A 57,671-nucleotide genomic window follows, 5' to 3' on the forward strand; every position below is an offset into this window, starting at 1 on the left:
ACTGCGGGCACACCATGAGTACCACCCGGGAATTGCTGCAGTATGCTGCTGCATTCCCACCGTCGGAATATGCGCTGGTGTTTGTGCAGTATGGGTTGGTGGACTCCTGGCTTACATTTCGCGGCGCTCCTTATGTGCTTTATTACCCCGATAATCCGCGCCGGAAACTGGCGCGAAAACTGGTTAAAAAACTGAAGAAATGGGCACGATCCTGGCAGCTTCAAAAGCGCCTGGGGGCGGTTGAGCAGGTGCCCCTGGAAGAGTACATTGAAAACGTGCGTACGGTGCTGAAGTCTGCTCCGGGCAGCCAGTTTGTTCTGGTGGCCACCGCTCCGAACCGTGACATATCCCGGAACCCGAGAATCCTGCGATATAATGCGGCCCTCGCAAAACTTGCCAGCGAAGAGCCCAACGCAGTCTATGCGGATGCCTGGGATGACCTCTGGAGTAATCTTGACGCTTGCCTGATGGACGATGGAACCCACCTCACACCCCAGGGACACCGCGTTGTTGCAGATTGTGTTCGGGAAGCCCTTAAACTCGGTGGGGTGCCTTGAGAAGCTCACAATAAAAAGCCTCGGTTCGGCTTGCCATTGCCTCGAGAGTCAGTTCTTTCAATGCACGTTCAAAGCACACCTCCTGCGATTTTTTCAGGCTTTCCAGATCTCCAAGTTGCTCTGACAGCAATGCTTGTAGTGCGTCAGGTTCGTTTGAGGCGGCCAGGCTTTCGGCGGGAAGCAGCTCAAGGGCGCCATTGACGGGCGTTGACAGCACGGGGCAGCGGGCCAGTAAGGCTTCGACCAGCACATAGGGGAAACCTTCGCGCTCGGAACTTATTACGCATACAGATGCCTGCTGAAGCCAGGCTGCGGGGTTCTCTTCGTAGCCGGTCAGTTTCACCAAACTGTCCGCGCCAAGGCGTTGGATCTGCGTTGTTAGCCTGCCAGCCTCGGAGCCATCGCCCAGAATATACAGCGGCAGTTCCGGCTTGAGTGTCGCCCATGCAGTAATCAGTTTGTCGAACTGCTTGACTGGCTCGAGTCGGCCCACCGCCACCGCAAAAGCCTGGGTTTCGGGTACAGCATGCGTTGTTTTGTTTCCGTTTTGCCGGGGCTTGACGCCATTGTGAATCAGTTTTGTATGGGGATGCGACAGCGCCCGGTAAATGCCACTGCTTACGGCAATCACACCATCAAGTTTGTCAAAATACCTATGGCTGGATTTGGTGCCGTGGATGGTGCCTACAGTTACGCCTGCCCGCGATTCCGGCCCCGCAATGAGCGCAGCAGCTTTATTGCCCTGGGCGTGAACTACATGGGCCGACAGCTTGCGCAGAATTTGCCTGACACGCAGCTTGAGCAAGGGGTTCCGCCTGCTCCAATGAAACGGCACGGGGTGAAAGGCGATCGCAGGTGAAAAGCGGTCTTTGTATTCCGGGTGCGCAAGCACGTGCACCTTGTGACCAAAGCAAGCCAGTTCTTCCGAAAGGTCGGCCGTATGCTTTTCCATGCCCCCCCAGTTGCCTCCCGGTGTGGCGATGAGCTGGACAATAGTGAGAGGCTCCGGACTTTTCATGGTGAAGAAGGAGCTCTGCCGAGAACCTTGCGGTAAACCTCCAGCGTCGCCTCCGTCTGCGCCTGCAAGCGGAACCGGTGCGGAATTTCAATATTCGGTGTTTTGTCTTTCAGTAACCTGAGGGCAACCCTTGCAAACTCATGGGTATCATCAGGCGTCACCAGCCCGTCACGAAAGCATGCCTGCAGGGTTTCTGCGGCGCCACCGCGGTTAAAGGCAACCACCGGCGTGCCTGAGGACAGCGCCTCGGTAACCGTGCGGCCAAAGGGTTCCGGCTTTGTTGACATGTGGCACACCAGGTCCGAAAAAAGATACATCTCTGCCATATCGTCCCGTTGCCCGAGGAAGGTCACCTTGCCGGTAAGCCCGAGCTTTGCCCGGTATTGCTCAAGTTCTTCCATAAAGCGCTCTTTACCCGGCTCTGCGCCGCCCACAACAATGCCGTGGCAGTTCGGCTTTTCGCGCAGGATTTGTGCCATGACATCCAGGAACTGCAGCTGGCCTTTCCAGCGTGAGATGCGGCCCGGCATCATCAGAATGCGTTTACCGGCAAGCTCCGGATACTGCGTCAGCAGGGTTTTCTGCCATTCAGCGCTTAATGTGCGCTGTTTGAAATAATCCACATCCACGCCTCGTTGAATGACTGACAGCTTTTCTTCAGGCACTTTAAAGTTCTTCAGAACGTAGTTCCGCACGCAGTTAGACACTGCAATCACATGGTCGGATTTTGCCATGATGGCGCTGTAGGGATTAACGGAGTACATGCCGTGGAAGGTTGAAACAATCGCCGGTTGCTGGTGTTCTGGTAGCCCTTTCCAGGCCAGGCGGACAATCCAGGCTGGCATACGCGAGCGCACATGAATGATGTCTGGCTGCAACTCCCTGATCAGCTTCCGCATTGGGCGGATTTGGCCAAAAGATGCAGGCGATTTGCGGTGAATGGGCATTGTTATGTGAGTGCTGCCCTGTTCCTCCAGGCGTTCAGCCAGGGGGCCACCATTGGAGACAACGAAGGATTCATGGCCCTGCCTTGCAAGGTCGGCAGCAAACTCCACGGTTCCTCGTTCCACACCACCACTGTACAGGGCAGGCAGCGCCTGAAGAATTCTCAAGTCACTGTCCCCTTTTGCCTTTTTCTGGCTCCGGTTTTCGGAGCAAGCCAGCGCTGGATTACCCACTGAGCCGCCCGGTCTGCTTCCCACAGGTGTTTTTCCTGGCCGGTTTTGCCACCCATTACCGTAGCATGATCGCTCCAGCGCGCTATATAGCCAGCTTCAACCAACCGCCGAATGCCCTTGGCAACCCGGCTGCCGGAGCGCGCCGGTAACTGGAACAATCCGGTCGGCACACCGGAAGTCGCCGCTTCGCATACCATGGACATGCTGTCGGGCGTTACCCAGATTGCTCTGGATTCGGCAATGCGGTGGTTCAGCCAGTCCTCATGGGTGTTGTCCGGATCCGCAACGGTAATTCTCGGGCCCGAAAGCTCCGCAAGCCTGTCTCTGAGAACGGTGGGCGTTCGACGGGAACCGCTGATTGTCCAGCGCCACTGGGGATACTCGCCAATGAGATGGGAAACCTGCCCGAAAACCACGTCGTCGTCCCAGTCAAAATGGGCGGAAGGGCCGCCAATCAATAAAAGGGCTTCCGGTTTGTCAGTGATTCTGGCCAGGGGCGTCACGGTGTTGATGACGCCTTCGGTAATAAGCGTTTTCCGGCTTTTGGCAACGCCGTCATGGGCTGGAATAATGGCGCCGTCGACCCAGGCAATCGGGAACCCGGGTTTCATCATGACCAGGGTTTTTGTGTGGCGAAGCCGGCGCAACGCCAGCAAAAGCCTGTGAGTCCCGGTGCCTGCTGCAATAATCAGATCAGGGTGGGGGAGCGACGAATCCATCTCGGGAGGCAGGCCCAGTAACGCCCGCCATAAGGGAACGTCCGTATCCTTGCTGTTGATCCAGAACAGGCTGGCGCCAGCCTTCACCCGCAAGCGGTTGCCCAGGCCTTTCAGCTGGTTTCGGTGCCCGGGCTTGTTATCTGTAAGGAGCCAGATTACGGGTGCCGCAGAGCGTTTATTTGTCACCATAGAACCCCGGGTCATTTTTATCCGGCCTTGTTTTGAAGCGCCGGTGCATCCACAGGTACTGATCCGGTGCACGCCGGATTTCCCGCTCAATAATGCGGTTGATTTCAGTCGCATCCTTCAGGTCGTCACCGCTGGGGAATGGCTCCAGCGGAGGATGGAAATATATGTCGTAGCCCGGTTTGCCCTGCCTCCGGAAGTGGCTGAAAGGAACCACCTTGCAGTGACTGCGCGCTGCAATGCGTGAGGTGGCCGTGATAGTGCCGGTGGCGATACCGAAAAACGGCGCAAACACTATGTCTTTGCGGCCATAATCCTGATCTGCGGCGTACCATACTGTGCGATTCTTACGCAGGCTACGGAACAGGCCCCGGAGATCCCGGGCGCCCAGCACCGTTTCATAACGGCGTTCCCGTGCACGGGTCATAACAGCGTTCATCAGCGGGTTATTGTGGTCCCTCTGCATTACGTCTGCCTCAATGTATTCGGTGATCAGGCTGCCGCCAAGGTCCAGGGTGCTGTAATGGCCCCCCAGCAGCAAAACGCCATTGCCTTCAGCCAGGGCATTATCAAGATGCTCTTTGCCGTGAACCTCCGTTATGTCTGTTAGCTTCGCGGGGTCTCTGAACCAGGCTATACCGAGTTCCAGCAGGCCGATGCCGTTTGCGATAAAGGCGTTGCGTACCAGGGCACCTTGCTGCGCCTGATTGAGCTCCGGGAAGCACAGTTTTATATTCACCTCGGTAATGTGGCGGCGCTTTCCGGCAAAGCGCCATGCCAGCAGGCCCACGTACTTGCCAAGCCACCACTGGAAGCGAATGGGTAACTGGGCAACGCACCACATAACAGCGACTCCAGCCCAGGTTGGCCACCAGCGGGGGTGGAGGTAGGCCGAGTAGTTGGTGTTGCGTGCCTGGTTGCGGTATTTCTTCTTCACGTGAAACGTATCCTGCGCGCTCAGTGTGTTGCTTGCCAGTTTCCCGGCAGTGTCCGTCGGAAGCAAATCATTAGGCTTTACGATATGATACCGCACTGATTTACCGGGAGTCCTGTGTGCTTCAATTTATCTACTCACAGCTTATACGGTTGCTGTTGCCGTTTATTCTTTTGCGATTGTGGTGGCAGGGCCGCCAGGCGCCCGAGCTGCGTGTTAACTGGCAGCAGCGCCTGGGGTTCGTGCCCCGGGCAACGGGTACCGTGGTCTGGGTGCATGCGGTGTCGGTGGGTGAAACCATTGCCGCTGCGCCTATGGTACGGCGCCTTCTGGCACGGAACCCGGATATAACCATTCTGATGACGGCCATGACCGATACCGGCCTGACCCAGGCCAGGAAAATGTTTGGTGATCAGGTCCGGTACGCTTATGCGCCCTACGATACCCCGGGGTCGATACGCCGCTTTCTGAACCGCGCCAACCCCCGGATTTTGGTTATTATGGAAACCGAAATATGGCCAAACATGATCCGCCAGTGCAGGTCCCGGCGCGTTCCTGTATTCCTTATCAATGCCAGGCTTTCCGAGCGCTCGGCCCGGGGTTATGAGCGGGTAAAAAGCCTGGTGGCCCCTATCATGCGCAGTATCAGCTGGGTCGCCGCCCAGGCCGAAAAGGATGCGGAGCGCTTTCGCAGAATAGGTGTCGCGGCATCCAAAGTAGCGGTTACCGGCAGCGTAAAGTTTGATGTGGATATTCCTGAGGCTGTGCATGAAGCCTCGCGGCAGCTCCGAGCCTCCCTGTCGTCCCGCCCGGTATGGATCGCCGGCAGCACCCACGGGGGTGAAGACGCCCTGTTGCTGGCGGCCCACCGGCAGCTTTTAAAGGAACAGCCGCGCGCGCTCCTGATTCTTGTGCCCCGCCACCCGGAGCGGTTTGAGGCGGTATCGGAACTGGTTCGCCGGCAAGCCTTTTCCCTGGCCCGGCGTTCTCTGGCTGAAGATCCGTCCAGGGCCCAGGTATACCTGGGCGACACCATGGGTGAACTCATGATGTTATATGGCGCCAGCGATGTGGCGTTTGTGGGCGGGTCACTGATTGAACGTGGTGGCCACAACCCGCTGGAGCCGGCAGGCTGGGGGATCCCGGTGCTCTCCGGGCCTCACGTGTTCAACTTTGAAACAATCTACCAGAGGCTTCTTGATGACCGCGGAGTGACAATGGTCGCCGACGCTGATGAATTGTTTCACCACCTGTCGATTCTGTTCAGGGATGAGGAGGTGCGTCAGGCAGGGGGGCAACAGGCGCTGTCGGTGGTCAACAAAAACAAGGGCGCGCTGGATCGCGTAGTCGACGGCATTATCGCGAGGGTTTGACGAAGGCGGCGCAGCAAGCCGTGGTGCTTGCTGCGCCGCCTTTGCGGGGCTTTGAAGAGCCGCCTAGCGGGTTGGGTCTTCCAGGGTTTTCTGCTCGTTTGCCAGGGCTTCAATGCCGGGCGCAGTCGCGCTGAGCCAGTTATTCAGGTCAATCAGGTCTCTCGGGCTGAGGGTGCCGGCGGATTGTTTTAACTGAAGCGTATTGTTCACATAATCGTAGCGTGCGTTGGCGTAGTCTCTCAGGGCAACATAGTAGGCCCGTTCTGCATCCAGCACTTCAACGATATTTCGCGTGCCTACATCATAGCCTGCGCGGGTAGCATCCAGAGCACTGCGGCGGGAAACAATCGTCTGCTCGAGAGCCGAGGCAGTTTCGATGTTGTTATTCACCGTCAGGAACAGGCTTCGGGTATTTACCCGTACGTCGCGGCGCACCGTGTTCAGGGATTGCTCTGCCACCGTAACCAGTGACCGCTGCTGGCGAACCCCTGCCTGAGTGCCACCGCCGGAGTACAGCGGGACATTGAGGCTGAGGCCGATAATGCCCTGGCTGCTGACCCCGTCGCGCTGCAGAGTCGGCGGGTTTTGCTCAATGCCGGTAACGTCTGATTCGCCGTAAGAGGCGTTCAGATCCAGAGTCGGATAATGACCGGCTTTGGCTTCTTTCAGCCCGGCTTCGCTGGCGTTCAGGTCATAAAGCGCAGACTGAATCGACCAGTTCTGCTCCAGAGCGGTCATCTCCCAGGCCGCCGGATCCATAGGCTCAGGCCGCCCCAGCGGGAAGTTCTGGCGCAGGTTTTCCAGATCCTCTGAATATTCACCAGTTAACCGCGCCAGTTGCTCCCGGGCAATGTTGAGCTGATTTTCTGCGGCAATTCGCTGGCTCTTGCTATCGTCGTAGCTGGCGCGCGCTTCGTACACTTCCGTAATGGCGATGAGGCCCACATCAAAACGCTCCTGGGCCTGTTCATACTGGCGAAGGATTGCGGCTTCGCCTGCCAGGGCAGTCGTTACTGTATCCTGAGCCCGCAAAACGTTAAAGTAAGCGGTTGCTACATCAAGAATCAGTTGCTGTTGGGCCAGATTGTATTGCGCGCGCGCAGATTCTGTCTGAAACTGGCTGGCGTCGTAGCGAAACCAGGCGTCAGCGCGGAACAGCGGCTGGGTAAGTTGCACGCCGTAGTTTAGCTCCCGGTAACTGTTATCCTGCCCAGGGCTGGGGCCATCCGAGTCAATATGCCGTGCCTCACCATAGGCACCGATCTGCGGCAGCAGAGCACTCTGGCTGACATCACTGGCGGCTTGCTGGGACTCAAACCTCGCCTGGGCTGCTGCAATGCCGGAGTCATAGGAGAGTGCTTTCTCATAGGCCTCTACCAGGTCCAGGGAAAGAGCAGGCTGGGCCGCCAAGAGGCCAACAAGTCCTGAAAGCAGTCGTTTCTTCATTGTTACTCCTGAGTACATATTCGGCCCTGCACCCGTCGGGGGTACTGGCCTTGGCGCTTGAATAGGATGCCGGATCGCCCCTGGATGACATGGAAGCGACGTCAGTATTGGCTCGAGTGATCGGGCCGGTCGAAACAGGCTCACCATTATGGACAATAATGGCGCCCACCTCTACACTTGTAAACTGCACTTACTTTAAGTGCCGAGCATTACAGATTCGCGTCTTGACGGGGTGCTGGCGGCCAGACTTGTTTGGCCAGCCGGCTGAGATTGCAACGCAGAACCCGCGACCTGATCCGGATAATACCGGCGTAGGGATTGAGACCAGGCTATCGAAGAGCAAGCGCCGCCTTCATTGATATCAACGGCAGCTTTGTTCTCACCGTCATACGCGACCCGAAAACCCACCATAATTCCGGGAGCGAATGATGACAGATCTGCCAACCTACCTCAGTGACTCAGCCCGCGTTGATTCCGCCGCAATCAAACCCCTGCCCGGGTCGCGAAAAGTATACGTACAGGGTAGTCGTTCCGACCTGCGGGTGCCCATGCGGCAAATTACAGTGCAGGATACGCCCACAGAAATGGGCGGAGAAAAAAATCCACCGGTAATGGTTTACGACACATCCGGTATCTACACGGACCCCGACGCCAGAATTGATCTGCGCAAAGGGCTTCCCGCAATGCGGGCGCCCTGGATAGCCGAGCGCGCAGACACCGCACCCCTGCCAGACTACACATCAGAATTTACCCGCCAGCGGATGAAAGACCCCCGGCTCGATCCCTTGCGCTTTATGGATGAACGCAAACCCCGGCGGGCATTGCCTGGCAAAAACGTCACCCAGATGCACTACGCCCGCAAAGGCATAATTACCCCGGAAATGGAGTTCATCGCCATTCGCGAAAACATGAAACTGCAGGGCGCCCGTGAGCAGGGCCTGGCAGACGACCAACACCCCGGCCAATCCTTCGGCGCCAGCATCCCACAGGAAATTACCCCGGAATTCGTGCGCAGCGAAGTGGCCAGGGGCCGGGCCATCATCCCCGCCAACATCAACCACCCGGAATCCGAGCCCATGATCATCGGCCGCAACTTCCTGGTGAAGATCAACGGCAACATCGGCAACTCGGCGGTTACCTCGTCCATCGAAGAAGAAGTGGAAAAGCTCACCTGGGGCATCCGCTGGGGCTCAGATACCATCATGGATCTCTCCACCGGCAAAAACATCCATGAAACCCGGGAATGGCTGATCCGCAACTCACCGGTGCCCATCGGCACAGTACCCATCTATCAGGCGCTGGAAAAAGTCGGTGGCGTGGCCGAAGACCTCACCTGGGAAATTTTCCGGGATACCCTGATCGAGCAGGCCGAGCAGGGCGTCGACTACTTCACCATCCACGCCGGCGTGCGCCTGCACCACGTACCCATGACCGCCAAGCGCACTACCGGCATTGTCTCCCGGGGCGGTTCCATCATGGCGAAATGGTGCCTGGCCCATCACAAGGAAAGCTTCCTGTACGAACACTTTGAAGACATCTGCGAAATCATGAAAGCCTACGATGTCTCCTTCAGCCTCGGCGACGGCCTGCGCCCCGGCTCCATAGCGGACGCCAACGATGCTGCGCAATTCGGCGAGTTGGAAACTCTGGGCGAGCTCACCAAAATCGCCTGGAAACACGATGTGCAGTGCATGATCGAAGGCCCTGGCCACGTACCCATGCACCTGGTGAAGGAGAACATGGACAAGCAACTGGAATGCTGCGATGAAGCGCCTTTCTATACCCTCGGCCCTCTGGTCACCGACATAGCCCCCGGTTACGACCACATAACCTCCGGCATCGGCGCTGCCATGATTGGTTGGTTCGGTTGCGCCATGCTCTGTTATGTCACCCCCAAGGAGCACCTGGGCCTGCCCAATAAAGACGATGTAAAAACCGGCATCATCACCTACAAAATCGCCGCCCACGCCGCCGACCTGGCCAAGGGCCACCCGGGTGCGCAAATTCGCGACAATGCCCTCTCCAAAGCCCGGTTCGAATTCCGCTGGGAAGACCAGTTCAACCTGGGCCTCGACCCGGACACAGCCCGTGCCTTCCACGACGAAACCCTGCCCAAGGAATCCGCCAAAGTGGCCCACTTCTGCTCCATGTGTGGCCCGAAATTCTGCTCCATGAAAATCTCCCAGGAGGTTCGCGATTATGCGGCAGAGCGTGGCATTGATGAGATATCAGCCGTGGATGCCGGCATGAAGGAGAAGTCCCGGGAATTCGTGGAATCGGGGAGCAAGCTTTACGATAAAGTTTGAGTTTAATTTCGCAGGCATGTGAGTGCGGAGTACGCGCCCGGTGGGTGGCCCAATTCAGGACACGCTCCTTGCGGCCCATCCCTGGGGCGCTTGGGCTCCGCCATCCCTGGCTCCGCACAGTCCTGAATCAGGCCACCCACCGAGCGCTGCCAAGCAGCGCAGAATTCGCCAAGGAAAATAGAGCGTAAAGTGATTGATAGGTGCTGATCTCGTTTTTTTAAAAGCGACCAGCACATTGTTGATTCGGTTGTGGCAAGGACGGCTTTCCAAAACTGTGCGGAGCCATGGATGGCGGAGCCAAGCGTACATGGACGTATCTACAGCGTGTTTTGGAAAGCCGTCCTTGCCACAACCCGCCCCTCCCAAAGCAGGCTTGCAATAAACAACACCAAACGGCTATCGTGCAAAACTGATTTCATTACAGAGTACAGCATGACCAAGCCGTTCCAGTTCAAAGCCAGCGATGTCACCATCGAAAAGCGTGAAACCGTCTTCCAGGGCTTTTTCCGCATGGACAAGCTGTGGCTGACCCACCCGCGTTTTGATGGCCGCCAGATGCCGCAGTTTACCCGCGAGCTCTTCATTCGCGGCGACGCAACCTGTGTACTTCCCTACGACCCCGAACGGGACGAAGTTGTCCTGCTGGAACAATTCCGCCTCGGTGCCATCGGGCGCGACCAGTCACCCTGGTTGCTGGAGCTGGTTGCCGGAATGAACGAAAACGGTGAAACCAGCGAAGAGGTAGCACAAAGGGAAGCTGAGGAAGAAGCCGGGCTCAGCTTCAGCAAACTCGAAAAAATCTGCGATTACCTTGTCTCACCGGGTGGCACCACCGAAATGGTTTACCTGTACTGTGGCAAAGTCAGCACCGAATCTGCAGGTGGCCTGCATGGCCTGGAACACGAACACGAAGACATACGGGTTCATGTGTTTTCAGCGGATGAAGCTATCGCCATGATCGGCGATGGCCGTATAAACAACGCAGCGGCAATCATTGCGATACAATGGCTGCAGATCAATCGTGCCAGATTACGTGCAGGGTGGAAGTAATGAATGAATGGGCAATGAAACCCAAGCGCTATGTGCCGGACCTGCGCCAGCTTGGAGCCCTGTGTGAGGGCAACTACCAGCGCCTTCGCAGATTGCGCCAGCTAAGGGTGGACGACAAGCCTGTATGCGACATTGAACTGCACCGGGAAAACGAGTACCTGGGGCGTGTTCGGATTCAGGTACTGCAAACCGCCCGCTATACGGAAACCCTGCTGCTCGAACAGATCCACAACAATGGTCGCTGGCTCAATAACCCGCGAATGACCGTTCGGGTTTATCACGATGCCATCATGGCTGAAGTGATCAGCTGTTATCGTGATACGCAGATAGCACCCGTCAATGATTACCCCAACCGCTTCATGCACCATCCGGATGAAAAGGTGCAGGTTAACGGATTCCTCGCCGACTGGCTGGAATACTGCCTGAGATTCGGCCACCTGCCTCTTGAGCATGCTGCCTGGACTGCCAGGGATAATACGGGAGAGAGTGCCAGCTGAACTTTCTGTCGCCCGCGGGTAGCAAGCCTGGCACTGGGAAAGTCGAATTCAGTTGGCAAATAAGGCAATAATTTGCTCGCAGTGAGCCAGAATGTGACGCCGGTTCCAGTCGTAAGTGATAAATTCGCAAGCTGACAACGTACACTTGTTCTGAAACTACCGGAGCCTGTAATTACGTTCTTCAAGAGATGGCCGCGAACAGATCAAGAGCATCATGACCTTAAAGGAAATCTCCCGACCACTTCGGGTACTGCAGCTAACGGATCCGCATCTGATGGCTGATGCCGATGGCGCGTTACTGGGCGTAAATACCCGTGACAGCCTTGATGCCGTTATTGCTCAGGTGCTCAAATCCCACGGGCAACCCGATCTGATCCTTGCCACCGGCGATCTTGCCCAGGATGGTTCGGAAGAAGCCTATCGCGCCCTGGGCGGGCGCCTGGAAGTTTTTACCGGTGAGACGGCATGGATAGCGGGTAATCACGACGAGGTGGCAAATCTGACGAAAGTCGCAGCGCGGTACGCTGCCAATCGCCGTCACATCATTCGCGGCGGTTGGCAGTTTATTCTCCTGGATTCGTCAGTGCCCGGCAAAGTACACGGAGAGCTTGCTCCATCGGAGATGGAGTTCCTGGCAGAAACCTTGGGGCGCAATCCGGATTTGCCGGCGCTGGTCACACTGCACCACCATCCGGTAGATATCAGCGCTGACTGGATGCGGGAAATCGGGCTGAGAAATCGTGAGAATTTCTGGCAGGTAATTGATCGCTTCCCACAGGTGAAGGTGGTGCTCTGGGGCCATATCCACCAGACTTTCGAGCGACAGAGAAAGGGCGTGCATCTTCTGGCCACGCCTTCGACTTGTATTCAGTTTACCTCCGGCTCCCGCAACTTCTCAGTGGACGACCTGGCTCCGGGCTACCGCTGGTTTGAGCTCCAAGCCTCCGGCAACTTCACAACGGAAGTTTGCCGGGCCCTGGAGTTCGAGTTTGAGCTGGATCAGACCAGCTCCGGTTATTGAGCCGCCCCCCCAAGCTCTTCCTGCGCCGCGGCGCCTTGCTCGCTTTGCGCCCGAAGTTCCCGGGCTGCAGCCACCATGGCCTCAAGAGCAGGTACGACTTCCTCCCAGCGCCGGGTTTTCAGGCCGCAATCGGGATTGACCCACAAACGCTCCGCCGGAATCCGCTTCGCGGCCTGTTCCATCAGGTTCGTCACCTGTTCCACCTGCGGTATGTTCGGCGAGTGGATGTCGTAAACACCGGGCCCGATGTCGTTGGGGTATTCGAAGCCCCTGAACGCATCCAGCAGTTCCATGGCCGAGCGTGATGTTTCGATGGTGATCACGTCCGCATCCATACGGGCAATGGCGCCAATGATGTCGTTGAATTCCGAGTAGCACATGTGGGTGTGAATCTGGGTAACATCCCGTACGCCATTGGCACTGATGCGGAAGGCTTCGATAGCCCAGTCCAGATAGGTATTCCAGTCTGACTGGCGCAGCGGAAGGCCTTCGCGCAAGGCGGCTTCGTCGATCTGGATAATGCCCACACCGGCTTTTTCCAGATCCAGAACCTCTTCCCGCACAGCCAGTGCCAGTTGCAGGCAGGTATCCTTGCGGGGCTGATCATCCCGTACAAACGACCAGTTGAGAATGGTCACCGGGCCGGTGAGCATGCCTTTCAGCGGCTTGTCGGTCAGGGACTGGGCGTATTTGATCCAGTCCACGGTCATGGCCCTGGGGCGGGTGATATCGCCAAACAGAATAGGTGGCTTCACACAGCGGGAGCCATAGGACTGCACCCAGCCAAAGCGGCTGAACACATAGCCTTCCAGCTGCTCGCCAAAATACTCCACCATGTCGTTGCGCTCGGCTTCGCCGTGTACCAGCACATCCAGCCCCAGAGCTTCCTGCTGCGCCACGCAGAAGGCAATTTCTTCGTGAACCCGCGCGGTGTAGTCCTGCTCGCTCAGGTTGCCCTGGCGGAAGTCTTTGCGAACCTGGCGAATCTCCGGGGTTTGCGGGAAGGAGCCAATGGTGGTTGTGGGGTAGGCGGGTAGTTGCAACCGCTCCTGCTGCAATCTGGCCCGTGTGCTGAACGGGCTCTTGCGCTGGCCATGCTCCGGAGTAACAGCCTTCAGGGCTTTTGCAACCGACGGGTTATGAACCCGTGAGGATTGGCGGCGGCTGTCAATGGCGTTCTGGTTAGCCGCCAGTTCTTCGGCTACAGACTCCCGGCCTTCATCCAGCGCCTTCGCCAGTGTATTCAGCTCATGCAGCTTCTGCCGGGCAAAGGCCAGCCAGTTGCGGATTTCAGAGTCCAGCGTGGTTTCGCTCTCCAGATCAACCGGCACATGCAAAAGAGAGCAGGAAGGTGCCAGCCACAGGCGCTCGCCCAGCTTTTCTTTCAAGGGCACCAGCAGATCCAGCGTGGCATTCAGGTCGGTTTTCCAGATGTTGCGACCGTTGATAACACCGAGCGACAGCACCTTGTGGGGTGGCAGCCAGTCGGCCAGTCTTGCAACTTCGTTCCCGGCACTGATGGTATCCAGGTGAATGCCCGCCACGGGCAACTCGCAGGCCAGTTGCAGATTTTCCCTCAGTTCACCGAAATAGGTGGTCAGCAGCAGTTTTACCGGCGCGGTTTTCAGCTCGTGGTAGGCGAGAATAAAGGCATGCTTCCAGTCGGCATCCAGCTCGGTAACCAGTGCCGGCTCGTCAATCTGTACCCATTCGGCACCCGCCTCAGCCAGTTTTGTCAGCAGCTCGCTGTACACTGGTAGCAGCTTGCTCAGCAATTGCAGGCGGTCAGACTCATCCTTCGCCTTGCCCAGCCACAGATAGGTCACCGGGCCAATAATCACCGGCTTGGCATTGATGCCCTGGGCCCGGGCTTCGGCCAACTGCGCCAGAATACGGTCGGCATTCAGGCTGAAGCTCGTATCCGCATTAAATTCCGGCACTATGTAGTGGTAATTGGTGTCGAACCACTTGGTCATCTCACCCGCATGCACACTGCAGCAGGCGGTGTCGTTGGGGGAGCGGCCCCGGGCGACACGGAAATACGCATCCAGCGCCGAGCCCTCCCGGGTGTTGGCCCGCTCTGGCAAGTTGCCGAGTGTGGCGCTCATGTCCAGCACCTGATCGTACAGCGAAAAATCCCCCACGGGTGCCAGGGAAAGGCCAGCCTGTTCCTGCCAGTTCTGCGCCCTCAACCCGCCCGCGGTTTCCTGCAGCACCTGCTCGCTGGAGGTGCCATTCCAGAGCGCTTCCAGAGCAAACTTGAGTTCCCGGCGGCCGCCAATGCGCGGGTAGCCGAGGTTGTGTGTGGTGGTCATCCGGAACTCCTGATTTCGTGATTGGTGAGTCGTTGTTAGGAGTTGCCAGATTAGCGCTCGGGGATGATGAAAAATAATGGTATTATTTCAGGGTTCCATTAATTCCACTCATGGATTGCCGAATGATTGAACGTAACCACCTGGAAGTGCTCAGGGCAGTTGAAACCGAAGGTTCCCTGACGGCAGCCGCCAGTCGCCTCCACCTCACCCAGTCCGCGCTCAGTCACTCCATCCGCAAACTGGAGCAACAACTGGGCACCCCGGTCTGGTTGCGGGAAGGGCGCCAACTGCGGTTAACCCAGGCTGGCAGTCATTTGCTGGCCCTGGCGAATCGCCTGCTGCCACAGTTTGAACATGCAGAAATGCTGATCGGCCAGTTTGCCAAAGGGCAGGCGGGCACCCTGCGCATCGGCATGGAGTGCCACCCCTGTTACCAGTGGCTGTTGAAAGTTGTTGGGCCTTATCTCGAGCAGTGGCCCTCGGTGGACGTGGACGTAAAACAGAAATTCCAGTTCGGCGGCATTGGCGCCTTGTTTGGCCACGACATCGACATGCTGGTCACCCCGGACCCGCTGCACAGGCCCGGTTTGGTATTCGAACCGGTGTTTGATTACGAACAGGTGCTGGTCGTTGCCACCAATCACCGGCTGGCGGATAAACCCTGGGTAGAAGCGGCGGATCTGGAGCCGGAAACCCTGATTACCTACCCGGTCGCCATCGAACGGCTGGATGTGTTCAATTATCTGCTGGTCCCCGCCAACATGCGCCCGGCCCGCCACAAAACCATCGAAACCACCGATATCATGCTGCAGATGGTGGCTGCAGGCCGTGGCGTGGCCGCGTTACCCCGCTGGCTGGTAACCGAATACAGCGACCGGCTGGGCATTGTTCCGGTAAAACTGGGCAAAGAAGGCATAGCAAAACAGATATTTCTGGGCCGGCGGGAGCGGGATGTTGGTGTGCAGTACATGGATTCGTTCATGAAGCTGGCCCGGGAGGTTCGCTGGCGCTAAGGTTTCGGTTACACTGCCCGGAAAATTTTGTCAGGAATTACCCTTATGAGCGAAACACCTCCCGATCTGAAATACATTGAAACCCACCAGTGGGTGCGCGTAGACGCTGACGGCACTGCCACTGTGGGCATTACCGACTACGCCCAGGAGCAGTTAGGCGATGTGGTGTACATTGGTGTTCCCGAAGTGGGCGATACCGTTACCGGCGGCGAAGAAGCCGGCGTTGCCGAATCCGTGAAATCTGCCTCGGATGTGTTCAGCCCGGTAACCGGTGAAGTTATCGAGATTAACGAAGCCCTGGAAGATGAGCCGGAGAAGGTTAACGAAGATCCTTACGGCGATGGCTGGATGTTCAAAGTAAAGCTTGCTGACCAGGGCGAGCTTGATGGACTTATGGATGCCGATGCTTATGCCGAGCATGTAGCGGCCGCCGAATAAATCGAGTAGGAACCGTCGGGCAAGGCTTTCCAAAACACGCTGTGAATACGTCCGTGTACGCTTGGCTCCGCCATCCCTGGCTCCGCACAGTTTTGGAAAGCCTTGCCCGACGGTTCCCCCGAGCTTGGGTGCACCTGCTCGGGCTTCATGTATAATTTGCGCCCTATTTTTCTCTACCCTAGGTGGCCCCAATGAATTTCCCGGTTTTATATCTACGAAAAGGCGCGGAGCGCAGGCTTCGGGCTGGCCATCTTTGGGTTTACAGCAACGAGGTGGATATCCAGCGCTCACCGCTGACGCAGTTTGAGGCTGGCACACAGGCTGAGTTGCGTGCTTCCAATGATAAACCGCTGGGAGTGGTTTTTGTGAACCCCCACGCCCTTATCTGCGGCCGCCTGATCAGTCGTGATGCCGCACAGGGCATGACACCAAACCGCCTGACCCAACGCATGGAAACGGCTCTGGTGCTACGGGAACGGCTGTTCGATAAGCCCTTCTACCGTTGGGTGTTCGGCGATAGCGATGGGCTGTCCGGGCTGGTTATCGACCGGTTTGGCGATACCGTGGTGGTGCAGATCTCCACTGCCGGCATGGAGCAGATGAAGGAATCCATCGTTCGTGCGGTTCAGCGGCTGGTGCACCCCAAAGCCATCATTCTCAAGAACGATGGCAAGATGCGCAAGGTTGAAGGGCTGGATACCTACATTGAGCAGGCACATGGCCCGGAAGTGTCACTGCTGGAAGTGGAAGAAAACGGCGTTCGCTTCGAAGTGCCCCTGGAAGGCGGCCAGAAAACCGGCTGGTTTTACGATCACCGCATGAATCGCCAGCGCCTGCAGGCCTATGCGCCCGGAAAGCGGGTGCTGGATGTGTTCAGTTACGTGGGCGGCTGGGGCATTCAGGCGGCCTGTGCCGGTGCCACCCAGGTTACCTGTGTGGACGCGTCTTCCACCGCTATTGATTCGGTACATCACAACGCCAGCCTGAATGGCCTGGAGAATGTGGAAACCATTGAGAGCGATGCCTTCGATGCCCTGAAGGCGCTGGCGGAAGAGAAAGAAAAGTACGACATCGTAGTGCTGGACCCACCCGCACTGATTCCCCGCCGTCGCGATCAGAAGGCTGGCGAGCAGGCCTATGCCCGTTTGAATCAGTTGGGGTTGCGGCTGCTGGAGCGGGACGGAATTCTTGTGTCGGCTTCCTGCTCCATGCACCTCCCCCAGGAAAAACTGGTGGACATCATTCGTGGCAGCGGGCGCAAGATTGACCGTTTTGTGCAACTGCTGGAGCAGGGGCATCAGGCGCCGGATCACCCGATTATTCCGGGCATTCCCGAGACGGACTACATCAAATCCTGCTTTGTACGTTCGCTGACCGGCTTTATGTGAGGGCAATGCTGCTAAACGCGTGCTCCGCGAGAAAAGCGCAGCACGCGTTTAGCGGGTATCAGCCGCGCAGTGTCATAACACCCCAGCCCTGGTTTCTGGCGTGCTTTTCCAGTTTGGGGTCCGGGTCAACCGCGATCGGATTGTCCACTATTTCCAGCAGCGGCAAGTCATTGTGTGAATCACTGTAGAACCAGGCGCCGTCCAGGCTTTCACCGTGGGCCTCCAGCCAGTCGTTCAGCCGGGTGACCTTGCCTTCCTGAAAACTGGGTGTGCCGGCAATCCTGCCTGTGTAACGGCCGTTGATCATCTCCGGCTCGGTAGCAATCAGGTGTTCGATATCCAGCAATTCTGCTATGGGTTCGGTCACAAACCGGTTAGTCGCCGTGATAATCATCAGAGTGTGGTTGCGCTGCCGGTGGCTGTTTAAAAGCTCGTGGGCTTTTTGCAGCAGCATGGGGCGCACTTTCTTTTCCATGAATCTGGCCCGCCACTCCAGCAACTCATCCATGCTGTGTATCGACAGGGGCTGGAGCGCGAAGCCAAGGTAATTCAGGATGTCCAGTTCGCCATTCAGGTAATCCTGATAGAAGCGATCGTTGGTTTTGCGGTAGGTTTCGGCATCCACAATACCTTCTTCTACCAGAAACTCTCCCCATGCGTGATCGCTGTCACCAGCCAGCAGGGTGTTGTCGAGATCAAAAATTGCGAGCGTCAAGCGGTTACCTCCAGAAACACGGGACTTGCACAAAGCCGCTATCTTAGCACGGGTACCTGCATGCAGCTGCGTTTGCCGAAGTCTTGGGATTCTGTAAGAATGAGCGCAACTTGGAAAAATCCGACCGGTAAATAATTAACTGATTTACCGACTTTATTGAGAGGACTGTGCCGTGATCGACTCAGACGGTTTCAGACCCAACGTCGGAATCATTCTGGCCAACCACCAGGGGGAAGTTCTCTGGGCAAGGCGAATAGGGCAGGATTCCTGGCAGTTTCCTCAGGGCGGTATCAATCATGACGAATCGCCGGAAGAAGCACTTTACCGGGAGCTTGGAGAGGAAGTTGGCCTTAGTGCCAATGATGTTGAAATCATCAGTTGTACCCGGGGCTGGCTGAGATATCGCCTCCCCAGAAGGATGGTACGGCACAACTCGCACCCCGTCTGCGTGGGCCAAAAACAGAAATGGTTCCTGCTGAGGATGTTATCACCGGATGCGCATGTACGCGTTGACGGTACGGATTCACCGGAGTTCGACGGCTGGCAGTGGGTAAGCTACTGGTATCCGTTGGGGCAGGTGATTTCCTTCAAGCGCGAAGTATACAGGCGTGCGCTGAGAGAACTTGCACCCCGGCTGTTCCACAACATGGAGCAGTGGCAACGGAGCGAGCACAACCGGCGTTTAAAGGAACAGGCAAAATGACGGACTGACACACCCATGCTGAGCATTCTGCGAAGTCTTGTACAAGAGGTAAACAGTGCCCGGGATCTTCATGAGGCGCTGGGTATCATTGTATCGCGTGTGCAGAAAGCCATGGGCACCGAGGTATGTTCTGTCTACCTTCTGGATCCCGTGTCCAACCGCTATATCCTGATGGCTACCGAAGGCCTGTACGCGCAAGCCGTTGGCAAGGTGAGCCTGGCGCATTCGGAAGGCCTTGTCGGGCTGGTAGGCTCCAGGGAGGAGCCCATCAATCTGGAAGACGCGCCCTCACACCCCCGCTACCGCTATTTTCCCGAGACAGGTGAGGAGCGCTTCCGCTCCTTTCTCGGGGTGCCCATTATTCATCACCGCCAGGTGCTGGGTGTCCTCGTGGTTCAGCAAAGGGAAAGCTCCCGGTGTTTTGATGAGGGGGAAGAAGCATTTCTGGTAACAGTGTCCGCGCAGTTGGCGGGTGTGATTGCCCATAGTGAAGCAACGGGGGCCATCAGCGGGCTCTCCCTGACCGGTGAAGAGGCCAGGGATGTCAGCTTCAGCGGCGTACCCGGTTCCCCTGGCGTGGCCATAGGCCATGGTGTGGTTGTCTATCCGGCGGCTGATCTGGACGTGGTTCCCGACAAGCCGGCCGAGGATATTGAACATGAGCTGGCACTTTTCAAGTCGGCAGTGCAAGCGGTCTGTAAAGACATTGAACAGGTTGCAGAACGTCTGACCTCGCGGCTGCGCCCGGAAGAACTGGCGCTGTTTGATGTATACCTGCGCATGCTCAGCGATGAAGCCTTGCCCGGGGAGGTCAATAGCCGGATCCGTGAAGGCATCTGGGCCCAGGGCGCTCTCAAACAGGTGGTGCAGCATTACGTTCGTCATTTTGAAATGATGGACGACCTCTATCTTCAGGAAAGGGCGGTTGATATCCGCGACCTCGGGCGACGCCTGCTTTCGCATCTGCAGGAAGATGAGCAGAAGGACCTGAACTACCCCGAACGCACGGTGCTGGTGAGCGAGGAACTGACCCCCGCTATGCTGGGCGAAGTCCCTCGCGGGCAGCTGGTGGGCCTGGTGTCGGTGAAGGGCTCCAGCAACTCCCACGTTGCCATTCTGGCCCGCGCCATGGGCGTGCCTACGGTTATGGGGTTGATCGATATTCCGGTCAACCAGCTCGATGGCAAAGAACTGATCGTTGATGGATTTGAAGGCCAGATTTTTGCCTCACCGTCTGCCGATCTTCGGGCCTTTTTCCAGGAGATCTGCGATGAAGAGGATGAGCTTGATCGCAGCCTGGAGGCGCTTCGCGATAAACCCTGTGAAACCACAGACGGGCACAGGGTGCCCCTGCTGGTGAATACCGGGTTGATGACCGATGTGGTGCGTTCTCTGTCCCATGGGGCAGAGGGTATAGGCCTGTATCGCACCGAAGTGCCGTTTATGATCAAGGACCGCTTTCCCTCCGAGCAGGAGCAGCGGCAGTACTACCGGGAGCAGCTGGAAGCCTTTGCACCCAACCCGGTTACCATGCGTACGCTCGATATCGGCGGCGACAAGGCACTGACCTATTTCCCGATTGAGGAAGAAAACCCGTTCCTGGGCTGGCGGGGTATCCGGGTGACCCTTGATCACCCTGAAATTTTCCTTGTTCAGGTACGGGCCATGTTGAAGGCCAGTGAGGGCCTAAACAACCTGCAGATTATGCTGCCCATGATCAGCAACATCTCCGAGGTTGAGGAGTCTTTGCACCTGATTTACCGGGTTTATCACGAAGTGCGGGAGGAGGGCTTCGACATCCACATGCCCAAGGTGGGCGTCATGGTGGAAATTCCCGCTGCTGTGTACCAGATTCGTGAACTGGCTGACCGTGTGGATTTTCTCTCGGTTGGCTCCAACGATCTGACCCAGTATCTGCTGGCGGTAGACCGCAACAACCCCCGTGTCGCACAGCTTTATCACTCGTACCATCCGGCCGTTTTGCAGGCACTGGTGCGTATTGCCCAGGATGCACACTCGGTTGGCAAGCCCGTGGGTATATGTGGCGAACTGGCAGGAGACCCGGGTGGTGCCTTGTTACTGATGGCCATGGGCTACGATTCCCTGTCCATGAACGCCGCCAGCCTGCCGAAAGTCAAATCCGTGATTCGCAGTGTCAGCCGGGAATGGGCGGTAAAGCTACTGAAGGATGTACTCCTGCTGGATTCGCCCCACGTTATCAAAAGCTGTGTGGACCTTGCCCTGCGCAACGCGGGCTTTGGCCGGTACCTCCGGCCAGGCAAAGCCGGTACGGTTGCGCTTGCCCCGCAAGCGAGTGCCTGAAAAGAGAACACGCCTTCTCAAATATAGGGTGCGTACTCTAAACCGGGTTGCTACCTTGTCAGGTGAAAAGCTCGAAGTATGGGCTCTCACTGTTTATACGGAAAAGGAAAGGCTATGAAAGCGCCAACCGATCTGAAACCCACTCCACGCATCGGCCTTGCGCTCGGTGGCGGTGGCCCTCTGGGTGGTATATACGAGATTGGAGCGCTGCGGGCATTGGATGAGGCCCTGGACGGGCTGGATTTCAACAACCTCGATGTCTACGTGGGCGTTAACGCCGGGTCTTTTGTTGCAGCTAATCTGGCGAACCAGATGACCACTGCGCAGCTGTGCCGGATTTTTGTTCGCAATGAGGCTGAGGTACACCCCTTCCACCCGGATGTATTTTTTCGCCCGGCTTTCAGGGAAATGGCCTCACGGATGCTGGCCGTGCCCGGGCTGCTGACAACAGCCGTTCAGCGCTTCATCAGTAATCCCTACGATCAGAGCCTGCTGGAAGCGATGACCATATTAGCCCAGGCAGCGCCTGCCGGGCTTTTTGACAACGAAGGCTTGCACGAATACCTCAAGCGGGCTTTTTCCATGCTCGGGCGCACAAACGACTTCAGGCAGTTAAAGCGCAGCCTATACATTGTGGCTGCAGACGTAGAAAGCACCGAGGCCGTATGCTTCGGCGCCCCGGGGTTCGATCATGTGCCCATCTCCAAAGCCGTTCAGGCAAGCACCGCATCCCCCGGCCTGTACGTGCCGGTTGAGATTGATGGCCGGTACTACGTGGATGGAACCCTGCGCAAAGGCCTGCATGCGTCGGTAGCCTTCGAGGATGGCGCGGATCTGGTGTTTGCCGTAAACCCCCTGGTTCCCATTGATGCCAGTGCTGCGGTCAGGGCCGGAACCATGGCTCCGGGAGAACTGACACGCTCGGGCATGCCAAACCTGTTGTCACAGATGTTCAGAACCATGGTTTACTCGCGCATGAAGTCGGGTGTCGCGCACTATGCGACGGATTATCCGGATAAAGATATCCTGCTGTTTGAGCCGACCCGGGACGACGCCAAGTTGTTCTTCTCCAACGTGTTCAGCTTCCAGTCACGCAGAATGGTGTGTGAACATGCCTATCAGATGACTCGCCGGGATCTGCTGAACCGGGCCGATGAACTGGAGCCAAAGCTGGCCAGGTACGGGATAAAGCTGCGCCGGGACCGGCTGGAAGATGAGCAGCGCACCATCAGCACCAGCCTCTATGGCGAAATGCTGCCGCTGTACGTGGCCAAGAGCCGGAAGAAGAAAGCGACGGACAAAGGCAAACTGGCGACCGGGCTGGAAAACGTCACCCACCTGTTTTCCAAGGCTCAATAAAAAAACGGGCAGGGTGTGCTAAACACACGCTGCCCGTTTATACGGCCGGTTGACCGGATCAGAGAATATAGCGGCTCAGATCTTCGTCTTCTGACAGTTCCGCAAGCTTTTCATTCACGTAATCCGCCGTTACCTCAAACGCCTCTGTTACGCCATCGCCGGCATCAAACGACAGGCTTTCCAGCAGACGCTCCAGCACCGTGTGAAGGCGCCGGGCACCGATATTCTCGGTGGTTTCATTCACCTTCCAGGCAATCTCCGCAATGCGGGCGATGGCATCTTCACTGAAGGTGAGTTTCACGCCCTCCGTTGCCATCAGGGCTTCATACTGCTGCACCAGTGACGCATCCGGTTCCGTAAGGATGCGCTTGAAATCGTCCGGGCTGAGAGCCTGCAACTCCACGCGGATAGGCAGCCGGCCCTGCAGTTCGGGGATCAGATCCGAAGGCTTTGACAGGTGAAAGGCGCCGGAGGCGATAAACAGAATGTGGTCTGTGCGCACCGAACCGTACTTGGTGCTCACCGTGCTGCCTTCAATCAAGGGCAGAAGATCCCGCTGAACGCCTTCCCGGGAAACATCCGAAGATGTGTTTTCCGAGCGTTTTGCAACCTTGTCGATTTCATCCAGAAACACAATGCCGTTCTGCTCCACCGCCAGGATGGCTTGCTGCTTGATGGAGTCTTCGTTAACCAGCTTGGCCGCTTCTTCTTCCTTTACCCGTTTGAGGGCGTCTGCCACTTTCATTTTACGGGGTTTGGATCTGTCTGCAGCCATGTTGGAGAACATGCTTTGCAGCTGGCTGGTCATCTCCTCCATGCCCGGAGGTGCCATGATTTCAACACCAGGGCCGGAGTTGCGAAGGTTAATCTCGATTTCTTTATCGTCCAGCTCGCCTTCCCGCAGCTTCTTCCGAAACATCTGGCGCGTGGAGGAATCCCGGGAAGTTTTCTGGCTGTCTTCGTCGAAGCTTCTGGCCGGTGGAATCAGAACATCCAGAATGCGCTCTTCTGCCGCATCCAGTGCTTTCTCCTCGTGGCGTTTCATTTCCTTCACGCGCAGCATTTTCACCGCCATATCCGCCAGATCGCGAATAATGGACTCCACATCTCGGCCTACATAGCCCACCTCGGTAAACTTGGTGGCCTCTACCTTCAGAAAGGGCGCATCAGCCAGTTTGGCCAGGCGCCGGGCAATTTCAGTTTTGCCCACGCCGGTCGGCCCTATCATCAGAATGTTCTTGGGTGTGACCTCATCACGCAGCGTGCTGTCCAGCTGCATCCTGCGCCAGCGATTTCTCAGGGCAATGGCCACGGCACGCTTCGCCTCTTGCTGACCCACGATGTGTTTATTGAGCTCGTGGACAATCTCACGGGGAGTCATTGCAGACATGGTTACTCCGGATCAGTCGTTTTGGAGGATGCTTTTCTGGAAAGCACCTCAAGGGTGCGGTTGTGGTTCGTATAAATACAGATATCCGCCGCAATATCCAGACCCTTCTCCACAATTTCATGGGCAGAAAGCTCAGTGTTTTCAAGCAGGGCGCGGGCAGACGCCTGTGCGAACGGCCCGCCGGAACCAATGGCAATCAACCCCTGCTCGGGTTCAATAACATCACCATTGCCGGTAATAATCAGAGACGCGGTTTCATCCGCCACAGCAAGCAGCGCCTCAAGCCGCCGCAGCGCCCTGTCTGTACGCCAGTCTTTGGCAAGCTCGACTGCGGCTCTGGTCAGGTTGCCCTGGTGTTTCTCAAGCTGTGCTTCAAAGCGCTCAAACAGGGTGAATGCATCTGCAGTACCGCCTGCAAAACCGGCAATCACCTTGCCATTGTAGAGACGGCGAACCTTGCGGGCGTTTCCCTTCATTATGGTATTACCCAGAGAAACCTGGCCGTCGCCACCCATGGCAACTTCGTCATCGCGTCTGACGGAAAGTATGGTAGTCATTATGGCTCCAATTGCCTGATAAAAATCGGTATTGGGCAGTTATGGAGGCGGCAATGGAGAATTCAAGTGGCTTAGGGGCAGGAGTCTGCAGGGTGCGGCTTTTCAAAACACGCTGTGAATACATCCCTGTACGCTCGGCTCCGCCATCCATGGCTCCGCACGGTTTTGAAAAGCCGCACCCTGCAGACTCCCGCAGCTATCGGGAACCGTCAGCCCTGTTTCGGAACCTTCCGGATGAGTGGCTGAATGTTAATCGAAACAAGCTTGTCGATAGCCGAGTTCATCTGGCTGCGGGACTTGAACGGGCCCACGTTCACCCGGTACCACACAGAGCCACTATCCAGCTCAATGCGCTGCACACTCGCCCTGAGCCCCTGGAACGCAATCTGGGCGCGCTGGCGCTCCGCGTCTTCCTGGCTGCGGAAAGAGCCGGACTGAACCAGATAGTCGAAATCCTGTTTGCTCGGTCCGGGTGTGTATTCTTCCACGTTAGACGGAACAACCTCGGATTCCGGAAGCATCTCATAAAACCGGAACCCCGGTTTTTGCTCTTTCTGCTTTGCCGTTTGCGCTGGTTGCTGCAGGGGCGGATTTTTGGCCGCAGGTGGCTGTTGCGGTGCATTGCCAGTGGGCACCGAGTTCAGATACACAATGAACCCGATAAAACCGCCGACGGTTGCCAGTGACAGAATCCATTTCAATGACAACCCTCCCCGCTGGGCCCGTGCTGGCGCTGCCGGTTTCGAGCGCTTCTTCCGGGCACGCGCAGGCTTGGCAGGCTTATTCCTTGACGTGGCTGAAGGCGTGCCGGGCCGGTTTTTTCGGGCATAATCTCGGGACATTGTTGTTACTTACATCTCTTCCGGAGCGCTGACGGCCAGCAGACCAAGCCCGTTGGCAATTACCTGGCGTACGGCCAGGTAAAGGCTAACGCGGGCATCGCGCAGGGCCGTATCCTCAATCAGCACTTTATGGGCGTTGTAGTAGGTGTGGAACTGCCCTGCAAGATCCCTCAGGTAATGGGCGAGGTGGTGCGGCTCGCGCTGGGCCGCGGAGTTGGCAATCAGCTCCGGATATTTGGCCAGTTGGTTTGCCAGATCTTTTTCTTCATCCAGAGTCAGCAAGGATAAATCGCCCACACACTCGTTCAGCCCGCGCTCTACACCTTCTACAGAGAGCTTCCGCAATACGCTGCAGATGCGCGCATGGGCATACTGAATGTAATACACCGGGTTTTCATTGGTCTGGGAGCGGGCCAGATCAATATCAAAGGTCAACTGGGAGTCTACCCGCCGTGCGGCAAGGAAAAAGCGTGTGGCATCCCGGCCCACTTCGTCGATCAGATCGCGAATGGTTACGTAACTGCCTGCACGCTTGGATATTTTTACCTCCTGCCCGGAGCGGGTAACCATCACCATCTGGTGCAGCACATAATCCGGCCATCCTTTTGGAATGCCAACCTCCAGTGCCTGTAGCCCGGCCCGGACCCGGGTAATGGTTGAGTGGTGGTCGGCGCCCTGTTCGTTGATAACGGTAGTAAAACCGCGCTGCCACTTGTCCAGGTGGTAGGCTACATCCGGCAGGAAGTAGGTGTAACCTCCGTCTTTTTTCCGCATTACCCGGTCTTTATCATCGCCGAACTCTGTGGTTTTCAGCCACATGGCGCCACCTTCTTCATAGGTGTAACCGTTGTTCTGGAGGCGCTTTACGGTAGCTTCTACCTTGCCGTCTGCATACAGGGACGATTCCAGAAAGTACACATCAAATTCGACGCCAAAGGCTTTCAGGTCCAGATCCTGCTCACGGCGCAGGTAGGCAACCGCAAACGCCTGAATGGCGGCAAGATCTTCGGGGTCGGCGAGAGCTGTTACTTCACGGTCGTCTGCCGTTACGGTTTCACCGGCCAGGTACGCCTTGGCAACGTCAGTAATGTAGTCGCCGCGATAGCCGTCTTCCGGCCAGCCTTCATCATCCGGAGTCAGGCCTTTAACCCGGGCCTGTACCGAGAGCGCGAGATTGTTGATCTGCGCGCCCGCATCGTTGTAATAGAACTCGCGGGTAACGTTATAGCCATTCGCCTCCAGAAGCCGGCAAAGACAGTCGCCAATAGCGGCTCCCCGGCCATGGCCTACATGCAAGGGCCCGGTGGGGTTGGCGGATACAAACTCCACCTGAACCTTCTCGCCCTTGCCGCTGTTGTTCCGGCCAAACTCCCCGGCCTCGTCCAGGATGGTATTAACAATCTCGAAGGCGCTGGCGGTACTCATGAAAAAGTTGATGAAACCGGGGCCGGCAATTTCCACCTTCTCCACGGCACTGCTTTCGGGCAGCTTTTCAATCAGCATCTCAGCCAGCTGGCGAGGCGCACAGCCCGCGGTTTTGGCGGCAACCAGTGCTATGTTGCAGGCATAGTCGCCGTGGGATTTATCCTTGGTGTTGCCTACTTGCGGCGTGTAAGTCTGATCGGCAGGCAGAGCGCCTTCGGATTGAAGAGCGGTCAATGCAGACTGGAGCAGGTCGGAAACGGTCTCTTTCATGCTGTGAGAAGGCTCAGTTTACTGGAAAGTTGGATTAGGGCAGGGCGCCCGATGGAAGTAGAAGGGAGGCATTATCGCGGAAAGATGAGATGTTCTCAAATATGTGGCCGCCCCTCTTCTCATCCTGAAAGACAAGCGGCCATACCTTTTAGTCAGAAAGGGGAGTTCGTGAAATGTAGGCGTTTCCGCTAAAAGGCGCCGGGGGAGTTACTTCAACCGTCAGGTAACCTGTGGACGGCGTGTCGTCAGCCTCTATGATAATGCACTGCACAACTGGCGATTCTCTGTACGAGGTTGTTGTTGTGAACGACGCTGGTGCAACGATGCTCCCATTTGTTGTCGAGAAGTTTACGCTTGTCCCTCCAGGCGGTGGGCCTTCGACAGTATTGTCTTGGCTGTCGCTGAACACACCTGCAACTCTAACGCACACTTCGCCAACTGCTACGGGCGTAGTATAATTAACAACAATTGTGTCGCTAGCCATGAAGATCTTTGCAGTTTGCGTGATTTCAAGTAGCGAAGAGGTGCAGTTTGCTGACGTATCGGCGCATGCTGTTCCATTGTAGATGCCATTTTTTGCATCATATTGACCGTTGTCGTTGTAATCAAAGTATTCTTCGTCTGCGTCGCGTACACCATTTCGGTTGCGATCCAGAAAAGCTTCGCCTTTATCATCGTTTGCTAAATTGAAGTTATCGTCAGCTGCGACGTATTTTCCGTCACTATTCAAATCTCTAAAGCTTTCCTCGCCTACAGTGCGGGCAAGAATAAGAACGACTCCATCTTCTGGTCTTGGGTCTTGGCTTATCCACTTCACTGAGCAAGCGCCATCCTGGAGTGTGCACTCACTCTGAACTGATCCGGCATTTGTCACATAGTTGACAATGGCATCGCTAATTCGGTTGTTGTTTCTATCTGCTGCTCTAATTACGATCGGCACTTCTACACCGTCGTAATTTCTTGCGTTTGGCAGGAAATTTTCCGTAACTGAGGCAGAAAAACTATCCTGATCTGGAATGGTTGCGCTGATAGAAATTGGTGCTGATGTTGTCTGAATCGGGACGCCAGTGTCCGGGGTGTACGTTGCTGTAACGCTCACTACAGTTGCAACTGTTCCCGCGTTGACTCGAGTAGTGGCGAGGCCTTTCTCATCGCTTTCGGTCAAGGATTGGGAAAGAGAAATTCCCCCCAGCGTAGTTGAAAGAGAAAACGTTATCTGCTCGCCTGTAGTTATTGGGTTGCCGTTTTTATCTGCAAGCCGGAAGGTCACTGCCGAGACGCTTGGTCTCGAACTGTTGGAGCTTCCGCTTAGTGCAATCGAATCCGGGGTTGCGCTGACGTACTCAAGCTCGCCAATTTCAGGGGCTGCAACAGAAATATTTGCGATCGCTGAAGATCCGTTTTCCAGTCGAGCGGTTATCGTGTCGGGGCCAGCACAGCCTGCCTCATATGTCGTGCTGAAGGATCCTGAGGCGGTTGTTACGGTACGGTCAAATATTGCAGTTTGGCAGAGGGAAGAAATGGCAACGGAGGTTTCCTCTGCATTGTATATAGTGTTTCCGTCCGCTGCGTTAACCACATTAAACTCGAGCCTGGTAGAACCACCTGCTGAGAGTGATGTTGCGGAAACTTTCATTTGACCTGATTGAAACGTCGAGCCGCTGCCGGTGCCAAGTTCAAGCGTTACTGTTTGCTCGTTTTCACCGCCAGTCGTTCCCCCTGTGTTAGCTCCACCGCCGGTGCTTACAAGGGGAGTTGAGTTTTCATCCCCGCCGCAGGCAGCAAGTATGAGGGCTAATGAAATTGCCGAAGCGCGCGCAAGGAGTTTCCCTGACATTTTTGATCTCCAGTTTCCGTTACAGCAAAAGCCTCTAAATGCGTGTTCCCGGCGTGATCGCCGCAAGCTAAAGTGCATTTACAGATTTGATTGTTAATTTGCGGAAAAGCATAGCATAGGTTCCGCTCGTGCAATGCTCATTAGTATGCATTTATGCAATTCTTTGTAACGCCGTGAAGTCCGTTGGGTTCTGAGACCTAGCCAGTTTCCTGGGGATCTACATCGATCATCCATTTAGCGCCCTTCGGGTACCTTTTTTCCTCAAGTGACTGGCAAATATCTTTCAGCAGCCTGTTGAGGCGTGTCCGGTTGGAGGTGTTCAGCACGAGTTGCGCCCGGTGTCTGTCGGCACGCCGTGCGATCAGTGCGGGCAATGGCCCCCAGATTTCGATGCCGGGTGCGGCTGCAAGGGGTTTTATGCCGTCCAGTATCTGCAGGCTCTGTTCCATGGTGTCGGCTTCGGCGCGGAAGATGGCCATGGCGCGGAAGGGTGGAAACAGCCCCGCTTCGCGTTCCCGGAGGAGTTGATCGGCCATCTCCAGATAGCGCCCATGGCAGAGCGTTCTCAGCAGGGGGTGATCACTGTGGCAGGTTTGCACAACCACTTTGCCGGCCTTGGTTCCGCGCCCGGCGCGCCCGCTCACCTGGAGCAGCGTCTGGATCAGTTGTTCCGGTGCCCTGAAATCGACGCTGAAAAGCCCGCCGTCGGCGTTGATGACAACCACCAGCGTTACGTTGGGGAAGTCATGACCCTTTGCCAGCATCTGGGTGCCCACCAGGATGCAGGGCTTTCCTGTATTTACCTGTTTCAGAATGCTCTGAATGCTGCCTTTTCGCTGCGTGCTGTCGCGGTCAACGCGAACCACGGGCGTGTCCGGAAAGTGCGCGGCGAGTACCTCCTCGGTTTGTTCGGTGCCCTGGCCCACAGGTTTGAAGGCTTCGCTTTTGCAATGCGGGCAGGTCTCTGTGGCCGGGGCCTGGTAATCACAGTGGTGGCAGCGCATGGCGCGGTCGCGGCGATGGTAGGTGAGCCGTGTATCGCAGCGTGGGCACTCCACCATATGCCCGCAGTCGAAACACATCATAACCGGTGCAAATCCGCGGCGGTTTACAAACACCAGTGCCTGGTTGCCGCGATCCAGTGTTTTACGGAGCGCTTGCAGGGCAGGGCGGGAGAGGCCTCCTTCCAGTGGCCGGCTGCGTATGTCCAGCAGGCTGATTGCTGGTGGCAAGGCCTTGCCTGCCCGCTCCTCAAGGCGAATGAGCCGATACTTTCCGTTGAGGGCGTTGTGGTAGGATTCAAGGGAGGGTGTGGCGGAACCCAGAATAACCGGGCAGTGGTTCAGGTGGGCGCGATAAACCGCCATATCCCTGCCGGAATAGCGAAAGCCCTCGCCCTGTTTGTAAGAGCTGTCGTGCTCCTCGTCTACAATCAGTGTTTTCAGTGAGGTAAAGGGTAGCAGCACCGCCGAGCGTGTGCCGATGAGAATAATGGGCTCTCCGTTACGGATTTTCAGCCAGGCGCTCAGGCGCTCACTGTCGTTAAGAGCCGAGTGCCACACCAGAATGCGTTCGCCGAAGTAGTGTTTGAATCGTGCAACGGTCTGGGGTGTCAGGTTGATTTCGGGCACCAGTACCAGTGCCTGATCCCGGGCGGAGAGGTTCTGTTTGAGGTAGTGCAGGTAGACCTCTGTTTTGCCACTGCCGGTAATGCCGTATAAAAGGGAAGCGCTGAAGCCGTCCCGCGGCAGAGGAAGTTGAGAGGCAGCGCCGAGCTGCGCTGCCGACAGTTTCGGCGCCTCGATGGCTTCATTGCCCGGCCGGCTTCGAGGATTTTCCCTTGCGGGTGTTACAGCTTTGATCAGTTCTTTGCTGGCGAGGGTTTGCAGTTGCTGGCGGCTGAAACCGGCTTTGAGGATATCACTGCTTTTGGCGCCCTCGCTGTGTTGTGCAATCCAGTCCAGCAGGTTTTTTTGTTTGTGGGCGTTCGCCGGCAAGGTGGCACTGCTTCCGCAGGCTTGCCACCAGTCTTCACTTTTTTCGGCGGCCGGCCGGCCCCGTCTCAGAGCCGGCGGCAGGGCTGTAAACAGGCATTCTCCCAGCGGGTGCTGGTAATAGTTGCTGGCCCAGCTCAGGAGCCTGAATGTCTCCCGGGGCAAGGCTGGCCAGTTCTCCAGTTCGCTGTGGACAGGTTTCAGGGTGATGCCTTCCGGCGGCTGGATGTCGGTTTCGACCACCAGGCCGATGGCCTGTTGGCGGCCAAAGGGGATCCTCACGCGCTGGCCGGGTTCCAGCGTAAGCCCGTCCGGTACAATATAGTCAAAGAGCCTTCTTAAGGGGCGATTTAACGCAATGCGAACTGTGGATGGCACTGCGTGCTCCCTTGTGAATCTGGTCATTTCGGTATCTGCTTATCCCGCCTGCTCCCCGGCATGGCCCCGGGGCCGGGCCAGAGCAAAGAGCATCTGTTGACAAGGCTTGCCTGCCGAGATGATTGCAAGTAAGATTCGCGATCTGTTTTGCGGCAGGGCATGATTGTGCCCCGTCTTCTCCATTGATTCAAACATGCGGTGCCTGGCACCAGGGCAGAAGTTCAAGTGCCCCCGATCAGGTAGCGGCATGACCCATAGAGGTTCGCCATGAAAGAAGGTATTCACCCCAAGTACGAAGACATTACCGCAACCTGCTCTTGCGGCAATGTAATCAAGACCCGCTCTACTGTCGGCCACGATCTGCAGCTCGACGTTTGCTCACAGTGCCACCCGTTCTACACTGGCAAGCAGAAGGTTATGGACACAGGCGGCCGTATCGATCGTTTCCAGAAGCGTTTTGGTGGTCGTATCGGTGGCAAGAAAGACTGATTCTGCTGCAGAACTACAAAAAAAGCGCCGCCCGGCGCTTTTTTTGTAGTTGAAGCAAAAATACCGGCCAGATTTTTGATTATACGCAATTAGCCGTATTGACTGATTAAAAACTGTCCGTCTTGCCCTTGTCGTTTCGGGATGAGCGCGCCATAATGTCGCGCTCCTTCAGGCTGGCTCCTGCCTCCTGTTGGTCTATTACCTTTAAACGTGACAAACGGAACAGTGGCAATGTCTCAAGATCTGAAAGAAGCAGCCCTTGAATATCACGCCAAGCCGCGGCCTGGAAAGCTGAGTGTTGAAATCACCAAGCCAACAGCGACCGCCCGCGATCTTTCTCTGGCATACAGCCCCGGGGTTGCCGAGCCGGTCCGCGAGATCGCCAGGGACCCGGAAAACGCCTACAAGTACACTGCCAAGGGCAACCTTGTGGCCGTTATTTCTGACGGTACTGCGATTCTTGGTCTGGGGAATCTGGGCCCGCTGGCAAGCAAGCCGGTAATGGAAGGCAAAGGCGTTCTGTTCAAGCGCTTTGCCGGAATTGATGTGTTCGATATCGAAGTCAATTCCGAAAGCCCGCAGGCGTTCATTGAAACCGTTGAGCGTATTGCTGACACCTTTGGCGGCATTAACCTTGAGGACATCAAGGCGCCTGAGTGTTTTGAAATTGAGCGCGCGCTGATCGAAAAGTGCAATGTGCCCGTCTTCCACGATGACCAGCACGGTACAGCAATTGTTACTGCCGCAGGCATGATCAATGCTCTGGAGTTGCAGGGCAAGAAGATTGAAGAAGCAAAAGTGGTTTGCCTGGGTGCGGGCGCCGCTGCAATCGCCTGTATGAAGTTGTTGATCAGTTGTGGCGTCAGCCCTGAAAATATTTACATGCTTGACCGCAAGGGCGTAATTCACTCGGGCCGTGATGATCTCAATCAGTACAAGGCGATGTTCGCCAACGATACGGACAAGCGTACCCTGGATGACGCAATTGACGGTGCGGATGTATTCCTCGGCCTCTCTGGCCCGGATCTTCTGACTGCTGATCAGCTCAAGAAAATGGCACCTAATCCGGTTGTGTTTGCCTGCTCCAATCCGGACCCGGAAATCGATCCGGCGGTAGCGCATGCAGCCCGTGATGATCTGATTATGGCTACGGGCCGTTCAGACTATCCGAACCAGGTGAATAACGTACTGGGTTTCCCGTTTATCTTCCGCGGTGCGCTCGACGTTCGTGCAACCTGCATCAACGAGGAAATGAAAGTGGCAGCGGTAACGGCAATTCGCGAGCTGGCGAAAGAGCCTGTGCCACAGGAAATCTGCGAAGCCTACGGTGCCGACAGCTTTGAGTTTGGAAAAGATTACATCATTCCCAAGCCCATGGATGTCCGCTTGCTGGAAGTTGTTCCGGCTGCTGTGGCCCGTGCTGCCGTGGATTCCGGTGTTGCCCGTAATGACTACCCCGCACACTATCCACTGATGAGCATGGATGACATCATCTGACTGATGGCACCATGAATAAACAAAAAAACCGGCGGTGATCCCGCCGGTTTTTTTATGGATGCCTGCTTGTATGGTGGGGGCGGTTGCTCAGAAAATCTGGCGCGAGATGCCGTCGCCGTTCCCGCTGCTGCCCGGCCTTTCATCTTCAGCCGCAAGGGCAGGAGGGGCATCTTCTTCTTTGAAAATTTCAAAGGTGCCGTCTTCACCGGGCCTTGCGCGCTTGCCGGTTTCCGGGTTGATGCGGATATTCACGATGCCGTTCGGTCTTGGCATAAACGCAGGCGGCTCTCCTTCCAGTGCGACTTTCATATAGTCTATCCAGATGGGCAACGCCGTACTTGCCCCGAATTCTCTCCGGCCCAGGGGGGCGGGTTGATCGAAGCCCACCCATACGGTGGTGGCCAGGTTGTGATTAAAACCTGCAAACCAGGTGTCCCGCTGTTCGTTGGTTGTGCCTGTTTTCCCGGCAATGTCATCCCGCCCCAGTGCCAGAGCCCGGCGCCCGGTTCCGCGTTTAACCACATCCCGGAGCATTGAGTGCAAAATGTAAACGGAGCGTTCATCAGCAAGCCGGCGCATGGTCCGTGTTTCGGGGGCGGTTTCCTCTGTGATTGCCGGCGTATTATCGGTTTTTTCAATAGTGTCAGCCGGGTCTGTTTCTTCTGTATCGCAGTTCCGGTCACACAGAACGACGTCCGGAGCCTCGTATATGACTTCTCCGTTCACATCCGTAATGCTCTGGATCAGAAATGGCTCTACGTCGTAACCACCATTGGCGATAACTGCCAGCCCCCGTGCCAGCTCCATGGGCGAGAGCTGGCCGCTGCCCAGCGACAGGGAGAGGTCTTTGGGCATGCTCTCGGTCGGAACCTTGAGCTGGTCGAGGTAGTCCAGAGTCTGGGGGATGCCGAGATCCCGCAACAGCCGGATGGAAACCAGGTTGCGGGAGCGGTAAAGAGCCTTGCGCAGCGTAGTGGGGCCATAAAACTGGCCCGATGAATTCTGCGGGCGCCAGGCCGTTTCGAGCTCCGAGTCATCAAAAACGATGGGAGCGTCGTTATAAATGGTGGCGGGAGTCATGCCGTTTTCCAGGGCCGCCAGATACAGGAATGGCTTGAAGGTGGAGCCCGGCTGGCGCCTGGCTTGTGTGGCGCGGTTATACTTGCTTTGCCCGAAGCTGTAGCCGCCTGCAAGCGCCTCTATGGCGCCGGTTTTCGCTTCGAGAGAAATCAGTGCTCCTTCGACTTTCGGTACCTGCATGAGTGAAACTTTCACGGCCTCATCAATGCCCGAGGTGTCGTCTTCTGCAGGCTCGCCGTTTCCCGAAACTGCCGGGGCCTTTGCCACTTCATCCACCCGAACGTAAACAACATCGCCAACGCTCACAACATCCGAGGGTTTTTCCGGCTCCGGGCCGGTCAGGTTCTCGGTTTTGTAGCGGCGGGCCCATTGCATGGACTCGAACGGCATGATGGCGGGGCCGAACCGGCGAACGTGGGCGCGGGCTTCGCCCTTGTCGTCATCAACCGCGGTAATCACCGCAGGCATCAGCGATTCTATCCGGGGATAGTTCAGCATGGTGCCGGAAAGGTCGCCGCCAGCCAGGGTTTCGGGGTCAAGTTCGCCAATGGGGCCACGGAAGCCATGCCTGCGATCGTAGGCTTCAAGGCCCCTTCTGAGAGCGTCGGTAGCTGTCTGCTGCTCTTTGCTGTCAACGGTCAGGGTAACCGTGTAGCCATCTGTATAGGCATCTTCGCCGAAACGCCTGACCATTTCGGCCCGGGCCATTTCCGCAACATAGTCGGCATCCACTTCGGCTTCCGTGGCATTGTAGGTCGCCGTCAGCGGCGCCTGGACAGCGAGTTCATAGGCATCCGGGCTGATAAAGCCGAGTTCCTTCATGCGGCCAAGAATCCAGTCCCTGCGAATCAGGGCGCGCTGGGGATTGGCGAGAGGGTTGTATGCCGATGGTGCTTTGGGCAGGCCCGCCAGCATGGCCATTTGCGCCAGGGATAATTCGTTTACCGGCTTGTTGTAATAAACCTGAGCCGCAGCGGCGATACCGTAAGCCCGGTTACCCAGGTAAATTTTGTTCAGGTACAGCTCAAGAATGCGGTTTTTGTCCAGCTCGCGCTCTATCTGAAGAGCAAGAAGTATCTCGTTGAACTTGCGAATAAACGTCCGATCACGTGACAAAAAGTAATTTTTTGCAACCTGCATTGTGATGGTGCTGCCCCCGGACTGGATGGAGCCGGTAGAGACGAGTTCGATGGCAGCCCGCACCAGGCCTTTGATGTCGACCCCGAAGTGCTCGTAAAAACGGGCGTCTTCCGCGGCCATAAAGGCTTGTAACTGAATTGTTGGGATCTGTTCGATTGTGATCGGTGCCCTTCTCTTTTCACCGAATTCTGCTATTAATCTGTTGTCTTTGCTATACACCCGCAGCGGCGTCTGGAGTTTTATATCCAGAAGTTGCTCAACCGGGGGAAGGCCGGGACGAAGGTAGAGATAGAAGCCTGAGCCAAGGATAACGGCGACACTCAGTCCGGTGAGAAATAACCAGGCAAAAAGGCGAGATGTACGCAACAAATGGGACATTTTTTTCTGACAACTGTTGGATATAGGTCTATCATTTGAGAAATTGCTTTAGGAAGGATGAGTCGCTTCACCGTCGCAAAAGTTCCCAGCCGAAGAAGAGCGGGTATTGTAAACGGAATAATGAAGAAATTCTCTTAAATAAAAAACACATAACACATGTAACCGGGTGCATCTAACCAGGTATAGGGTGAGCGCGTGTTCGGATTGTTCGGAAAGAAGTCCAGTGCAGTATTGGGCGTAGATGTGAGCTCCAGCTCCGTCAAGCTCCTTGAGCTGTCGAAGCAGGGTGACCGATACAAGGTCGAGAGCTACGCTGTTGAGCCGTTGCCGGCCAACGCTGTCGTAGAAAAAAACATTACGGATGTGGAAGCCGTTGGCGAGGTTCTCAAGCGGGTGGCTTCCAAATCACGCACCAGCGTCAAGCAGGCGGCTGTGGCGGTTTCCGGCTCGGCGGTTATCACCAAGGTTATCCAGATGGACGGTGGTCTCAACGAGTTCGAAATGGAAGACCAGATTGCGCTGGAGGCCGACCAGTATATTCCCTACCCACTCGATGAAGTTGCGATCGATTTTGAGGTACAGGGCCCTTCAGAAACCAATCCCGATCAGGTCGATGTGCTTATTGCGGCATGTCGGAAAGAAAACGTGGATATCCGTGAAGACGCTCTCGAGATTGCGTCTCTCAGCGCAAAGATTGTGGATGTGGAAGCCTATGCTCTTGAGCGTGCTTATGGGTTGATTGAGTCCCAGCTCGACTCCCAGGGTGAAGATCTTGTGGTGGCCATTGTCGATGTGGGCGCTACCATGACGACCCTGAGTGTTCTGGCAGAAGGGAAAACCGTTTACACCCGGGAGCAGATCTTCGGTGGCAAGCAGCTCACCGAGGAAATCCAGCGTCGGTATGGCCTTTCAGTTGAGGAGGCCGGGCTTGCCAAAAAGCAGGGCGGGCTGCCTGATGATTACGAAACCGAAGTGCTCACGCCGTTCCGGGAAGCTGTTGTTCAGCAGGTTGCGCGCGCACTTCAGTTCTTTTTCGGTGCCAGCCAGTACAATGCGGTTGACTATGTAGTGCTCGCCGGTGGCACTGCCTCGATTCAGGGGCTGACAGAAATGGTGGAAGAGAAAACAGGAACGCCGACACTGGTCGCCAATCCCTTTGCGGAAATGGCGGTGAGTTCGCGGGTTAATGCATCTGCTCTGAGCAACGACGCGCCTTCGCTGATGATTGCCTGTGGCCTGGCAATGAGGAGCTTCGACTGATGGCAAAAATCAACCTCAGGCCCTGGCGCGAGGAGCTCAGGGCAGAGAAGCAGAAGCAGTTTGTAGTCATGGTGCTGGGGGCGGCGATTATCGCTGCCGGCCTCACATTCCTGTGGAGTTCCGATCTCGACAGCAACATTGCTTATCAGCAATCAAGAAACGCCTATATTGAGTCTGCCACCAAAAAGCTGGATGCACAGATTCGTGAGATAGACAGTCTCAAACGCAAACGCGATGAACTGCTGGCGCGCATGAAGGTGATCCAGGACCTGCAAGGCAAGCGTCCCGTTATTGTTCGCGTCTTTGACGAGCTGGTGCGAACCCTGCCGGACGGTCTTTACTATACAGATCTGAAGAAGACCGACGATGTTTTGAGTATTGTCGGTATGGCCGAATCAAACAGCCGCGTATCAACCCTGATGCGGCAGCTTGAGGAGTCCGAGTGGTTCACCAGCCCGAACCTCTCCAACGTGTCATCAGCAGACAGTCGTCGTGCGGGGTATAGCCAGTTCAACATGACTGTAAAACAGAAAACACCTGAGCCCGAAGGGGAGGATAAGTCATGAGCCTCGCGGACTCACTCAAAAGCCTTAATGAATTTGACATCAACGATCTAGATATAAACAACGCGGGCATCTGGCCGGCGCCCATCAAGGCAATTGTTGTCCTGATTGTTTTCGGTCTGATTATGGGCGGTGGTTACTGGTTCTTTATCAAAGACCAGTATGTGCAGCTCGACCGGGTTGAAAAAACAGAGCAGGATTTGCGCAAAAAGTACGAAGAGAAGGCGTACCAGGTTGCCAATCTGGAGGTTTTCAAGGCGCAGATGGTTGAAATGGAAGAAACCTTTGGCGCCCTGGTGCGGCAGCTTCCCAGTGAAACGGAAGTGCCCGGCCTGCTGGAAGATATCACCAATACAGCGCTGGGTAGCGGGCTTGCCCTGCAGGAAGTGAAGCTGCAACCTGAACGGAAGCGGGATTTCTACTCCGAGCTGCCGATCAATATCCGGGTTTCAGGCACCTATCACGAGCTGGCGTCCTTTGTAAGCAGTGTTGCCAGCCTCCCAAGGATTGTGACCCTGCACGATTTAACCATTAAACCAACTGGCGGAGACGGTGATCAGCTTGATATGCAGGTTGTTGCCCGTACCTACCGCTACCGGGCTGGAGAATGAGCATGATAGCAAAGCATGCGGGAAAAGCCTGGCTGGGTGTTTGTCTGGTGTCACTCCTGACAGCCTGTTCCCAGGGCAGCGGTTTTTCCGATCTGGACAAGTTTATGGCTGATACCCGGGCCAAGCCCCGGGGGCATGTCGAACCATTGCCGGAGTTCAGTGCATACGAGGCATTCAGTTACTCGGCCGCAGATCGGCGGGCGCCGTTCGAGCCGCCAATGGATGTACAGTTGACAATGGTTGATGAAAAGCCCGTCAGCGATGTTGAACCTGATCTGGATCGCCCACGGGAAGTACTTGAGAATTTTGATCTCAAAGATCTTGGCATGGTGGGTACGCTGCAAGGCGTAAGCGGCAACCTGTTTGCGCTGGTCCGTGACAATACGGGTGGTATCCACCGGGTACGCGCCGGGAATTACATGGGGCAGAACTATGGCCGGGTTATCGGCGTCAGTGAAACCCGCATAGAACTCATTGAAATCGTTCCCAATGGCCGGGGTGGTTGGGTAGAGCGTCCTCGCTCTCTGACCCTGGATGAGGACGCGGGCTAAGGAGCGGCTTGATGAAAATCGAAAGAAAAATGCATGTACAAAAAAGTTCGGGGTCGAGGCTAGCGATGTTCAGAAAACTCAATGTATACGTCAGCGTGATTGCTTTTGGGTTGTTATCCGGCCTGGCCAGTGCGGTCACGCTGGAAGACGTGTCGTTTTCGTCGCTACCGGGAGAACGCCTGGAAGTGACACTCAAGTTTGATGGCCAGCCGCCAGAGCCGTCGGGATATACCATCGAACGGCCAGCTCGTATCGCGGTTGATTTGCGCGATACGACCAGCGGGCTCAACACCCGGAGCGTTCCTCTCGGTTCAGGCAATGCCCAGAGTATGACAGTGGTGGAAACCAAGGATCGCACCCGTCTCATCTTCAATCTGGTTGAGCTTGCGCCATATGACACAGTGCGCACTGGAAACTCCCTGGTAATGACGATTGGCGGGGAGTCGGGCAGTACCCAGGCGTCCACACCGGTGGCAACAGACTCCGCGTCTTCAGCGCCACCATCCCGGTCTCCGAACACCCTGGCAGGCGTCGATTTCCGCCGTGGCAAAGATGGTGAAGGTCGCATTATTGTAGATCTGGGCAGCTCCCGCACCCAGGTGGATCTCTCTGAACTGGGTGGCAAGATCCGTCTTACCATGGATGGCATTGCCGTTCCTCCAGACCTGCGCCGTCGCCTTGATGTGACCGACTTCGCAACGCCTGTAAGCCGTATTGATACCTTCGTTGAAGATGGCAATGCGGTGGTAGAGATTCGCCCGGAAGGCAATTATGACTACATTGCTTACCAGTCTGGCAGCCAGTTTACCGTCAGTGTCGAAAAGCTCTCCGCAGAAGAGGCGGAATCGCGTCGTGAAGAGAAGTTCCCATACTCCGGCGAGAAGCTTTCCCTGAACTTCCAGGACATCGAAGTACGCTCGGTTTTACAGCTGATTGCTGACTTTACAGGCCTGAACCTGGTAGCAAGTGACACGGTAGGCGGCAGCATTACCCTGCGCTTGCAGAATGTGCCCTGGGACCAGGCTCTGGACCTTATTCTGAAAACCAAAGGTCTGGACAAGCGGCAGATTGGTAATGTTCTGCTTGTTGCCCCGGCCGATGAAATCGCTGCCCGCGAGAAGCTTGAGCTTGAAACCACCAAGCAGATTGCAGAGCTGGCACCGGTTCGCCTGGATATCGTTCAGGTCAACTATGCCAAAGCTGCGGATATCGTTGCACTGATTCAGGCTGACAAAGAGCTGATTTCGGACCGCGGGTTTGTCTCCTCGGATGTGCGGACCAATACCATCAGCGTTCGTGAAACCGCTGAAAAACTGGAAGAAATCCGCCGCCTGGTCTCTACCTGGGATGTGCCGGTTCGCCAGGTTTCAATTGAGGCGCGCATTGTACGGGCGCAGAATAATGTTTCTGAAAGCCTTGGTGTACGCTGGGGTGGTGCAGCTTATGATGTGAATGGAGATAACGTTATCTCCGTTGGCGGTTCTCTCGGAACGGTTGAAGAAGCCAGGGACGCAGCCGGTGGCGGTACGGGTGGGATTACCTTCCCGGGCGCACTCGCTGTTGATCTTGGTGTGAGCGGCGAAGGAGCTTCATCATTCGCCATTGGTTTTGGTAGTGATGACTTCCTGGTTGACCTTGAGCTGTCTGCGCTTGAGAGCGACGGCAAGGCGGAAATTGTCTCCCAGCCCCGGGTTGTGACTGCTGACCGGCAGACTGCTTCCATCAAATCCGGTCAGGAAATACCTTATCAGGAAGCCTCCAGCAGTGGGGCAACCAGCACGTCTTTCAAGGAAGCTGTACTTTCACTTGAGGTGACTCCGCAGATTACACCGGATGACAAGATTATTATGGATCTTGATGTGAATCAGGATTCCCGTGGTGAAGATACGGACGCAGGGCCGGCCATCAACACAAACTCAGTGACTACCCAGGTGCTTGTGGCAAATGGCGAAACGGTTGTGTTGGGCGGAATCTTTGAGTCTACCAATACAAAGACCACCACAAAAACACCGTTCCTGGGCGATATTCCTTATCTGGGGCGTCTGTTCAAGCGAACCCAGACTACGGAACTGCGCAGTGAACTGTTGATCTTTATTACTCCGAAGATTATCGAGAACGACCTGATTCAGTAACAGGGATCAGGCAAAAAAGCCGCCGCTCCAAACCGGCGGCTTTTTTGTGCTTGCAGGTTCCGTTGACCGCAAGCTGGCGCTTATGCAATTTGCTGCCCTGTGATATTCTCACCCGCCTGAACACTAGTGAGCGGAAGTTATGTCTTTGCCCAAACGCGTAGTGCTGGTTGGCCCCATGGGTGCCGGTAAAAGTACGATTGGCCGGATGCTTGCCCGGGAGCTGGGCTACAGGTTTCTCGATTCCGACCGGATTATCGAGGAGCGTTGTGGGGCGAACATTCCCTGGATTTTTGATGTGGAGGGAGAGGATGGATTCCGGCAACGCGAAACCGCCATGCTCAGTGAGTTAGCCGGGGAAGCCGAAACGGTCCTTGCCACCGGCGGCGGCGCTGTCATGCGTCCGGAAAATCATCCACTCCTGAAACAAGATGCTGTGGTTATTTATCTGCGAACCTCGATTGAGCAGCAGGTAGAACGCACCCGCAAAGACCGTAATCGGCCTCTGTTGCAGAATGACGACCCGGAAGGTGTTTTGCGCAGGTTGTTTGCCATCAGAGACCCTCTGTATACCGAACTTGCCGACATCATCATGTATACAGATCGCAAGAGCCCCCGGCTGGTGGTGCGTCAGCTTGTTAACCGCCTGAATCCGAAAACCCCGCGACAACAAAGACAGGTACGAAAGGAAGGCCGTAACCATGTATAACCTGCTCCACGAACTCCCGGTTGATCTGGGTGAGCGCAGCTACCCCATCCTGATTGGTGAGCGTATGTTGGGCGAGTATGATCTTTCCGGTTACGTTGCGGGCTCCCAGGTCATGCTCGTAACCAACGATGTGGTTGGCCCCCTGTATCTGGAGCAGGCCAGAGCCAGCTTCCGGGGCAAATCCATTGATGCAGTCGTGCTTCCGGATGGTGAGAAACATAAAGACTGGCAAACGCTGAACCTGATTTTCGATGCCCTGCTGGAGAAGCGGCACACCCGCAAAACCACGCTGGTGGCGCTGGGTGGTGGAGTTGTGGGGGATATGACCGGGTTTGCCGCTGCGTCTTACCAGCGTGGCGTACCGTTTATACAGATCCCCACCACACTGTTGTCCCAGGTTGATTCATCTGTGGGTGGCAAGACAGGGATCAATCACCCGCTTGGCAAAAACATGATTGGCGCGTTCCATCAGCCGGAAGTGGTCCTCATCGATACGGATACGCTTCAGACTCTGCCGCCGAGAGAGGTATCAGCGGGGCTGGCCGAGGTTATCAAGTATGGTCTGATCCGCGACATACCGTTTCTTGACTGGCTGGAGCAGTCGATTGAACAGCTGGTAGCCTGTGACAGCAAGACTCTGGCAGAGGCCATAATGCGTTCATGCGCCTGCAAGGCAGATGTGGTTGCCCAGGATGAACGGGAGAGCGGGCTTCGCGCCACCTTGAACCTTGGCCACACGTTTGGTCATGCCATCGAAACCTTTGCCGGCTATGGCAACTGGCTCCATGGTGAGGCCGTAGGCACGGGTATGGTCATGGCTGCCGAACTGTCTGCGCGCGAGGGCTTTATAGGCCCGGCAGATTATGATCGGGTTGTGGACCTTGTTTCCCGGGCCAATCTGCCTGTGTACCCCCCTTCGAATATGACGCCCGCGGATTTCATGAATCTGATGGCGGTGGACAAGAAAAACGTGGATGGCCGGCTACGGCTTGTATTGCTCCGCGCCATCGGGGATGCCATGGTCACATCCGATGCTTCTCCGGATAACCTCTCGGCAACGTTGAATGCATTCTGTCGGCAGCAAAGCTGAACCGCAGGTGCAACCAACATGGAATAGCAGGGATCCTTTGTGACTGACGAAAGCTTCAACAGCCTGGATGGCGGGGGGTTGTTTCCCCGGTTACAGCAGAGGTACGGTCTGAGGGATAACCCTCTGGAAATGGAAACCCCGTTTTTTCCGGATGGCATGCGACACCATGCTCTGGAGGCGCTTCGGCATCTTTGCGGGTTTGGTGACATGGCGCTGCTGCTAACCGGTGCACCGGGTTCTGGCAAAAGCAGGCTGCTGGCCGAGTTAGTGCGCAGCGAATCATCGCGACTGGGCTTTCACCGCGTGCCTGCGGCGGCCATGACCGGCTCCAATGCGCTGGCAAGAGACCTCAGGCAGCTTGCCCGGTCCGGAGCCGGCCCGGACGACAATCCGCGCGATGCCGTCTATCGTTTTTTCCGGTGGTCTGAAAGCCGGGTTGGCAAGGGTCAGCGCATGGTGCTGCTCATTGATGATGCCGATCGGGCGCCGCCGGAACTTCTCAGGCTGATTCTGGATGGCTTTTTGGCTGCGGACCGTGCCAAGGCTGCGGTTCCGGTGTTTGCCGGTGAGGATCGCCTTGTGGAACTTCTGGGTGCTGATGAGTCGTCCGTATTCATTCATCAGATTCACCTGCGCCCGCTCACCAGGGAAGAAGTGTTTTCTTACCTTGAGCCCCGTGTCCATAAAGCGGGAGGCCAGGTGGATGAGCTCCTGAGCCCCGCCCGGCTCGAGCGGATACACAGCCTGAGCCAGGGCAGCTTTTCCCGGCTGAAACGGGTCACACCCGGTATCTGGCTGGATATTGTATCCGACGCGTCCAGGCGCAAACGCACGCCGGGTGTCGATTACAGGCAGTTGCGGCTGCCCGCGCTGGCGCTCCTGCTTCTGGCGGGTTCCTGGTGGTTTGTCTCTCAGCAATATGATGAAACGGTGGCCCTGGAGCAGGAGGTGGCGCCGGCCCCGGAACGGATTCGCAAGAGCATAACCATAGGCCCGGACACACCTGCAACGGATACACCCAATGAGCAGCCGAAACCGTTGACAGAGCCAGTGGCCCAGCCCGAGCCTGCTTCTGAGCCTGAGCCTGAGCCTGAGCCTGAGCCTGAGCCTGAGCCTGAGCCTGAGCCCGAGCCTGAGCCCGAACCCGAATTCACCCCGAAAAATGCCAGCAGGTATGTGGATATCAATGAGTTGCGCAACCGTAGCAACGGCTGGACGATTCAGCTGGTGGCGGGAAATCTGGAGCAAACGGCGCTCAATATCCTTTCCGCCTACCCCACGCTGGATGAGATGATTTATACCCGAGGGGAGCGCAAAGGCGAGCCTTGGTTCATGGTATTCCACGGGAACTATTCTTCCAGAGAAAGTGCCCGGCAAGCGGTCACCCGCCTTCCCGATGCACTTATTTCGCGCTCTCCCTGGGTGCGCACAACCGATGATTTGTAGCCCGCCCCCTGTAAAAAATTACTTGCTGTAAACCCCTGTTTTGTATAGCTCAAAGTGCAAAGCCCGAGCCCGCCAGACGAAAAGGATTGTCGAATTTATTTGAATACGTAATTATACGTGCGTATAGTCCTTGGCCCGTTTTTTTTAGTGTCGGTCGGTACTCTGCACTTTTTTGGTGCGTAAGCGGCTGATAATAGTGCATTTATATGCGAGGCGCTTATGGGCTCAGGTTTGTATCATCCACACGAATTCAAGGACAACTGCGGCTTCGGGCTTATCGCCCACATGAAAGGCGAAGCCAGCCACAGGTTGTTGCAAACGGCCATTGAGTCGCTCACATGCATGACTCACAGGGGTGGTATTGCCGCGGATGGAAAAACCGGTGATGGCTGCGGGCTGCTGATTCAGACCCCCCGGGCTTTCCTGAAAAAAGCAGCAATAACGGCATTTGGGAAAGCGCCCGAGGGATTGTTTGCTGCAGGCCAGATTTTCCTGAACCCGGCTTCGGATCGCGCTGCCCTTGGGCGCGCCGCTCTGGAGAAACGGCTGGAAGAGCAGGGCCTTGGTGTTATGGGCTGGCGCGAAGTTCCGGTAGATGGCAGTTGCCTGGGGCCGATGGCGCTGGATTGTATGCCGAAGATAGAGCAGGTCTTCGTAACGGCATCCGGCAGGACAGAGCAGGAATTTGGCCTTGGCCTGTTCATAGCACGCCGCCATGCCGAGCGGGATATGGCAGGGGATTCCGAGTTCTATATCTGCAGTCTTTCCCATCGCACATTGGCCTATAAAGGCCTGATGATGCCGGCAGACCTGGCGAACTTCTACAAAGATCTCGGCGATCCGGATTTTGCCACCGCTATCTGCGTATTCCACCAGCGCTTCTCCACCAACACCATGCCCCGTTGGCCATTGGCCCAGCCGTTCCGTTACCTGGCCCATAACGGTGAAATCAACACCATCGACGGCAACCGTAACTGGGCGCTTGCGCGTGCGGCCAAATTCAACTCCCCGAATCTGCCGGACCTGCAAACCCTGCAGCCCCTGGTTAACCTGACCGGTTCGGATTCCTCAAGCATGGATAATATGCTGGAGGTCCTTCTTGCAGGTGGCGTGGATCTGTTTCGGGCTGCCCGGATGATGGTTCCGCCCGCCTGGCAGAATGTCGATACCATGGATTCTGAGCTGCGGGCTTTCTACGAATACAACTCCATGCACATGGAGCCCTGGGACGGCCCCGCCGGGCTGGTAATGTCAGATGGCCGTTACGCAGTTTGCATGCTCGATCGCAACGGCCTGCGGCCTGCCCGCTGGGTGGTTACCAAAGACGATTTCATCACCCTGGCCTCGGAAACGGGCACCTACGGTTACCAGCCTGAGGATGTGGTCGCAAAAGGTCGCGTCGGGCCGGGGCAGATACTGGCGGTTGATACCGGATCCGGTGAGGTGCTGCATACCCGGGATATCGATCAGCGGCTCAAAACTGCGAAACCCTACAGGCAATGGTTGCGTGAGAATGCGCTGCGGGTGGAATCAACACTGAATCAGGAAACACCGGAATTCCGCCTGATGGAGCCGGACGATCTGCTGGTACACCAGAAGATGTTTATGGTGTCCTACGAAGAGCGCGACCAGATCCTGCGGCCACTTGCTGAAAACGCGCAGGAGGCGGTTGGCTCCATGGGTGACGACACACCCATGGCCGTTTTATCCAGCAAGGTTCGCCATGTTGCGGACTACTTCCGGCAGAAGTTTGCCCAGGTAACCAATCCGCCGATTGATCCTTTGCGGGAAGCCATCGTGATGTCGCTGGAAACCTGCCTGGGGGCAGAGCGTAACGTTTTCGAGGAGACCGCAGAGCATGCAGACAGGATCATTCTGACAACGCCTGTTCTGTCACCCGCCAAGTTTCTCCGTTTAACCAACAACGATCGCCCCGGTTTTTCGGTTGCCCGGATTCCCCTGGGCTATTCGCCGGAACTGGGGCTTGAGCAAGCTGTTCGCCGTGTGTGTCATGAAGCCGAGCAAGCTGTTCGCAGTGGCAAGGTTCTGCTGGTTCTCTCAGACAAAGACCTGAAGCAGGGCGAGCTGCCTGTGAGTTCGTTAATGGCAACGGGGGCGGTTCACCACCATCTGGTGGCAAACGGCCTGCGCTGTGATTCCAACATTATTGTGGAGACCGGCTGGGCCCGGGATCCTCACCATTTTGCGGTACTTTTTGGCTTTGGTGCCACGGCAGTCTATCCGTACCTCGCCTATCAGGTATTGAACGATCTGATTCGTACCGGCGAACTCCTGATGGATCCCATTGAAGCGAAGAACAACTATCGCAAGGGCATCAACAAGGGGCTGCTTAAGATCCTGTCCAAAATGGGCATTTCCACCATTGCATCCTACCGAGGCGCTCAGCTGTTCGAGGCCATCGGGCTTGCTGACGAGGTGGTTGACCTTTGCTTCAAAGGCGTGCCCTCCCGTATTCAGGGCGCGGATTTTTTTGATTTCCAGCAGGATCAGGAGCAGCTTGCCTCCACGGCCTGGAAGCCACGCAAGCCGATTACTCCGGGCGGTTTGCTGAAATATATTCACGGCCAGGAATACCATGCGTTCAATCCGGACGTGGTGAGCACGCTACAGGAAGCGGTCACTACCGGCGATTACGGTCGTTACAGAGAATACGCGGCGCTGGTTAACGAGCGCCCGGTTGCCACTATCCGGGATCTGTTGGGTTTTCGTGAGGGTATAGATGCCATAGAGCTTTCAGAGGTTGAGCCGGTCGGGCAGGTTATCAGCCGGTTTGATTCTGCTGCCATGTCTCTGGGCGCTTTGTCGCCGGAGGCTCACGAGGCGCTGGCGGTGGCGATGAACACGCTGGGTGGGCGCTCCAACTCCGGTGAAGGCGGTGAGGACCCGGCCCGCTATGGCACCGAAAAGCGCTCCAAAATCAAACAGGTGGCTTCGGGCCGCTTTGGCGTTACCGCCGAATACCTGCGTAGCGCCGAGGTCATGCAGATCAAGATTGCCCAGGGTGCCAAACCGGGCGAAGGCGGCCAGTTGCCCGGTGGCAAGGTTAATCAGCTGATTGCCCGCCTGCGCTACTCGGTGCCGGGTGTGACACTGATTTCGCCGCCACCGCACCACGATATCTACTCGATTGAGGATCTGGCGCAACTGATTTTTGATCTCAAACAGGTCAACCCGCAGGCGCTGGTCTCGGTAAAACTGGTGTCCGAGCCGGGCGTTGGCACCATTGCCGCGGGTGTGGCAAAGGCCTATGCCGACCTGATTACCGTCTCCGGCTACGACGGCGGCACGGCCGCAAGCCCCCTGGCTTCCATTCGCTACGCGGGTTCGCCATGGGAACTCGGGTTGACCGAGACGCAACAGGCACTGCGCGCCAACGACCTGCGCGGGAAAATCCGCCTGCAAACAGACGGTGGCATCAAGACCGGCCTGGATGTGGTGAAAGCTGCCATTCTGGGGGCCGAGAGTTTCGGTTTTGGTACTACGCCCATGGTTGCGCTGGGCTGTAAATACCTGCGCATTTGCCATCTGAACAACTGTGCAACCGGCGTTGCAACCCAGAATGAACACCTCCGCGAAGAGCACTTCAAGGGAACGGTGGAAATGGCCATGAATTTCTTCCGTTTTGTGGCGGAGGAAACCCGGGAATGGATGGCGAGGCTGGGGGTACGCACGCTGGAAGAACTGGTTGGGCGTGTGGATCTTCTTGTTCGACTGCCCGGCGATACCGGGCGTCAGAAAAAACTGGATCTCACGCGGCTGTTGTCCAATGACCATATTCCGGCAGACAAACCACAGACGTGTCAGGTTGAGCGCAACCTGCCGTTTGATCAGGGCGCACTGGCCGAGGAAATGCTCAAGGCAATCGCGCCTGCGATAGAAGAAAAGACCGGAGGAGCCTGGAGTTTCAGGGTCACCAACTGCGATCGCTCAATCGGCGCCCGCCTGTCCGGTGAAATTGCGGCAAAGCACGGAAACCAGGGCATGGTTGATGCACCCATCACGCTGGATCTTGTGGGTACCGCCGGCCAGAGTTTTGGTGTCTGGAATGTCGGCGGGCTGAAAATGATTCTTGAGGGGGATGCCAACGACTATGTCGGCAAAGGCATGACCGGCGGCAAGCTGGTGATCAAGCCGCCCCGTGACAGCGCTTTTGAATCCCGGGAAACGGTCATTATAGGTAACACCTGCCTATACGGCGCCACCGGCGGCAGGCTATTTGCCGCCGGTATTGCCGGCGAGCGGTTCGCGGTTCGTAACTCCGGCGCCCATTCGGTTATTGAAGGTGCGGGCGATCACTGCTGTGAGTATATGACCGGTGGCCTGGTGACGGTGCTGGGTTCCACCGGAGCCAACTTTGGTGCCGGCATGACCGGCGGGTTTGCCTATGTGCTGGATATGGACAACACCTTCGTTGATAAATACAACCACGAACTGGTGGAAATCCAGCGCATCTCCCGCGAAGAAATGGAAGCTTATCGCAACCACCTGCGCAGCGTGATCCGGGAACACATCTCGGAAACCGGCAGTGCCTGGGCTGAGCATATTCTTCAGGAATTCGACGATTACATCGGCCGCTTCTGGTTGGTGAAACCCAAAGCTGCGAATTTGCGCAGCCTGCTGGCAAGTACCCGTGCGCGCCCTGAATAAGGTCAGGGCGCTGAGTCTGGTTACTGTTAAGGGTTCCGGGTCGCCGGTAAGCGCAACCCGCGTCGAAACTGAGTTGATGAGAACGTCGATATGAAAGAACGATTGGATAACGATTTCCAGTTTGTGGAAGTAGGGCGCATAGACCCGAAGAAAGTTCCTGCGAAGAAGCGAAAGAAAGAGTTTGGTGAAATTTACCATCCGTTTAGCGCCGATCAGGCGGCGTCCCAGTCCCATCGCTGTCTGGAATGCGGGAATCCCTATTGCGAATGGAAGTGCCCGGTACACAACTACATCCCTAACTGGCTGAAGCTGGTTTCCGAAGGCAATATCATGAAAGCCGTTGAGTTGTGTCACCAGACCAATTCGCTGCCGGAGGTGTGTGGCCGGGTTTGCCCGCAGGATCGCTTGTGCGAGGGTGCCTGCACGCTTAATGACGGCTTTGGTGCGGTCACCATCGGCTCGGTTGAGAAATACATTACAGATACGGCCTTTGCCCTTGGCTGGAAGCCGGACATGTCTGCGGTCAAATGGACCGACAAAAAAGTGGCCGTGATTGGTGCGGGCCCGGCAGGTCTGGGCTGTGCCGACGTGCTGGTTCGCAACGGTGTGAAGCCGGTGGTGTTTGATATATATCCTGAAATTGGTGGCCTGCTGACTTTCGGTATCCCCGAATTCAAGCTGGAAAAATCCGTGATGAGCCGCCGCAGGCAGGTATTTGAGGAAATGGGCGTTGAGTTCCGTTTGTCCACCGAGGTAGGCAAGGATGTCCGGCTGCAGGAGATTCTTGATGAATACGATGCTGTATTTATGGGCATGGGCACCTACACCTACATGAAAGGTGGTTTCCCCGGAGAGGACCTGCCCGGTGTGTACGATGCCCTGCCATTTCTGGTGTCCAACGTGAACCGCCGCCTGGGTTATGAAAAGGACGCGGCAGATTTTATCGACCTGAAAGGCAAGCGCGTTGTGGTCCTGGGTGGTGGCGATACCGCCATGGACTGCAACCGGACCTCCATTCGCCAGCAGGCCCAGAGCGTGACCTGCGCCTACCGCCGCGACGAGGCCAATATGCCAGGCTCGCGCCGGGAAGTGGCCAACGCCAAGGAAGAAGGGGTGAAGTTTCTGTTCAATCGCCAGCCCGTCGCCATCGTGGGCAGGGATCAGGTTGAAGGCGTAAAAGTTGTATCCACACAGCTGGGCGAGCCGGATGAAAACGGGCGCCGCCGCCCTGAAGTGATCCCGGGCAGCGAGGAAGTGATTCCGGCAGACGCGGTTCTGGTCGCTTTTGGTTTCCGCCCGAGCCCCGCTGACTGGTTTGGCGAGCTGGCAATTGACACCGACGATTCCGGTCGGGTAATCGCTCCGGAAGACGCTGAATACGGCTTTCAGACCAGCAACCCGAAAATCTTTGCCGGCGGTGACATGGTTCGGGGCTCGGATCTTGTTGTTACGGCCATCTGGGAAGGCCGTCAGGCGGCTGAAGGTATCATGGATTACCTGGATATCTGATCCAGCGCCGATTGCGTATTGAAAAGGCCGGTTTGCTAAGGGTAAACCAGCCTTTTTTATTGCGGCAAACGGGGTATCATTGCGGGTATCTCATTAAGATCCTTTGTATAAACTGTTGGAACCCCTATGACCGAGTTGAAGAATGACCGCTTCCTGCGCGCCCTGATGCGCCAGCCTGTTGATCGTACCCCGGTATGGATGATGCGCCAGGCCGGCCGTTATTTACCCGAGTATCGCGCTACCCGGGAGAAAGCGGGTGACTTCCTCAGCTTGTGCAAGAACACGCCGCTTGCGTGTGAAGTAACCCTCCAGCCTCTTGAGCGTTTCCCGCTGGATGCGGCGATTCTGTTTTCCGACATTCTTACCATTCCCGATGCCCTGGGTCTGGGGCTGTACTTCGAAACCGGCGAAGGCCCCAAGTTCAAGCACACCATACGCTCCAAAGCGGATGTGGATGCCATGCCAAAGATCAATGCGGAAGTTGATCTCGACTATGTGATGAACGCCGTTTCTACCATTCGGGGTGCGCTAGATGGAAGAGTCCCCCTGATCGGCTTCTCCGGCAGCCCCTGGACGCTGGCAACCTATATGGTTGAAGGGGGCTCCTCCAAGGATTTTCGCGAAGCCAAAAAGCTCATGTACAGCCAGCCGGACGTGATGCATCAACTGCTGGACCTGCTGGCAGACGCTGTTGTTGATTATCTTAACGGCCAGATCAAGGCAGGTGCCCAGGCCATCCAGATATTTGATACCTGGGGTGGCATGCTCAGCGGCTGGGCGTATGAGGAATTTTCTCTGCGTTACATGAAGAAGATAGTGGATAACCTGATCCGCGAGAACGACGGGCGCTATGTTCCCGTAATCCTGTTCACCAAAAACGGCGGCCAGTGGCTGGAGTCCATTGCAGACTCAGGGGCTGACGCTGTAGGCCTGGACTGGACCACGGATATCGGCGATGCCCGGGCCCGCGTGGGTGATCGTGTAGCCCTGCAGGGCAATATGGATCCTTCCATGCTCTACGCACCCAAGGCGCGAATTCGTGAGGAAGTGGGCGATATCCTGCGCCGCTACGGCCCAGGCCCGGGTCATATATTCAATCTTGGCCATGGTATTACCCCGGACGTGGATCCCGAGCACGCCAAAGCCTTCATCGAGGCCGTTGTTGAGTTAAGCCCGGAGTACCACCGCTAGCGCTTTTTCGAGCCAAGGGGGTATTATCCCTCAATGACTCGAAGTGTAGGCGAGGTTCTTGCCTCGGTTAGATCCCTGTTGGGTGGCACGGCTGCCCTGATTGCCGGCAATAACCTGCTCGGTGTTGTCCTGCCGCTTCGCATGGAAGCGGCAGGTTATCCGGTGGCGCTGACCGGGGCGATCATGGCCGCCTACTACTTTGGTCTCGCGCTCGGAGGACTACGTGGAAAGCGGGTAATTCTCCGCATCGGGCACATCCGCGCATTCGCTGCTTTCGCCGCCCTGACGGCGGCAGTCACACTGGCTTATACGGCTTTTACCCACCCCGCGGCATGGGTGGCTCTCCGGGTCGTTAACGGCTTCTGCATCGCCGGTTTGACGGCCACGATTGAAAGCTGGCTGAACACCAAAAGCAGCAACGAAACCCGTGGCCGCGTTCTCGGTTTCTACATGCTCACCTATTATCTGGCAATCGCAGCCGGCCAGACACTGGTCAACCTCTCTGATCCCGCCGCTCCCGATCTTTTCATGTTGGCCGCAACCCTGACGGTGGTTTCCCTGATACCGGTGGCAATGACCAGCCTGGGCGAGCCCAATCTCAGTGACAGCCGTGTGCTCAACGTCAGGGCACTCTACGCAGCATCACCGGTTGGCCTGATTGGGGCCGGTGTTGCGGGCCTGATGGTGGGTTCCTTTTATGCCCTGGGAATCGTGTTTGCGCGCCGGATCGGATTGAGCGTGACTGAAGCCGCCATGTTCATGAGCGTTGTAGTGCTTGGCGGGCTTGCATTCCAGCTTCCCATGGGCATGCTTGCAGACCGCTACGACCGGCGCCTTGTCATGTCCCTGGCGTTGATTGCCGTTGGCGGTGTCTGGATGGTTCTGGCCGCCTCCGCCGCCTCGGGAATACCGTTTTTTGCCTTGCTGATAATGGCGCTGATGTTCGGAGGTGCCATGAGCAGTATCTACCCGCTCTGTGTTGCGGAGACCTTCGACCGCCTTGAACGCAGATACTACGTTGCCGCATCGGGCCGATTACTGATGATTCACTCGATCGGTGCAACCGCCGGGCCGCTGCTGGCATCGGGGCTTATGACCATCTACGGGCCGTTCAGCTTTTTCATGTTTGAATCCGCAGTGGCCTTGGTTTACGCCATGTATGTTCTCATGCGCCTGGGTGTGCGGCCGCCAATCCCCAAGGCTCTGCGGGAAAAATACGTACCTCTCCCCGATGTAGCCCCCACCACCACCGGCCTCGATCCACGCTGCCAGGATGAAAACGGCCGCGACTGCTGACCCGATCATGCCAAAAGGCCGGCCCTCGGCCCAACAGCATCCATGTGGATGCAGAGCCCCGTTACGTCTATAGTCTCGTCAGATGGTAGCAACAATGAAGGAGCAGCCTCTTGCCCGCCAAAGCCTCAGAAAAAAGAAAGTTTCACCGCATCAGCTTTGATGCTCCATGCGAACTCCATGCCCTTGATCGCGTTTGGGAAACGGAGGTGCTGGATATCTCCCTGAAAGGCGTGCTGGTGAAACGGCCCGACGGCTGGGATGTACCCCTGAGCCAGCCATGTGAGGTGATCGTTCATCTGGATGAGCAGCGGGCCGGTATCGTTATGGCTGTTGAATTAAAGCATGTTGAGGACCAGCGGCTAGGCTTCAGATGCCAATACATTGACCTGGAAAGTGCTACTCATTTGAAGCGTCTTGTTGAATTGAACCTGGGGGATCCGGTTCTTCTTGAGCGGGAGTTTGCGCACTTAATTGGCCGCTAGGCGTTGGTTTTTCTTGCCAGGCCACTAAAGTCAGCGGTTTTGGACGAGCAAAGCTTAAAGCTCCTCCAAGGCAGTAATCGCCTCGCTAAGCTTGGACACAGGAATCACCTTCATACCCTCAATAGCCTTGCGTGGTGCATTGGATTTAGGCACCAGCGCACGGTTAAAGCCATGTTTTGCTGCCTCATAGATGCGCTCCTGGCCACTGGGCACAGGCCGGATCTCTCCGGACAGGCCAACTTCTCCAAAAATAACCAGATCCTGGGGCAGGGCACGGTCGCGGAACGAAGAAACAACGGCGGCGAGAAGCGCCAGGTCTGCGCTGGTTTCATTTACTTTGACGCCGCCAACGACGTTCACAAAAACATCCTGGTCGGATACGTGCAAGCCGCCGTGGCGATGAAGAACCGCCAGTAACATTGCCAGCCGGTTCTGGTCCAGGCCAACCGCTACCCGCCTTGGGTAGCTGCCCTGCGCCATATCCACCAAGGCCTGAATCTCCACCAGCATGGGGCGCGTACCTTCCCAGACTACCATAACCACGCTGCCGGGCGCGGCGTCTTCACCCCGGTTCAGGAAAATCGCGCTGGGGTTTTTAACTTCCTTCAGACCCTGTTCCAGCATGGCAAATACGCCCAGCTCGTTCACCGCACCAAAACGGTTCTTGATGCCGCGAAGGGTGCGGTAGCGGCTGTCGCTGGAGCCTTCCAGCAGGATAGAACAGTCAATCATGTGCTCCAGAACTTTCGGGCCGGCCAGGCTGCCGTCCTTGGTGACGTGGCCCACCAGTAACAGGATAGTGCCTGTCTGCTTGGCGAAGCGGGTCAGAAACGCGGCGCTTTCGCGAACCTGGGAGACCGAGCCGGGAGCGGACTCGATATCCGCCACGTGCATCACCTGGATACTGTCTACCACCAGGATCCGCGGTTTTTCCGCTTCAGCCACCTGCATGACCCGCTCGACACTGGTCTCGGAGAGCATCTTCAGATCTTTGGTAGGTAAGCCCAAACGCTTGGCGCGCATGGCCACCTGCTGCAGGGATTCCTCACCGGTCACGTAAAGCGCGGGAACACCGGCAGCGAGGTGGCACACAGCCTGGAGTAGCAGGGTGCTTTTGCCCGCCCCCGGGTGGCCACCCATGAGCACAGCCGAACCCTCAACCAACCCGCCGCCCAGAACCCGGTCGAATTCCTGCATGCCGGTGCTGATACGTTCCTGCTCGGCCAGGCTTACCTCATCCAGGCTCTGCACGGCGGACAGGCTGCCTGCAAAGCCCTCAAAGCGAACACCGCGAGCGCCTTTAGCATTACTGCTGACGCCGCGGACTTCGCTGATGGTATTCCACGCCTGGCAGGCCGTGCACTGGCCCTGCCATTTGGAGTAGTCGGCGCCGCACTCAGTGCAAACGTAGGCGGTTTTGGCTTTTGCCATGAAGATAGTCCTGGTGGTTTTGTGGAGCGTTCAACCTCTCACCCTCTCCCCCGGCCCCTCTCCCGTGAAGGGAGAGGGGAGCTACACATCCAAAGCCTGCAAGGCTCAGCACAATCTCCCAGGCAGCACAGTAAAAGCCCCTCTCCCCCTGCGGGAGAGGGGTTGGGGAGAGGGGAGCTACACATCCAAAGCCTGCAAGGCCCCGCACAATCTCCCAGGCAGCACAGCAAAAGCCCCTCTCCCCCTGCGGGAGAGGGGTTGGGGAGAGGGGAGCTATAACACCCAAAGCCTGCAAGGCCCCGCACAATCTCCCAGGCAGCACAGTAAAAGCCCCTCTCCCCCTGAGGGAGAGGGGTTGGGGAGAGGGGGCGGGATGTGTTGTCATTCACGCCAACTTCTTATACTTCATACGCTGAGGCACCATGGCAGAATCCCCTTTGCGCTTCTTGTGGTCCTCATCGTACTCGGCGAAGTTACCTTCGAAGTACACCACCTCGCCATCATCCTCAAACGCCAGAATGTGCGTGGCAACCCGGTCCAGGAACCAGCGGTCGTGGGAGATAACCAGGACGGAGCCGGGGAAATTCAGCAGGGCTTCTTCCAGTGCGCGCAGGGTCTCAACGTCCAGATCGTTGGTGGGTTCGTCCAGCAGCAGCACGTTGCCGCCTTCTTTCAGCAACTTGGCCAGGTGCAGACGGTTGCGCTCACCACCCGACAAGTCGCCCACGCGCTTTTGCTGGTCTGAGCCTTTGAAGTTGAAACGGCCAGCATACGCCCTTGAAGGGGTTTCGTAGTTGCCTACTTTAATGATGTCCTGGCCATCACTGAGCAGTTCCCAAACGGTTTTGGAGCCGTCCAGGTCGCGGCTCTGGTCCACATAGGCCAGTTTGACCGTTTCGCCCACGGTAATCGTGCCGGAGTTAGGCTGGTCATAGCCGGCGATCATGCGGAACAGGGTGGATTTACCGGCGCCGTTACCACCGATAATACCCACGATGGCACCGGGCGGCACGGTGAAGGAAACGTCTTCGTACAGCAGGTGATCGCCAAAGGCTTTGCTGATGCCTTCCACTTCAATGACCTTGTCGCCCAGGCGGGGGCCGGGCGGGATATAAAGCTCATTGGTTTCGTTACGCTTCTGGAACTCCTGCGAGCTCATTTCTTCAAAGCGTGCAAGGCGGGCCTTGCTCTTGGATTGGCGCCCTTTGGCGTTACTACGAACCCATTCCAGTTCGTGTTTGACGGCTTTCTGGTGGGCCGCTTCCTGCTTGGACTCCATTTCCAGGCGCTTTTCCTTGTTTTCCAGCCACTGGCTGTAGTTGCCTTCAAACGGGATGCCATGGCCCCGGTCCAGCTCCAGAATCCAGCCGGCTACGTTGTCAAGGAAGTAGCGGTCGTGGGTGATGGCGACGACCGTACCGCTGTAATCGTGCAGGAAGCGTTCCAGCCAGGCCACGGACTCGGCATCCAGGTGGTTGGTGGGCTCGTCCAGAAGCAGCATGTCCGGGCTGGAGAGCAGCAGACGGCACAGGGCTACCCGGCGGCGCTCACCGCCGGAGAGATTCTTGACCGGCTGATCCCAGGGTGGCAGGCGCAGGGCATCAGCGGCAACTTCCATTTTGCGCTCTATATCGTGGCCGTCAGTGGCCTGAATCAATGCTTCCAGTTCGCCCTGCTTTTTGGCCAGCGCGTCAAAATCTGCATCCGGTTCCGCGTAGGCGGCGTAAACCTGGTCGAGTTCCGCCAGCGCGCTGTGAACATCAGCCACGGCTTCATCAACAATCTCTTTTACGGTTTTGCTTTCGTCCAGCTCCGGTTCCTGGGGCAGATAGCCCACGTTAATGCCGGGCTGGGGGCGGGCCTCGCCGGTGTAATCCTTGTCTACGCCCGCCATAATGCGCAGGAGCGTGGATTTACCGGAGCCGTTGAGGCCGAGCACGCCAATCTTGGCGCCCGGGAAAAAGCTCAGGGATATGTCCTTGAGAATCTCGCGTTTGGGTGGAACCACCTTGCCCACGCGATTCATGCTGTATACGTACTGGGCCATAAAGGCATTAACCTCTTTGCAAAACGGGATGTGACGGGGTTGCGGAGGCGTTATTGGCTGGCGCCTCTCTGAACTTCACAGTTGGGTCTGTAAGGTATCTAAACCCGGGAGCTATAGCAATTTCAGCAAAACAGCGATTATCCGCATGACGGTATCTGCGAACTGCATAAAGGATGATTTTCAACCCGGTAATGGGCTAGAATAGCGGCCCGAATTTTATGGGATTCCGGGGCTATTCCCAAACTCTCCGGGCCAGTCAAGCACACAGGGGCAGCGCACCGATGTTTAATCGTGATATGAAAATCGCCGGTTTCGACGACGAACTCTGGAATGCCATGCAGGCGGAAAGCAAGCGTCAGGAGGCTCATATTGAGCTGATTGCCTCCGAGAACTACACCAGCCCGCGGGTAATGGAAGCCCAGGGCAGCGACCTGACCAACAAGTACGCCGAGGGCTATCCCGGCAAGCGGTACTATGGTGGCTGTGAGTTCGTTGATATCGCTGAGCAGCTGGCCATTGATCGCGCCAAAGAGCTGTTTGGCGCCGCCTACGCCAACGTGCAGCCGCACTCCGGCTCCCAGGCCAACGCCGCCGTATTCATGGCGCTGGTTAATCCGGGCGATACGGTTCTGGGCATGAGCCTGGCCCACGGTGGCCACCTGACTCATGGCGCTGGCGTGAACTTCTCCGGCAAGATCTACAACGCTGTGCAGTACGGTATTGATACCGATACCGGCCTGATTGATTACGACGAGCTCGAAGCGCTGGCGGTTGAGCACAAGCCGAAGATGATCATTGCCGGCTTCTCTGCCTATTCCCAGGAGCTGGATTTTGCCCGTTTCCGTGCTATTGCAGACAAGGTGGGTGCCTACC

At 56.7% G+C, this 57,671-nt stretch carries 44 protein-coding genes and 1 riboswitch (2 of these 45 only partly in view); of the genes, 28 read left to right on the plus strand and 16 right to left on the minus strand.

Annotated features, from left to right (window positions below; translation table 11 throughout):
• Positions 1 to 557, plus strand: partial view of an SGNH/GDSL hydrolase family protein gene (locus tag CDH48_RS13625; RefSeq protein ID WP_100689295.1) — the 3' portion only. 127 nt of this gene lie to the left of the window's left edge; 557 of the gene's 684 nt are visible here — the last part of the coding sequence; its start codon lies off the left edge, out of view; its stop codon occupies positions 555 to 557.
• Here CDH48_RS13625 and CDH48_RS13630 read toward each other — a convergent pair.
• The 4 genes from CDH48_RS13630 to lpxL form a co-directional block, all read right to left on the minus strand.
• Complete coding sequence (locus tag CDH48_RS13630) at positions 535 to 1,509, minus strand: glycosyltransferase (protein WP_264754770.1); 975 nt, start codon at positions 1,507 to 1,509, stop codon at positions 535 to 537. The two genes, CDH48_RS13625 and CDH48_RS13630, sit on opposite strands and share 23 nt — an antisense overlap.
• A 62-nt stretch (positions 1,510 to 1,571) precedes the next feature.
• The gene (locus tag CDH48_RS13635; protein WP_100689297.1) at positions 1,572 to 2,687 is read right to left on the minus strand and encodes a glycosyltransferase family 4 protein; all 1,116 of its coding nucleotides are present in this window, start codon (positions 2,685 to 2,687) and stop codon (positions 1,572 to 1,574) included.
• Positions 2,684 to 3,661, minus strand: a complete 978-nt coding sequence (locus CDH48_RS13640; RefSeq protein WP_100689375.1) for a mitochondrial fission ELM1 family protein — start codon at positions 3,659 to 3,661, stop codon at positions 2,684 to 2,686. The genes CDH48_RS13635 and CDH48_RS13640 overlap by 4 nt, the downstream gene beginning before the upstream one ends.
• Positions 3,648 to 4,595 (minus strand): LpxL/LpxP family Kdo(2)-lipid IV(A) lauroyl/palmitoleoyl acyltransferase, encoded by a 948-nt coding sequence (gene lpxL / locus CDH48_RS13645; RefSeq protein ID WP_100689376.1) that lies wholly within the window; start codon positions 4,593 to 4,595, stop codon positions 3,648 to 3,650. Before lpxL ends, CDH48_RS13640 begins: the two co-directional genes overlap by 14 nt.
• 116 nt (positions 4,596 to 4,711) lie before the next feature.
• Here lpxL and waaA point away from each other — a divergent pair, with 116 nt between their 5' ends.
• Positions 4,712 to 5,965 carry a lipid IV(A) 3-deoxy-D-manno-octulosonic acid transferase gene (waaA, locus tag CDH48_RS13650; protein WP_100689298.1) on the plus strand — a complete coding sequence of 418 codons (1,254 nt, stop codon included), beginning with the start codon at positions 4,712 to 4,714 and terminating at the stop codon, positions 5,963 to 5,965.
• A 63-nt stretch (positions 5,966 to 6,028) separates the two neighbouring features.
• On the opposite strand, the gene CDH48_RS13655 is transcribed toward waaA, so the two are convergent.
• On the minus strand, positions 6,029 to 7,411 hold the full coding sequence (locus tag CDH48_RS13655; RefSeq protein ID WP_100689299.1) for a TolC family outer membrane protein: 1,383 nt from the start codon (positions 7,409 to 7,411) through the stop codon (positions 6,029 to 6,031).
• A 218-nt stretch (positions 7,412 to 7,629) separates the two neighbouring features.
• Positions 7,630 to 7,746: riboswitch (TPP riboswitch) on the plus strand.
• A 93-nt stretch (positions 7,747 to 7,839) separates the two neighbouring features.
• Between CDH48_RS13655 and thiC the strand changes: the two genes are divergently transcribed.
• The 4 genes from thiC (at position 7,840) to cpdA (ending at position 12,285) form a co-directional block, all read left to right on the plus strand.
• Positions 7,840 to 9,717, plus strand: coding sequence for a phosphomethylpyrimidine synthase ThiC (gene thiC / locus CDH48_RS13660; protein WP_100689300.1), 1,878 nt, complete (start codon positions 7,840 to 7,842; stop codon positions 9,715 to 9,717).
• A 432-nt stretch (positions 9,718 to 10,149) separates the two neighbouring features.
• Entirely contained in the window at positions 10,150 to 10,767 is a 618-nt protein-coding gene (locus CDH48_RS13665; protein ID WP_100689377.1) for an NUDIX domain-containing protein, read from the plus strand.
• Complete coding sequence (locus tag CDH48_RS13670) at positions 10,767 to 11,264, plus strand: DUF1249 domain-containing protein (RefSeq protein WP_100689301.1); 498 nt, start codon at positions 10,767 to 10,769, stop codon at positions 11,262 to 11,264. Before CDH48_RS13665 ends, CDH48_RS13670 begins: the two co-directional genes overlap by 1 nt.
• Before the next feature lie 214 nt (positions 11,265 to 11,478).
• Positions 11,479 to 12,285, plus strand: coding sequence for a 3',5'-cyclic-AMP phosphodiesterase (gene cpdA, locus CDH48_RS13675; protein ID WP_100689302.1), 807 nt, complete (start codon positions 11,479 to 11,481; stop codon positions 12,283 to 12,285).
• On the opposite strand, the gene metE is transcribed toward cpdA, so the two are convergent.
• Positions 12,279 to 14,600 (minus strand): 5-methyltetrahydropteroyltriglutamate--homocysteine S-methyltransferase, encoded by a 2,322-nt coding sequence (gene metE / locus CDH48_RS13680; protein WP_100689303.1) that lies wholly within the window; start codon positions 14,598 to 14,600, stop codon positions 12,279 to 12,281. The two genes, cpdA and metE, sit on opposite strands and share 7 nt — an antisense overlap.
• A 122-nt stretch (positions 14,601 to 14,722) precedes the next feature.
• Here metE and CDH48_RS13685 point away from each other — a divergent pair, with 122 nt between their 5' ends.
• The 3 genes from CDH48_RS13685 to CDH48_RS13695 all read left to right on the plus strand — a co-directional run bounded on the left by CDH48_RS13685 (position 14,723) and on the right by CDH48_RS13695 (position 17,439).
• Positions 14,723 to 15,613 (plus strand): LysR family transcriptional regulator, encoded by an 891-nt coding sequence (locus CDH48_RS13685; protein ID WP_100689304.1) that lies wholly within the window; start codon positions 14,723 to 14,725, stop codon positions 15,611 to 15,613.
• Positions 15,614 to 15,658: 45 nt separating this feature from the next.
• Entirely contained in the window at positions 15,659 to 16,051 is a 393-nt protein-coding gene (gcvH, locus tag CDH48_RS13690) for a glycine cleavage system protein GcvH (protein WP_100689305.1), read from the plus strand.
• Positions 16,052 to 16,242: 191 nt separating this feature from the next.
• Positions 16,243 to 17,439, plus strand: coding sequence for a class I SAM-dependent rRNA methyltransferase (locus tag CDH48_RS13695; protein ID WP_100689306.1), 1,197 nt, complete (start codon positions 16,243 to 16,245; stop codon positions 17,437 to 17,439).
• 58 nt (positions 17,440 to 17,497) lie between these two features.
• On the opposite strand, the gene CDH48_RS13700 is transcribed toward CDH48_RS13695, so the two are convergent.
• Entirely contained in the window at positions 17,498 to 18,154 is a 657-nt protein-coding gene (locus CDH48_RS13700; RefSeq protein ID WP_100689307.1) for a histidinol-phosphatase, read from the minus strand.
• Positions 18,155 to 18,326: 172 nt separating this feature from the next.
• Here CDH48_RS13700 and CDH48_RS13705 point away from each other — a divergent pair, with 172 nt between their 5' ends.
• The 3 genes from CDH48_RS13705 to CDH48_RS13715 all read left to right on the plus strand — a co-directional run bounded on the left by CDH48_RS13705 (position 18,327) and on the right by CDH48_RS13715 (position 22,538).
• Positions 18,327 to 18,857: an RNA pyrophosphohydrolase gene (locus CDH48_RS13705; RefSeq protein ID WP_100689308.1), complete on the plus strand. Its 531-nt coding sequence runs from the start codon at positions 18,327 to 18,329 to the stop codon at positions 18,855 to 18,857.
• A 15-nt stretch (positions 18,858 to 18,872) separates the two neighbouring features.
• Positions 18,873 to 21,179: a phosphoenolpyruvate--protein phosphotransferase gene (gene ptsP, locus CDH48_RS13710; protein ID WP_100689309.1), complete on the plus strand. Its 2,307-nt coding sequence runs from the start codon at positions 18,873 to 18,875 to the stop codon at positions 21,177 to 21,179.
• A gap of 114 nt (positions 21,180 to 21,293) precedes the next feature.
• Entirely contained in the window at positions 21,294 to 22,538 is a 1,245-nt protein-coding gene (locus CDH48_RS13715; protein ID WP_100689310.1) for a patatin-like phospholipase family protein, read from the plus strand.
• A gap of 58 nt (positions 22,539 to 22,596) precedes the next feature.
• Here the strand turns inward: CDH48_RS13715 and hslU are convergent, their stop codons facing one another.
• From hslU to CDH48_RS13745, 6 genes are all read right to left on the minus strand, one after another.
• Positions 22,597 to 23,928, minus strand: a complete 1,332-nt coding sequence (gene hslU, locus CDH48_RS13720; RefSeq protein ID WP_100689311.1) for an ATP-dependent protease ATPase subunit HslU — start codon at positions 23,926 to 23,928, stop codon at positions 22,597 to 22,599.
• Positions 23,929 to 23,930: 2 nt separating this feature from the next.
• Complete coding sequence (gene hslV / locus CDH48_RS13725; RefSeq protein ID WP_100689312.1) at positions 23,931 to 24,485, minus strand: ATP-dependent protease subunit HslV; 555 nt, start codon at positions 24,483 to 24,485, stop codon at positions 23,931 to 23,933.
• A gap of 209 nt (positions 24,486 to 24,694) precedes the next feature.
• Positions 24,695 to 25,327: an SPOR domain-containing protein gene (locus CDH48_RS13730; protein WP_100689313.1), complete on the minus strand. Its 633-nt coding sequence runs from the start codon at positions 25,325 to 25,327 to the stop codon at positions 24,695 to 24,697.
• A gap of 9 nt (positions 25,328 to 25,336) precedes the next feature.
• Complete coding sequence (gene argS / locus CDH48_RS13735; protein ID WP_100689314.1) at positions 25,337 to 27,022, minus strand: arginine--tRNA ligase; 1,686 nt, start codon at positions 27,020 to 27,022, stop codon at positions 25,337 to 25,339.
• A gap of 148 nt (positions 27,023 to 27,170) precedes the next feature.
• Complete coding sequence (locus tag CDH48_RS13740; protein WP_100689315.1) at positions 27,171 to 28,859, minus strand: hypothetical protein; 1,689 nt, start codon at positions 28,857 to 28,859, stop codon at positions 27,171 to 27,173.
• A gap of 197 nt (positions 28,860 to 29,056) precedes the next feature.
• Entirely contained in the window at positions 29,057 to 31,231 is a 2,175-nt protein-coding gene (locus CDH48_RS13745; RefSeq protein WP_100689316.1) for a primosomal protein N', read from the minus strand.
• 267 nt (positions 31,232 to 31,498) lie between these two features.
• On the opposite strand from CDH48_RS13745, the gene rpmE reads away from it, so the two are divergent.
• On the plus strand, positions 31,499 to 31,720 hold the full coding sequence (gene rpmE / locus CDH48_RS13750; protein ID WP_100689317.1) for a 50S ribosomal protein L31: 222 nt from the start codon (positions 31,499 to 31,501) through the stop codon (positions 31,718 to 31,720).
• 231 nt (positions 31,721 to 31,951) lie between these two features.
• Positions 31,952 to 33,217 (plus strand): malic enzyme-like NAD(P)-binding protein, encoded by a 1,266-nt coding sequence (locus tag CDH48_RS13755; RefSeq protein WP_100689318.1) that lies wholly within the window; start codon positions 31,952 to 31,954, stop codon positions 33,215 to 33,217.
• 87 nt (positions 33,218 to 33,304) lie between these two features.
• Here CDH48_RS13755 and CDH48_RS13760 read toward each other — a convergent pair whose 3' ends face one another.
• A complete protein-coding gene (locus tag CDH48_RS13760; RefSeq protein WP_100689319.1) occupies positions 33,305 to 35,815 on the minus strand; it encodes a penicillin-binding protein 1A in 2,511 nt (836 codons plus the stop codon).
• A 195-nt stretch (positions 35,816 to 36,010) separates the two neighbouring features.
• Between CDH48_RS13760 and CDH48_RS13765 the strand changes: the two genes are divergently transcribed.
• The 13 genes from CDH48_RS13765 to CDH48_RS13825 all read left to right on the plus strand — a co-directional run bounded on the left by CDH48_RS13765 (position 36,011) and on the right by CDH48_RS13825 (position 53,320).
• Positions 36,011 to 37,075: a pilus assembly protein PilM gene (locus CDH48_RS13765; RefSeq protein WP_100689320.1), complete on the plus strand. Its 1,065-nt coding sequence runs from the start codon at positions 36,011 to 36,013 to the stop codon at positions 37,073 to 37,075.
• Positions 37,075 to 37,641 (plus strand): PilN domain-containing protein, encoded by a 567-nt coding sequence (locus CDH48_RS13770; RefSeq protein ID WP_100689321.1) that lies wholly within the window; start codon positions 37,075 to 37,077, stop codon positions 37,639 to 37,641. Before CDH48_RS13765 ends, CDH48_RS13770 begins: the two co-directional genes overlap by 1 nt.
• A complete protein-coding gene (locus CDH48_RS13775; RefSeq protein ID WP_100689322.1) occupies positions 37,638 to 38,249 on the plus strand; it encodes a type IV pilus inner membrane component PilO in 612 nt (203 codons plus the stop codon). Before CDH48_RS13770 ends, CDH48_RS13775 begins: the two co-directional genes overlap by 4 nt.
• Positions 38,250 to 38,251: 2 nt before the next feature.
• A complete protein-coding gene (locus CDH48_RS13780) occupies positions 38,252 to 38,800 on the plus strand; it encodes a pilus assembly protein PilP (protein WP_100689323.1) in 549 nt (182 codons plus the stop codon).
• Positions 38,801 to 38,865: 65 nt separating this feature from the next.
• The gene (gene pilQ, locus CDH48_RS13785) at positions 38,866 to 40,932 is read left to right on the plus strand and encodes a type IV pilus secretin PilQ family protein (protein WP_188437763.1); all 2,067 of its coding nucleotides are present in this window, start codon (positions 38,866 to 38,868) and stop codon (positions 40,930 to 40,932) included.
• A gap of 139 nt (positions 40,933 to 41,071) precedes the next feature.
• Positions 41,072 to 41,638 (plus strand): shikimate kinase AroK, encoded by a 567-nt coding sequence (aroK, locus tag CDH48_RS13790; RefSeq protein ID WP_100689324.1) that lies wholly within the window; start codon positions 41,072 to 41,074, stop codon positions 41,636 to 41,638.
• The gene (gene aroB, locus CDH48_RS13795) at positions 41,631 to 42,728 is read left to right on the plus strand and encodes a 3-dehydroquinate synthase (protein ID WP_100689325.1); all 1,098 of its coding nucleotides are present in this window, start codon (positions 41,631 to 41,633) and stop codon (positions 42,726 to 42,728) included. Before aroK ends, aroB begins: the two co-directional genes overlap by 8 nt.
• A gap of 39 nt (positions 42,729 to 42,767) precedes the next feature.
• Positions 42,768 to 44,174, plus strand: a complete 1,407-nt coding sequence (locus CDH48_RS13800) for an AAA family ATPase (RefSeq protein ID WP_100689326.1) — start codon at positions 42,768 to 42,770, stop codon at positions 44,172 to 44,174.
• A 219-nt stretch (positions 44,175 to 44,393) separates the two neighbouring features.
• Positions 44,394 to 48,842: a glutamate synthase large subunit gene (gene gltB / locus CDH48_RS13805; protein ID WP_100689327.1), complete on the plus strand. Its 4,449-nt coding sequence runs from the start codon at positions 44,394 to 44,396 to the stop codon at positions 48,840 to 48,842.
• 90 nt (positions 48,843 to 48,932) lie between these two features.
• The gene (locus tag CDH48_RS13810) at positions 48,933 to 50,351 is read left to right on the plus strand and encodes an FAD-dependent oxidoreductase (RefSeq protein ID WP_100689328.1); all 1,419 of its coding nucleotides are present in this window, start codon (positions 48,933 to 48,935) and stop codon (positions 50,349 to 50,351) included.
• A gap of 126 nt (positions 50,352 to 50,477) precedes the next feature.
• The gene (hemE, locus tag CDH48_RS13815; RefSeq protein WP_100689329.1) at positions 50,478 to 51,542 is read left to right on the plus strand and encodes a uroporphyrinogen decarboxylase; all 1,065 of its coding nucleotides are present in this window, start codon (positions 50,478 to 50,480) and stop codon (positions 51,540 to 51,542) included.
• A gap of 33 nt (positions 51,543 to 51,575) precedes the next feature.
• Entirely contained in the window at positions 51,576 to 52,838 is a 1,263-nt protein-coding gene (locus tag CDH48_RS13820; RefSeq protein WP_100689330.1) for an MFS transporter, read from the plus strand.
• A gap of 110 nt (positions 52,839 to 52,948) precedes the next feature.
• Positions 52,949 to 53,320 (plus strand): PilZ domain-containing protein, encoded by a 372-nt coding sequence (locus tag CDH48_RS13825; RefSeq protein ID WP_100689331.1) that lies wholly within the window; start codon positions 52,949 to 52,951, stop codon positions 53,318 to 53,320.
• 54 nt (positions 53,321 to 53,374) lie between these two features.
• Here the strand turns inward: CDH48_RS13825 and radA are convergent, their stop codons facing one another.
• The gene (radA, locus tag CDH48_RS13830; protein ID WP_100689332.1) at positions 53,375 to 54,751 is read right to left on the minus strand and encodes a DNA repair protein RadA; all 1,377 of its coding nucleotides are present in this window, start codon (positions 54,749 to 54,751) and stop codon (positions 53,375 to 53,377) included.
• Between the two features lie 385 nt (positions 54,752 to 55,136).
• Positions 55,137 to 56,798 carry an energy-dependent translational throttle protein EttA gene (ettA, locus tag CDH48_RS13835; RefSeq protein ID WP_100689333.1) on the minus strand — a complete coding sequence of 554 codons (1,662 nt, stop codon included), beginning with the start codon at positions 56,796 to 56,798 and terminating at the stop codon, positions 55,137 to 55,139.
• Between the two features lie 281 nt (positions 56,799 to 57,079).
• Between ettA and glyA the strand changes: the two genes are divergently transcribed.
• Positions 57,080 to 57,671, plus strand: the 5' portion of a protein-coding gene (gene glyA, locus CDH48_RS13840; RefSeq protein ID WP_100689334.1) for a serine hydroxymethyltransferase. 662 nt of this gene lie beyond the right edge of the window; only the first 592 of its 1,254 coding nucleotides appear in the window; the start codon lies at positions 57,080 to 57,082; its stop codon lies off the right edge, out of view.

Source organism: Marinobacter aromaticivorans (assembly GCF_002806975.1).
Classification (GTDB): Bacteria; Pseudomonadota; Gammaproteobacteria; order Pseudomonadales; family Oleiphilaceae; genus Marinobacter; species Marinobacter aromaticivorans.

Bases quoted from the DNA above. Each gene is read 5' to 3' on its own strand.
- CDH48_RS13630 (WP_264754770.1), bottom strand. From the start codon at position 1,509: ATGGAAAAGCATACGGCCGACCTTTCGGAAGAACTGGCTTGCTTTGGT.
- CDH48_RS13640 (WP_100689375.1), bottom strand. From the start codon at position 3,661: ATGGTGACAAATAAACGCTCTGCGGCACCCGTAATCTGGCTCCTTACA.
- CDH48_RS13655 (WP_100689299.1), bottom strand. From the start codon at position 7,411: ATGAAGAAACGACTGCTTTCAGGACTTGTTGGCCTCTTGGCGGCCCAG.
- thiC (WP_100689300.1), top strand. From the start codon at position 7,840: ATGACAGATCTGCCAACCTACCTCAGTGACTCAGCCCGCGTTGATTCC.
- CDH48_RS13665 (WP_100689377.1), top strand. From the start codon at position 10,150: ATGACCAAGCCGTTCCAGTTCAAAGCCAGCGATGTCACCATCGAAAAG.
- CDH48_RS13670 (WP_100689301.1), top strand. From the start codon at position 10,767: ATGAATGAATGGGCAATGAAACCCAAGCGCTATGTGCCGGACCTGCGC.
- cpdA (WP_100689302.1), top strand. From the start codon at position 11,479: ATGACCTTAAAGGAAATCTCCCGACCACTTCGGGTACTGCAGCTAACG.
- metE (WP_100689303.1), bottom strand. From the start codon at position 14,600: ATGACCACCACACACAACCTCGGCTACCCGCGCATTGGCGGCCGCCGG.
- CDH48_RS13685 (WP_100689304.1), top strand. From the start codon at position 14,723: ATGATTGAACGTAACCACCTGGAAGTGCTCAGGGCAGTTGAAACCGAA.
- gcvH (WP_100689305.1), top strand. From the start codon at position 15,659: ATGAGCGAAACACCTCCCGATCTGAAATACATTGAAACCCACCAGTGG.
- CDH48_RS13695 (WP_100689306.1), top strand. From the start codon at position 16,243: ATGAATTTCCCGGTTTTATATCTACGAAAAGGCGCGGAGCGCAGGCTT.
- ptsP (WP_100689309.1), top strand. From the start codon at position 18,873: ATGCTGAGCATTCTGCGAAGTCTTGTACAAGAGGTAAACAGTGCCCGG.
- CDH48_RS13715 (WP_100689310.1), top strand. From the start codon at position 21,294: ATGAAAGCGCCAACCGATCTGAAACCCACTCCACGCATCGGCCTTGCG.
- hslU (WP_100689311.1), bottom strand. From the start codon at position 23,928: ATGTCTGCAATGACTCCCCGTGAGATTGTCCACGAGCTCAATAAACAC.
- hslV (WP_100689312.1), bottom strand. From the start codon at position 24,485: ATGACTACCATACTTTCCGTCAGACGCGATGACGAAGTTGCCATGGGT.
- CDH48_RS13730 (WP_100689313.1), bottom strand. From the start codon at position 25,327: ATGTCCCGAGATTATGCCCGAAAAAACCGGCCCGGCACGCCTTCAGCC.
- argS (WP_100689314.1), bottom strand. From the start codon at position 27,022: ATGAAAGAGACCGTTTCCGACCTGCTCCAGTCTGCATTGACCGCTCTT.
- CDH48_RS13740 (WP_100689315.1), bottom strand. From the start codon at position 28,859: ATGTCAGGGAAACTCCTTGCGCGCGCTTCGGCAATTTCATTAGCCCTC.
- rpmE (WP_100689317.1), top strand. From the start codon at position 31,499: ATGAAAGAAGGTATTCACCCCAAGTACGAAGACATTACCGCAACCTGC.
- CDH48_RS13755 (WP_100689318.1), top strand. From the start codon at position 31,952: ATGTCTCAAGATCTGAAAGAAGCAGCCCTTGAATATCACGCCAAGCCG.
- CDH48_RS13760 (WP_100689319.1), bottom strand. From the start codon at position 35,815: ATGTCCCATTTGTTGCGTACATCTCGCCTTTTTGCCTGGTTATTTCTC.
- CDH48_RS13770 (WP_100689321.1), top strand. From the start codon at position 37,075: ATGGCAAAAATCAACCTCAGGCCCTGGCGCGAGGAGCTCAGGGCAGAG.
- CDH48_RS13775 (WP_100689322.1), top strand. From the start codon at position 37,638: ATGAGCCTCGCGGACTCACTCAAAAGCCTTAATGAATTTGACATCAAC.
- CDH48_RS13780 (WP_100689323.1), top strand. From the start codon at position 38,252: ATGATAGCAAAGCATGCGGGAAAAGCCTGGCTGGGTGTTTGTCTGGTG.
- pilQ (WP_188437763.1), top strand. From the start codon at position 38,866: ATGTTCAGAAAACTCAATGTATACGTCAGCGTGATTGCTTTTGGGTTG.
- aroK (WP_100689324.1), top strand. From the start codon at position 41,072: ATGTCTTTGCCCAAACGCGTAGTGCTGGTTGGCCCCATGGGTGCCGGT.
- aroB (WP_100689325.1), top strand. From the start codon at position 41,631: ATGTATAACCTGCTCCACGAACTCCCGGTTGATCTGGGTGAGCGCAGC.
- gltB (WP_100689327.1), top strand. From the start codon at position 44,394: ATGGGCTCAGGTTTGTATCATCCACACGAATTCAAGGACAACTGCGGC.
- CDH48_RS13810 (WP_100689328.1), top strand. From the start codon at position 48,933: ATGAAAGAACGATTGGATAACGATTTCCAGTTTGTGGAAGTAGGGCGC.
- hemE (WP_100689329.1), top strand. From the start codon at position 50,478: ATGACCGAGTTGAAGAATGACCGCTTCCTGCGCGCCCTGATGCGCCAG.
- CDH48_RS13820 (WP_100689330.1), top strand. From the start codon at position 51,576: ATGACTCGAAGTGTAGGCGAGGTTCTTGCCTCGGTTAGATCCCTGTTG.
- radA (WP_100689332.1), bottom strand. From the start codon at position 54,751: ATGGCAAAAGCCAAAACCGCCTACGTTTGCACTGAGTGCGGCGCCGAC.
- ettA (WP_100689333.1), bottom strand. From the start codon at position 56,798: ATGGCCCAGTACGTATACAGCATGAATCGCGTGGGCAAGGTGGTTCCA.